The sequence below is a fragment of the Clostridium sp. CM041 genome (assembly GCF_055081035.1).
Genome location: NZ_CM143648.1, coordinates 115,343 through 173,013 on the forward strand (window position 1 = coordinate 115,343; position 57,671 = coordinate 173,013).

At 31.8% G+C, this 57,671-nt stretch carries 57 protein-coding genes (2 of these 57 running past the window's edge); 52 read left to right on the plus strand and 5 right to left on the minus strand.

Annotated features, from left to right (window positions below):
• The 25 genes from ACWJJT_RS00545 to ACWJJT_RS00665 all read left to right on the plus strand — a co-directional run.
• Positions 1-530: the 3' portion of a FliH/SctL family protein gene (locus ACWJJT_RS00545; protein WP_462955643.1), read on the plus strand. The gene continues 223 nt to the left of window position 1, outside the view; 530 of the gene's 753 nt are visible here — the last part of the coding sequence; the start codon falls outside the window, past its left edge; it ends in the stop codon at positions 528-530.
• Between the two features lie 17 nt (positions 531-547).
• Positions 548-1,855 (plus strand): flagellar protein export ATPase FliI, encoded by a 1,308-nt coding sequence (fliI, locus tag ACWJJT_RS00550; RefSeq protein WP_462955644.1) that lies wholly within the window; start codon positions 548-550, stop codon positions 1,853-1,855.
• Positions 1,856-1,880: 25 nt separating this feature from the next.
• Positions 1,881-2,315 carry a flagellar export protein FliJ gene (gene fliJ, locus ACWJJT_RS00555; RefSeq protein WP_462955645.1) on the plus strand — a complete coding sequence of 145 codons (435 nt, stop codon included), beginning with the start codon at positions 1,881-1,883 and terminating at the stop codon, positions 2,313-2,315.
• 17 nt (positions 2,316-2,332) lie between these two features.
• On the plus strand, positions 2,333-4,642 hold the full coding sequence (locus ACWJJT_RS00560; protein ID WP_462955646.1) for a flagellar hook-length control protein FliK: 2,310 nt from the start codon (positions 2,333-2,335) through the stop codon (positions 4,640-4,642).
• A gap of 57 nt (positions 4,643-4,699) precedes the next feature.
• Positions 4,700-5,365 (plus strand): flagellar hook capping FlgD N-terminal domain-containing protein, encoded by a 666-nt coding sequence (locus ACWJJT_RS00565; protein ID WP_462955647.1) that lies wholly within the window; start codon positions 4,700-4,702, stop codon positions 5,363-5,365.
• Positions 5,366-5,398: 33 nt separating this feature from the next.
• Positions 5,399-5,821 (plus strand): TIGR02530 family flagellar biosynthesis protein, encoded by a 423-nt coding sequence (locus ACWJJT_RS00570; protein ID WP_462955648.1) that lies wholly within the window; start codon positions 5,399-5,401, stop codon positions 5,819-5,821.
• Between the two features lie 72 nt (positions 5,822-5,893).
• A complete protein-coding gene (locus ACWJJT_RS00575; RefSeq protein ID WP_462955649.1) occupies positions 5,894-6,895 on the plus strand; it encodes a flagellar hook-basal body complex protein in 1,002 nt (333 codons plus the stop codon).
• A 61-nt stretch (positions 6,896-6,956) separates the two neighbouring features.
• Complete coding sequence (locus ACWJJT_RS00580; protein WP_462955650.1) at positions 6,957-9,014, plus strand: flagellar hook-basal body complex protein; 2,058 nt, start codon at positions 6,957-6,959, stop codon at positions 9,012-9,014.
• 98 nt (positions 9,015-9,112) lie between these two features.
• On the plus strand, positions 9,113-9,304 hold the full coding sequence (locus ACWJJT_RS00585; protein ID WP_462955651.1) for a flagellar FlbD family protein: 192 nt from the start codon (positions 9,113-9,115) through the stop codon (positions 9,302-9,304).
• An 11-nt stretch (positions 9,305-9,315) separates the two neighbouring features.
• Positions 9,316-10,128, plus strand: a complete 813-nt coding sequence (locus ACWJJT_RS00590) for a motility protein A (protein ID WP_462955652.1) — start codon at positions 9,316-9,318, stop codon at positions 10,126-10,128.
• Positions 10,121-10,855: a flagellar motor protein MotB gene (locus ACWJJT_RS00595; protein WP_462955653.1), complete on the plus strand. Its 735-nt coding sequence runs from the start codon at positions 10,121-10,123 to the stop codon at positions 10,853-10,855. Before ACWJJT_RS00590 ends, ACWJJT_RS00595 begins: the two co-directional genes overlap by 8 nt.
• Entirely contained in the window at positions 10,852-11,310 is a 459-nt protein-coding gene (locus ACWJJT_RS00600; RefSeq protein ID WP_462955654.1) for a flagellar basal body-associated FliL family protein, read from the plus strand. Before ACWJJT_RS00595 ends, ACWJJT_RS00600 begins: the two co-directional genes overlap by 4 nt.
• Before the next feature lie 11 nt (positions 11,311-11,321).
• On the plus strand, positions 11,322-11,687 hold the full coding sequence (gene fliO / locus ACWJJT_RS00605; protein ID WP_462955655.1) for a flagellar biosynthetic protein FliO: 366 nt from the start codon (positions 11,322-11,324) through the stop codon (positions 11,685-11,687).
• Positions 11,671-12,495, plus strand: coding sequence for a flagellar type III secretion system pore protein FliP (fliP, locus tag ACWJJT_RS00610; protein WP_462955656.1), 825 nt, complete (start codon positions 11,671-11,673; stop codon positions 12,493-12,495). The genes fliO and fliP overlap by 17 nt, the downstream gene beginning before the upstream one ends.
• Before the next feature lie 10 nt (positions 12,496-12,505).
• Entirely contained in the window at positions 12,506-12,775 is a 270-nt protein-coding gene (fliQ, locus tag ACWJJT_RS00615) for a flagellar biosynthesis protein FliQ (RefSeq protein ID WP_462955657.1), read from the plus strand.
• Between the two features lie 11 nt (positions 12,776-12,786).
• The gene (locus ACWJJT_RS00620; RefSeq protein ID WP_462955658.1) at positions 12,787-14,631 is read left to right on the plus strand and encodes a fused FliR family export protein/FlhB family type III secretion system protein; all 1,845 of its coding nucleotides are present in this window, start codon (positions 12,787-12,789) and stop codon (positions 14,629-14,631) included.
• A gap of 5 nt (positions 14,632-14,636) precedes the next feature.
• A complete protein-coding gene (flhA, locus tag ACWJJT_RS00625; RefSeq protein WP_462955659.1) occupies positions 14,637-16,703 on the plus strand; it encodes a flagellar biosynthesis protein FlhA in 2,067 nt (688 codons plus the stop codon).
• On the plus strand, positions 16,700-17,878 hold the full coding sequence (gene flhF / locus ACWJJT_RS00630) for a flagellar biosynthesis protein FlhF (RefSeq protein ID WP_462955660.1): 1,179 nt from the start codon (positions 16,700-16,702) through the stop codon (positions 17,876-17,878). Before flhA ends, flhF begins: the two co-directional genes overlap by 4 nt.
• Complete coding sequence (locus ACWJJT_RS00635; RefSeq protein ID WP_462955661.1) at positions 17,872-18,732, plus strand: MinD/ParA family protein; 861 nt, start codon at positions 17,872-17,874, stop codon at positions 18,730-18,732. The genes flhF and ACWJJT_RS00635 overlap by 7 nt, the downstream gene beginning before the upstream one ends.
• Positions 18,733-18,753: 21 nt before the next feature.
• Positions 18,754-19,389 carry a flagellar brake protein gene (locus tag ACWJJT_RS00640; RefSeq protein ID WP_462955662.1) on the plus strand — a complete coding sequence of 212 codons (636 nt, stop codon included), beginning with the start codon at positions 18,754-18,756 and terminating at the stop codon, positions 19,387-19,389.
• Between the two features lie 12 nt (positions 19,390-19,401).
• Complete coding sequence (locus ACWJJT_RS00645) at positions 19,402-20,136, plus strand: FliA/WhiG family RNA polymerase sigma factor (protein ID WP_462955663.1); 735 nt, start codon at positions 19,402-19,404, stop codon at positions 20,134-20,136.
• A 17-nt stretch (positions 20,137-20,153) separates the two neighbouring features.
• Complete coding sequence (locus tag ACWJJT_RS00650) at positions 20,154-20,657, plus strand: hypothetical protein (RefSeq protein ID WP_462955664.1); 504 nt, start codon at positions 20,154-20,156, stop codon at positions 20,655-20,657.
• Between the two features lie 8 nt (positions 20,658-20,665).
• A complete protein-coding gene (locus tag ACWJJT_RS00655; RefSeq protein ID WP_462955665.1) occupies positions 20,666-20,857 on the plus strand; it encodes a hypothetical protein in 192 nt (63 codons plus the stop codon).
• On the plus strand, positions 20,854-21,636 hold the full coding sequence (locus tag ACWJJT_RS00660; protein WP_462955666.1) for a flagellar hook-basal body complex protein: 783 nt from the start codon (positions 20,854-20,856) through the stop codon (positions 21,634-21,636). The genes ACWJJT_RS00655 and ACWJJT_RS00660 overlap by 4 nt, the downstream gene beginning before the upstream one ends.
• Positions 21,637-21,679: 43 nt before the next feature.
• Entirely contained in the window at positions 21,680-22,480 is an 801-nt protein-coding gene (locus tag ACWJJT_RS00665; protein ID WP_462955667.1) for a flagellar hook-basal body complex protein, read from the plus strand.
• A 214-nt stretch (positions 22,481-22,694) separates the two neighbouring features.
• Here the strand turns inward: ACWJJT_RS00665 and ACWJJT_RS00670 are convergent, their stop codons facing one another.
• Positions 22,695-24,341, minus strand: a complete 1,647-nt coding sequence (locus tag ACWJJT_RS00670) for a putative manganese-dependent inorganic diphosphatase (RefSeq protein WP_462955668.1) — start codon at positions 24,339-24,341, stop codon at positions 22,695-22,697.
• 361 nt (positions 24,342-24,702) lie between these two features.
• Between ACWJJT_RS00670 and ACWJJT_RS00675 the strand changes: the two genes are divergently transcribed.
• The gene (locus tag ACWJJT_RS00675) at positions 24,703-27,228 is read left to right on the plus strand and encodes a calcium-translocating P-type ATPase, PMCA-type (RefSeq protein ID WP_462956713.1); all 2,526 of its coding nucleotides are present in this window, start codon (positions 24,703-24,705) and stop codon (positions 27,226-27,228) included.
• A gap of 111 nt (positions 27,229-27,339) precedes the next feature.
• Here ACWJJT_RS00675 and ACWJJT_RS00680 read toward each other — a convergent pair whose 3' ends face one another.
• Entirely contained in the window at positions 27,340-27,753 is a 414-nt protein-coding gene (locus ACWJJT_RS00680; RefSeq protein WP_462955669.1) for a hypothetical protein, read from the minus strand.
• 247 nt (positions 27,754-28,000) lie between these two features.
• Here ACWJJT_RS00680 and ACWJJT_RS00685 point away from each other — a divergent pair, with 247 nt between their 5' ends.
• The gene (locus ACWJJT_RS00685; RefSeq protein WP_462955670.1) at positions 28,001-30,292 is read left to right on the plus strand and encodes an AAA family ATPase; all 2,292 of its coding nucleotides are present in this window, start codon (positions 28,001-28,003) and stop codon (positions 30,290-30,292) included.
• Between the two features lie 89 nt (positions 30,293-30,381).
• Here the strand turns inward: ACWJJT_RS00685 and ychF are convergent, their stop codons facing one another.
• The gene (ychF, locus tag ACWJJT_RS00690; protein WP_462955671.1) at positions 30,382-31,479 is read right to left on the minus strand and encodes a redox-regulated ATPase YchF; all 1,098 of its coding nucleotides are present in this window, start codon (positions 31,477-31,479) and stop codon (positions 30,382-30,384) included.
• 308 nt (positions 31,480-31,787) lie between these two features.
• On the opposite strand from ychF, the gene mraZ reads away from it, so the two are divergent.
• From mraZ to ACWJJT_RS00810, 24 genes are all read left to right on the plus strand, one after another.
• Positions 31,788-32,216, plus strand: a complete 429-nt coding sequence (gene mraZ / locus ACWJJT_RS00695; RefSeq protein WP_462955672.1) for a division/cell wall cluster transcriptional repressor MraZ — start codon at positions 31,788-31,790, stop codon at positions 32,214-32,216.
• A gap of 13 nt (positions 32,217-32,229) precedes the next feature.
• On the plus strand, positions 32,230-33,162 hold the full coding sequence (gene rsmH, locus ACWJJT_RS00700; protein ID WP_462955673.1) for a 16S rRNA (cytosine(1402)-N(4))-methyltransferase RsmH: 933 nt from the start codon (positions 32,230-32,232) through the stop codon (positions 33,160-33,162).
• A 27-nt stretch (positions 33,163-33,189) separates the two neighbouring features.
• Positions 33,190-33,675 carry a hypothetical protein gene (locus ACWJJT_RS00705; RefSeq protein WP_462955674.1) on the plus strand — a complete coding sequence of 162 codons (486 nt, stop codon included), beginning with the start codon at positions 33,190-33,192 and terminating at the stop codon, positions 33,673-33,675.
• Positions 33,676-33,714: 39 nt separating this feature from the next.
• Entirely contained in the window at positions 33,715-35,910 is a 2,196-nt protein-coding gene (locus tag ACWJJT_RS00710; protein WP_462955675.1) for a stage V sporulation protein D, read from the plus strand.
• 199 nt (positions 35,911-36,109) lie between these two features.
• On the plus strand, positions 36,110-37,555 hold the full coding sequence (locus tag ACWJJT_RS00715; protein ID WP_462955676.1) for a UDP-N-acetylmuramoyl-L-alanyl-D-glutamate--2,6-diaminopimelate ligase: 1,446 nt from the start codon (positions 36,110-36,112) through the stop codon (positions 37,553-37,555).
• A complete protein-coding gene (locus ACWJJT_RS00720) occupies positions 37,556-39,073 on the plus strand; it encodes a UDP-N-acetylmuramoyl-tripeptide--D-alanyl-D-alanine ligase (protein WP_462955677.1) in 1,518 nt (505 codons plus the stop codon).
• Positions 39,070-40,023 carry a phospho-N-acetylmuramoyl-pentapeptide-transferase gene (mraY, locus tag ACWJJT_RS00725; protein ID WP_462955678.1) on the plus strand — a complete coding sequence of 318 codons (954 nt, stop codon included), beginning with the start codon at positions 39,070-39,072 and terminating at the stop codon, positions 40,021-40,023. The genes ACWJJT_RS00720 and mraY overlap by 4 nt, the downstream gene beginning before the upstream one ends.
• A 20-nt stretch (positions 40,024-40,043) precedes the next feature.
• Complete coding sequence (gene spoVE / locus ACWJJT_RS00730; protein WP_462955679.1) at positions 40,044-41,150, plus strand: stage V sporulation protein E; 1,107 nt, start codon at positions 40,044-40,046, stop codon at positions 41,148-41,150.
• A 256-nt stretch (positions 41,151-41,406) separates the two neighbouring features.
• Positions 41,407-42,225 carry a cell division protein FtsQ/DivIB gene (locus tag ACWJJT_RS00735; RefSeq protein ID WP_462955680.1) on the plus strand — a complete coding sequence of 273 codons (819 nt, stop codon included), beginning with the start codon at positions 41,407-41,409 and terminating at the stop codon, positions 42,223-42,225.
• A gap of 40 nt (positions 42,226-42,265) precedes the next feature.
• Positions 42,266-42,994 (plus strand): DUF881 domain-containing protein, encoded by a 729-nt coding sequence (locus ACWJJT_RS00740; protein ID WP_462955681.1) that lies wholly within the window; start codon positions 42,266-42,268, stop codon positions 42,992-42,994.
• Between the two features lie 10 nt (positions 42,995-43,004).
• Positions 43,005-43,343: a small basic family protein gene (locus tag ACWJJT_RS00745; RefSeq protein ID WP_165412109.1), complete on the plus strand. Its 339-nt coding sequence runs from the start codon at positions 43,005-43,007 to the stop codon at positions 43,341-43,343.
• Between the two features lie 12 nt (positions 43,344-43,355).
• The gene (locus tag ACWJJT_RS00750) at positions 43,356-44,054 is read left to right on the plus strand and encodes a DUF881 domain-containing protein (protein WP_462955682.1); all 699 of its coding nucleotides are present in this window, start codon (positions 43,356-43,358) and stop codon (positions 44,052-44,054) included.
• Positions 44,055-44,190: 136 nt separating this feature from the next.
• Positions 44,191-44,862, plus strand: a complete 672-nt coding sequence (locus ACWJJT_RS00755; protein ID WP_462955683.1) for a YggS family pyridoxal phosphate-dependent enzyme — start codon at positions 44,191-44,193, stop codon at positions 44,860-44,862.
• Between the two features lie 44 nt (positions 44,863-44,906).
• Complete coding sequence (locus ACWJJT_RS00760; RefSeq protein WP_462956714.1) at positions 44,907-45,311, plus strand: cell division protein SepF; 405 nt, start codon at positions 44,907-44,909, stop codon at positions 45,309-45,311.
• Between the two features lie 70 nt (positions 45,312-45,381).
• Positions 45,382-45,633 (plus strand): YggT family protein, encoded by a 252-nt coding sequence (locus tag ACWJJT_RS00765; protein ID WP_462955684.1) that lies wholly within the window; start codon positions 45,382-45,384, stop codon positions 45,631-45,633.
• Positions 45,634-45,657: 24 nt separating this feature from the next.
• Positions 45,658-46,431 carry a YlmH family RNA-binding protein gene (locus ACWJJT_RS00770; protein WP_462955685.1) on the plus strand — a complete coding sequence of 258 codons (774 nt, stop codon included), beginning with the start codon at positions 45,658-45,660 and terminating at the stop codon, positions 46,429-46,431.
• 15 nt (positions 46,432-46,446) lie between these two features.
• On the plus strand, positions 46,447-47,067 hold the full coding sequence (locus tag ACWJJT_RS00775; protein WP_462955686.1) for a DivIVA domain-containing protein: 621 nt from the start codon (positions 46,447-46,449) through the stop codon (positions 47,065-47,067).
• A gap of 106 nt (positions 47,068-47,173) precedes the next feature.
• On the plus strand, positions 47,174-47,866 hold the full coding sequence (locus ACWJJT_RS00780; protein WP_462955687.1) for a 5'-methylthioadenosine/adenosylhomocysteine nucleosidase: 693 nt from the start codon (positions 47,174-47,176) through the stop codon (positions 47,864-47,866).
• A 117-nt stretch (positions 47,867-47,983) separates the two neighbouring features.
• Positions 47,984-48,583 (plus strand): TraR/DksA C4-type zinc finger protein, encoded by a 600-nt coding sequence (locus ACWJJT_RS00785; RefSeq protein ID WP_462955688.1) that lies wholly within the window; start codon positions 47,984-47,986, stop codon positions 48,581-48,583.
• Positions 48,584-48,683: 100 nt separating this feature from the next.
• Positions 48,684-49,130, plus strand: a complete 447-nt coding sequence (gene lspA / locus ACWJJT_RS00790; protein WP_462955689.1) for a signal peptidase II — start codon at positions 48,684-48,686, stop codon at positions 49,128-49,130.
• Positions 49,131-50,042, plus strand: a complete 912-nt coding sequence (locus ACWJJT_RS00795) for an RluA family pseudouridine synthase (protein ID WP_462955690.1) — start codon at positions 49,131-49,133, stop codon at positions 50,040-50,042.
• Between the two features lie 222 nt (positions 50,043-50,264).
• Positions 50,265-50,801, plus strand: a complete 537-nt coding sequence (gene pyrR / locus ACWJJT_RS00800; protein WP_462955691.1) for a bifunctional pyr operon transcriptional regulator/uracil phosphoribosyltransferase PyrR — start codon at positions 50,265-50,267, stop codon at positions 50,799-50,801.
• A 97-nt stretch (positions 50,802-50,898) separates the two neighbouring features.
• A complete protein-coding gene (gene uraA / locus ACWJJT_RS00805; RefSeq protein ID WP_462955692.1) occupies positions 50,899-52,182 on the plus strand; it encodes a uracil permease in 1,284 nt (427 codons plus the stop codon).
• Positions 52,183-52,333: 151 nt separating this feature from the next.
• Complete coding sequence (locus tag ACWJJT_RS00810) at positions 52,334-53,473, plus strand: THUMP domain-containing class I SAM-dependent RNA methyltransferase (RefSeq protein ID WP_462955693.1); 1,140 nt, start codon at positions 52,334-52,336, stop codon at positions 53,471-53,473.
• A gap of 278 nt (positions 53,474-53,751) precedes the next feature.
• Here ACWJJT_RS00810 and ACWJJT_RS00815 read toward each other — a convergent pair whose 3' ends face one another.
• Complete coding sequence (locus ACWJJT_RS00815) at positions 53,752-54,774, minus strand: TolB family protein (RefSeq protein WP_462955694.1); 1,023 nt, start codon at positions 54,772-54,774, stop codon at positions 53,752-53,754.
• Positions 54,775-55,329: 555 nt separating this feature from the next.
• Positions 55,330-57,069: an Rqc2 family fibronectin-binding protein gene (locus ACWJJT_RS00820; protein WP_462955695.1), complete on the minus strand. Its 1,740-nt coding sequence runs from the start codon at positions 57,067-57,069 to the stop codon at positions 55,330-55,332.
• A 184-nt stretch (positions 57,070-57,253) separates the two neighbouring features.
• Here ACWJJT_RS00820 and dapF point away from each other — a divergent pair, with 184 nt between their 5' ends.
• On the plus strand, positions 57,254-57,671 hold the 5' portion of the coding sequence (gene dapF, locus ACWJJT_RS00825) for a diaminopimelate epimerase (protein WP_462956715.1). Its footprint extends 404 nt past the window's final position; the window shows 418 of its 822 coding nt (coding positions 1-418); it begins with the start codon at positions 57,254-57,256; the stop codon falls past the right edge of the window.

Sequence of the window (57,671 nt, forward strand, 5' to 3'; positions counted from 1 at the left end):
AAGAGATTAAAACACAGGCATTTAATGAGGGATTAGAACAGGGCCAAAAGGAAGGCTATGATAATGCTTATAAAGATGCTGTTAGCGGTGCGGAAAGAGAAGCAGAGGTAGTGAGAGCTAAGGCTGATGCCATATTAAATGAAGCAAAAACTCAGTATAATGAGTATTTAATAGACAAGCAGCAACATATAAAAGCCTTAGTTATAACTATAGCTGAGAGCATATTAAAAAAAGAAGTAAAAGAAGCCGATGCTTTGAATGAAATGATTTTCAATACTCTAAAATCTGAGAGAAGCATAAAATCATATATTATAAAAATTAATAATTCTCATTTTGTTACGATAAAGGACCAAATTGAAAACTTTAAAATTAAACTTGCTTTTCAAGGCGATATATTTGTAATAGAGGATAATTTTTTAGATGATGGAACTGCTGTTATTGAAAAAGAAACGGGTAAAAGCATTGTAAGCATATCTTATGGTATAGAAAAAATAGTAGAAATGTTTCAGGAAGAACAAATACAAACATAGAAGGGGCGCGCATTATTATGATAGCTCTAAATTTTGAGTATTTAATTAATAAAGTTCCTGATATTAATTACACTTATTCAGAAGGTGTGGTAAAGAATGTTATAGGACTTACCATTGAAGTTCAAGGAATAACGGCTTTTGTTGGCGAAGTTTGTAAGATTTATAATAAATCAAATGAGCAGATTTCTTGTGAAGTTGTTGGATTTCGCGATAAAGATGTAATTCTAATGCCTCTCGGGGAACTAGTGGGTATATCACAAGGATGTAGAGTGGTACCAACTGGAAGTCCACTAAATGTTAAATGCTCTGATGAATTGTTTGGAAGGGTACTAGATGGACTAGGTAATCCATTAAATGGTGGCGAAATTAGTAAATATACAACTTATTCTTTGAATGCGTCTCCCCCAGATCCTTTAAAAAGGCGGAGAATAACAGAAGTATTACCTACTGGTATCAGGGCAATTGATGGTTTTTTAACCTGCGGAGAAGGTCAGAGAATTGGCATCTTTGCAGGTAGTGGAGTAGGAAAGAGTACCACACTTGGAATGCTAGCAAGAAAGGCAAAAGCAGATGTAAATGTTATTGCACTTATTGGAGAAAGAGGAAGAGAAGTACGGGATTTTATAGAAAAGGATTTAGGGGAAGAGGGATTAAAAAAATCAATCATAATATGTGCAACCTCTGATAAACCAGCCCTAGTAAGATTAAAGGGTGCATTTACAGCTACAGCTATTGCAGAATACTTTAGAGATCAAGGAAAAAAAGTAATCTTAATGATGGATTCAGTAACAAGATTTGCAATGGCACAACGAGAAATTGGACTAGCTATAGGTGAGCCACCAGCTACTAAAGGATATACTCCATCGGTGTTTGCAATGTTACCTAAATTAATGGAACGTAGCGGAATGTCAGATAAGGGTTCTATTACAGCTTTTTATACGGTCCTTGTAGATGGTGATGATTTCAATGAGCCAATAGCAGATGCTGTAAGAGGCATACTTGATGGACATATAGTTTTATCTAGAACACTCGCTGCAAAAAATCATTATCCAGCTATAGATGTTCTAAGCAGCGTTAGCAGATTAATGCCTGAAATCTCTACAGATAATCATAAACAAACGGCTTCTGAGGCAAGGGATCTTATGGCAACTTATAAAGACTCTGAAGATTTGATAAATATTGGAGCTTATGTAAAAGGTAGCAATTTAAAAATTGACAAATCAATTAAGTACAATGACAGCATAGAAGCTTTTTTAAAGCAAGGCACAAATGATAGTACAGACTTTGAAGTTAGTTTAAATATGCTAGAAAATATGTTTAGTTGAAGTTTCTCAGGGAGGAGTTTTTAAATTGGACAAAGGTTACAAGTTTAGACTGCAAAAGCTTCTTGATATTAGAAAAGATGTTGAAGATAAAAGCAAAATTAAATTTAAAGAAGCACAAAGACAAAAAAATTTAGTTGAAGATGAGCTAAATAATTTAAAGAATAATTATAAAATTTATAGAAATATAGATTCATATGAATCACTTGTTCAGCAGAAAATCAAACAAAATTATTTAAATGCTTTAAATCTCTCCATTGATGAAACTGCAGTAGCCTTAGAAGATAAAGAAGAGATACTAGAGCGAGAAAGACAAGAATTAAAACACTGCCAGGTTGAAAAGAAGACTGTTGAAATTTTAAAAGAAAGTCAGAAAAGTGCTTTTTTAAAAGAACAAAATTCAATAGAACAAAAGACTAATGATGAGTTTGCACTTTATGCTTTTATTAGAAATCACCGTTAGGAAGGGAGGTGAAAAAAATGAACGTAAATGGCAATGTAATGAATTCTGTTACATCTAAAAAATACAATGAATATCAGGATTTGAACCATCCGTGCGATAATAGTAAGTTAAGAGAAAATATAATGAATTTCGTAGATGTAGCTATTGATACATTAAAACAAAGTACTGAAAAGTTGTCAAAAGAGTTGGTAGATAACTATAAATCTACTGAGGAAGTATTGCAAATACTACAATCTTCGAATCTTATGATTAAAAGTGATTACAGAGTTACGGCTACTAAATATGGTGAAAATAAACTTAGTGAAATAGTTACTTTGCTACAAAACTTAAAGGAAAATAATGAGACTTCTCCTAAAATAGTCGATGTGCTGCAAAAACTAATTACTGAAGTTTCCGAGGTAAAAGGAGATTTAAGCTTATTAAAAGTTCCTAGTATCAAAACTGTTAGCTTAGATAATTCAGCTGTAGAAAAATTTCTTGGAAATTTGATTGGTGAAGATAAGGAAAAAATAAAAGTATCAAATGAAGTTAATGAAAATCCTACAATTGAAAACAGTACTTCGAAGGGTTTGAATAACATTTACGATAATAACAAGCTAAAAGATAAGATAATAAATTTTGTAGATGTGGCTATTGATGTACTGAAGCAAAGCACTGTGAAATCGCCAAAAGGGTTGGTAGGTGAAGATAAATCTATCGAGAAAGTTGCGCAAATACAACAGGTACTAAAATCTTTGAGCTCAATGTTTCAAAATACTTACGAAACTCCGGCGAATATACATCATGAAAGTAAACTTAATCTTATTAACTTAGAACAAATGGGCGAAGAACATTTAATAGGTGTAGAAAAATTAGCACCTGAAATAAAAAACATGTTGGAAAACAATCTTACTGAAATAGTCTCTTTGATAGAAAACTCAAAAGGAAATAACGAGGGTTATTCTCAAATAATTGATGTATTACAAAAACTAACTACTGAAGTTTCCGAGGTAAAGGGAGATCTAAGTTTGTTAAGAATGGTTAATGAAAAAACCACAGTGGAAGTAAATACTGCAAAGAATTTGAATAATGCCTACGATAATAACAAGCTAAAAGAGAAGATAATAAATTTTGTAGATGTGGCTATTGATGAATTAAAACAAAACACTGTGAAATCGTCAAAAGAATTGGTAGGCAAAGAAAAATTAGCACCGATGGAGAAGAATATATTAAAAAACAATCTTAGTGAAATAGCTACTTTGCTAGAAAACTCAAAAGGCAATAATGAGACTTCTCCTCAAATACTTGATGTGCTGCAAAAACTAATTGCTGAAGTTACTGAGGTATCGTCAAAAGAGTCGGTAGGTGAATATAAATCTATCGAAAAAGTGTCCAAAATACAGCAGGTACTAAAATCTTTGAGCTTAGTATTTCAAAGTGTAGACGCTACTAAAAATGGTAAAAATGAAGTTAATTCAATTAACTTAGAACAATTATTAGGAGTAAAGAAATTAACACCGCTAGCCGAAACTTTGCTGAAAAATAACCTTAGTGACATAGTGAACTTTAATGAAAAATCAAAAGGTAATAATGAGAAATTGCCAGAAGTACTTCATGTATTACAAAAACTAGCTACTGAAGGTGAAAGTTTAAAAGAAGATTCAAAATCATTAAAAGATAATGTAATTACAAAGCAAAGCATAAAGACTATATCCGGGATTGTTCCTATAAACAAATTGCAGAGTTCGGATAATACTGGGAAGGGCGATGAATTTTCGGAAAGTAAATCATCCGAGAAAAAATTCCTTGAAAATTTGATAGGTCAAGATAAGGAAGAAACTAAAATATCAAAGGTAGTTAATTTTATGAACCAATTCGAAAATGTAAAGAATGTAGATACAACTAAAGTACAAGTACCTAACATAACAATTAATAAAAATAATTTTGAAGTAGATGTAATTAAAACTATAAAATTTATGGAAATTAACAATATTAAGGATTTAATAGTAAAAATGAATCCTAAGGAGCTTGGAGAAATAACTATTAAGATTACTATGGAAAGTGGAATCATGAAGGCCAATATATCTGCTAAAAATAAGGAAACTTATAGTTTGCTAAATCAAAATGTTCAGGATATTAGTGATAGGTTAAAAAGTATGGATATTAAAATCCAGAGCTTAGATATAAATGTGTATGAGGATTCAACATTTTTTAGTAAAGACTCTAGTGAGAAAAATAACGATGGTAGGCAAAATAAAAGGTCAAAAGCTAATAAGGATTTAGAAGAAGATATTCCTATAACCAATAACTCTTCTATAGAAGAAAATCAGGTGAATAAATTTGTTTAACGATATTTCAGAAGGAAGATATGTCAAGATGCAAATAAGTATTTAAGGGGTGATAAAATGCCAACTGATGTGACAATACCGAGTTTAAATTCAGAAAAAATAGGTTTAGGTAGGGCAACTGATAGGGGAACTAAAATTGTAAAGAAAGGTCAAGAAATGGACCAAAATTCTTTTTTGAAAATACTTTCTGCAGAACTTACTAACCAGGACCCAACTAGTGCGAAGGATGGTACAGAATTTGTAGCTCAAATGGCACAATTTGCGTCACTAGAACAGATGTCCAATATAAATGGCAATATGACTTTTTCAGGCTCTACAGCTTTAGTGGGTAAGGTGGTGGCTTTTGATAGTTATGATGCAAAAGGAGTTCAACATGGGGGCACTGTTAAAGCAGTTTATAAAGATTCAGGTACAACATACATGTCAGTAAAATTAGTAGATGGTAGTATGAAAGATTTCCCGGCTGATACTTTATCAGATGTTATAGATATATCGGGTGCTACATCGGATTATTTAAATAACAACACAGCATTTTCTGCTGCTATAAATTTAATGAGTAAAAAAGTGGAAACAGTCGAATTAGACGATGGCAAAGTATATTCAGGAACTGTTAAAAGTGTGGCTAAAACTCTAAATGGAATTAATCTAACTATAACTTATGAAGAAGATGGTGTAGAAGTCACTAAGGATATAAACTATGATGACATTTCAAAAGTTGGGTAAAAGAGTAATTAAGATGGTAAGGTGATGTTCAAGATGTCTTATAGAGTGGTAAATGGTAAACTATATTCAACTAGTGACTTTACTGAATATTTAAATGTAGGTCCACAAAATGAAAAAGGTAAAGTTAATAAGGAAAGAACAAGTTATAGTAAGGATAAAAGTTTATTTAACAAAATTTTAGATAAACAAATTATAAAAGAACAAGGGTTCACCATATCAGCTCATGCAGCGCAAAGGCTTAATAGTCGTAACATTGATATTAAAGACGATGACATGAAAAAAATCAATGAGGGAATAAATATGGCGGACAGTAAGGGAGCCAAACAAGCTTTGTTATTATACAAGGATATGGCTTTGATTACAAGCATAAAAAATCGTACGGTAATCACCGCAATGGACAAAAATGAAAGTAAAGGAAAAGTAATAACCAATATAGACAGTGTAGTTATGATATAAGCCGGACCTTATTAGGGAGCTTAACTTTGTGGAATGACAGAAGCAAAGTGATAAAAAAATGGGGGTTTTATTATGTTAAGATCATTTGATGCTGGGGTAAGCGGATTGAAAGTAAATCAAGTGAAGTTGGATGTTTTAGGAAATAATATAGCGAATGTAGGAACTACAGCTTTTAAAAGCTCAAGAGTTAAATTTGAAGATATGGTAAGCCAAAGCATTGCTGGGCCTACAGCTCCTGGAGCAAGCCAAGGTGGTGTTAACTCAAAACAAATAGGCCTTGGAGTGCAAGTTTCAGGTATAGATACTATGGTAACGCAGGGAGCAATGCAGCCAACATCTAGAAAGCTAGATGTTGCTATTGACGGCGAGGGTTATTTAATGGTTGCTGGTGGAACAGTGCCTACTTCAAATGCTGGTGGTGTCAAGGTAGACCGAGCGAAACATACAGTGACTCCTCCTGGAGGAATGAAATTATCTTACACAAGAGATGGGGCATTAACTTTAGATGAAGCAGGCAATTTATTAAATTCAGACGGATTAAGGGTATTAGGCTATTCTGTTAGTGATAGTAAAAATGCAAGTTTAACTTATAGTGGTGGGCAGCCTATTTCAAAGTTTGTTGATGCAAATAGCACAAATTTAAAACCAAGTGCAACACTAATCCCTCTTGTTATACCAGATGAAATTGGAGGCTCAAGAATAGCATCTTATTCAATAGAAAAGGATGGCCAAATAAAAGCTACTTTAGAGGGCGGTAAAGTGGCAGTCATTGGTCAAATTGCGACAGCGTCGTTTAAGAATTCAGCTGGACTCTCCAAAATTGGTGGGAACTTATTTCAAAGCACATTAAACTCTGGAGAAGCAGTAGTAAAATCGGGTGTTGGAACTCCAGCCGCTACTGACAATAGCGTAGGATATGGAGAGATGCTTTCGGGAATGCTCGAAATGTCAAATGTTGATTTAGCTGAGCAGTTTACAGATATGATAATTGCTCAAAGGGCTTTTCAGGCATCGGGTAAGTCAATTACAACAGGGGATGAAATGTTACAGGAGTTAATAGGTCTAAAGAGATAATAAAACAGAAGGATTAAATAAAAAATTATATTGAAATAAATAAAAAAGTGGAGGTATTATTATGTTAAGATCATTTTATTCTGGGATAAGTGGTATGAAGGTAAATCAGGTAAAATTGGATGTTCTAGGAAACAATATAGCGAATGCAGGAACTACCGCTTTTAAAAGCTCGAGAGTTAGGTTTCAAGATATGGTAAGTCAAAGCATTTCTGGGTCTACAGCTCCTGGAGTGAACCAAGGTGGAGTTAATTCAAGACAAATAGGGCTTGGAGTACAAGTTTCTGGAATAGATACTATGATGGGTCAGGGAGCGATGCAACCAACATCTAGGAATCTAGATGTTGCTATGGATGGCGAAGGATATTTAATGGTAGCTAAAGGTGAAAAGCCCAAAGGATCAGCAACGACTACAACAGTTATAACTGCTACTGATGCAGCTGCAGCTCTAGCTATTAATAATGCTGCTACTGCTAAGGCGGCGGCTGACCCTGCTATTAATGCAGCATCTGTTGCTGCCGCTACTGCTAAAGCTGCTATTATTACCCTTGCTACGGCTAAAGCTGTTGCCGCTTCGGCAGCTACTGCATTAATTTCTGCGAATACTGCAAAAAGTACTACGGCTGACAAAGCAGCAGCAGCAGTGATTGCTGCAGATGAGGCGGCTAAAGCTGTTAATAATGCGGCAAAAATTGCAGCTGATGCGATGAAGATTGCTGATGCTAGTGCAAAAATTGCAACTGATGCGACTACTATTGCGACGGCAGCGGCAAAAACTGCAGCTGATTCGAAGACTGCTGCGGCTAAAGCTGTGACTAATGCAGAAAAAGCTGCTGCTGATTTGAGAGAGACTAATAAGGCTTTAGCTGATGCTAGGGATATTCAATCTGAAAACCCAAGTGCTACGAATGAGGCTCTTGTTAATGCTGCAAAAGCTGCTGATGACGCTGCTGGTTTGATTGATGAAAAGGCTAAGGCTGAAGTTACGTCCACAAGTCAAACTGAAATTCTCGATTTTATTGAATCTATTAGAACGAATACTGATGCTAAGCTTAAAACTGCTACTGCTACTGCCGATGCTGTTAAAAAGACTGATACTGACGCTGCGAAGACTGCGGCGGATGTTGTTAAGACAGCTGCTGATATTGCAAATACTGCGGCGGATGGTGCTAAAACAAAAGCCGCAGATGAGTCAGCAGCTGCTGACTTAGCTGATAAAGTAGCAAAAGAAGCTGTGACTGAGGCAATTACAGCTAAGGATATTGCTGATACTGCTAAAACTAATACTGCAGCAGCGGCTGCACCTTTTGAAGCAGCGTTAAGAACAGCTGATGCAACAGCTGTAAGAGCAATAGCTGCAGCTAAAGCTGCAACTGTACCTTTAAATACAAATACAAAAGGTGTAGATTTAAACAATGATTATTCTGTAAGTAACAATACTAACGGGGTTAGTGTAGCTTACACAAGAGATGGTGCGTTAACTTTGGATAAGAGCGGTAACTTATTAAATTCCGATGGATTAAGAGTATTAGGCTATGCGGTAAATGATGGCAAAAATGCAAGTATAGATTATGATAATAATGGTAATCCCTTGATGAAATTTGTTGATGCAAACGGCTCAAGCTTAAATACAGAACGAAAACTAGTTCCTCTTGTTATACCAAATGAAATTCAAGTTACGCTTCCAGCAGCTAGGGTTGTTAATCCAGATGGTACTATTACTTATACTGAGGCGTCAACAACAATTTCAAAAATCGATACTTTTTCAATTGAGAAGGATGGATCAATTACAGCTGTTTTAGAGGGTGGTAAAGTAGCGATTCTTGGGCAAATTGCAACATCGACATTTAAGAATCCAGCTGGTTTAACAAAAGTTGGAGGCAATTTATATGAAAATTCATCAAACGCTGGAGATGCAGTAGTAAGGACAGGAACTGGTGCCGTTACTGACAATAGCGAAGGATACGGGAATATGCTTCAAGGAATGCTCGAAATGTCAAATGTTGATTTATCGGAGCAGTTTACAGACATGATAATTGCTCAAAGGGCCTTCCAGGCCTCTGGTAAGTCAATTACCACAGGAGATGAAATATTACAGGAGTTAATAAATCTAAAGAGATAGTATAGAAATAAAATTTGTAATAAGTCTCAAATACTATAGTATTTGAGACTTACCAAATTTTTTAAGTTTATAATCCATAATATACCATAGGAGGTTGTATGATAAAACTTACAGGCTTAAATAAACAAGAAATTATCTTAAACGCTGAAATTATTGAAAAAATTGAAAAAGTACCAGAAACCTTAATAACTTTAATAAATGGTAAGCGGTACCTTGTGCTAGAGAGTACAGAGGTGGTAATTGATCAAATACTAAAGTATAAAAGGAAGATATTTACTGGACAGTTTTAGGAGGCAATGGCATGAAGAAACATGATAGTTTAACAAGTATTGGAATCGTAATAGGAATTGTGTTGATTGTATGGGGTATGTCAGCTGGTGGAACTAATTTAAAAGTATTTTATGATTTTGCTTCAGTCCTAATAACAATAGGGGGATCCTTTGCGGCACTACTCATAGCTTATCCTATTTCAGCAATGAAGAAAGTAATAACGGTTATTGTACAATCTTTTAAAGAAAGTACAATGTCTAGTACAGAGATTATTAATAGCTTTACAAATTTATCTAAAAAAGCAAGAAGAGAAGGACTTTTATCTCTTGAAGATGAAATGACACAATTAACAAATGAATTTTTAAAAAAAGGACTTCAAATGGTAGTTGATGGTCTTGAACCTGAAACAATAAAGGAAATTATGGAACTAGAAATAGGGGAAATGGAAAGACGTCATACTGATGGTGCAAATATGTTAAAAGCTTGGGCTGCATATGCACCGGCATTTGGTATGATTGGTACCCTTATAGGGCTTATTCAAATGCTTGCAAATTTAAGTGACTCATCAGCATTAGCATCTGGGATGGGAAAAGCATTAATAACTACATTTTATGGTGCATTACTCGCAAACTTAATATTAATTCCTATGGCACAAAATTTAAATTATAAATCTAGCATAGAAATAAATAATAGAGAAATGATGCTTGAGGGAATACTTTCGATTCAATCTGGAGTAAATCCAAGAATTGTTGAAGAAAAATTAACTTCTTATTTATCACCAGATGATAGAGCTAAATTTATTAAATATCAAGACAAAGAGGCTGGGGTGAAGGATAATGTCTAGAAAAAAAAGTGGTGGCGAGGAGATGCGAACAGATGCTTGGATTGCTACTTTTTCAGATACAATGACACTTCTTCTAACGTTCTTCGTCTTATTATATTCATTTTCAACGGTGGATGCTGCAAAGTTTAAACAAATTGCGTCTTCCCTTCAATCAGTACTCACAGGTGAAACAGGAAAAAGTATATTAGATTTTAATGTAAAAAATGGAGAAGTCCCATTAGTTGGTGAACCAGTGCCAACTACAACACCTAGTAATGATACAGAAGATATTTATAAAAAGGTTGAAAGTTTAATAAAAGAGAAAAAACTAGAGGACACTGTATCAATAAAATCGGACAGTAGAGGAGTTATAATTCAACTTAGGGAAAACATCATATTTGAAAGTGGAAAAGCAGAAATTATAGAAAAGATAAAACCAGTACTAAATTCAATAAATGCTCTACTATCTACGCTACCCAATGATATAGTAATAGAGGGGCATACAGATAATATACCAATTAGTAATTATGAATACAAAAACAATTGGCAATTATCCTCTGCTAGAGCGTTGAATGTACTTGAATATTTTGTGTCTATTAAGGGCCAATCTCATGCAAACCAATTTAGATCTGTTGCCTATGCTGAATACCAGCCTAGTGTACCAAATAATAGCGATGTGAACAGAGCCTTAAATAGAAGAGTAAATATTTTAATTGTTGCAAATAAAAAGGAGGACAGTAAAAAATGAGCGATAACCCTAAAAAAGGAAATACTTTTAAAATTGTCATTATACTTTTGCTATTATTAGTTTTAGTTGGAGGGGCTGCATTTGGAACCATGTATTTTATGGGTAAAGAAAGTACAAGCGCTACGGATAGGTCAGCTAAAGCTAAGGAAATTAATGAGATCACTTATCCCTTAGAGGAATTCTTAGTAAATCTAATGGATGAGGATGGAAAGCGGTATCTAAAGGTAAAGGTTGTTATTGGGTATGAAGAGAATAAGGATTTAACTGCAGAACTAGAAATAAAAAAGCCCGTTATTAGGGATATAGTAAATACGACTTTGAGAGCAAAAAAAAGTACAGATTTTAGTGCTAAAGGTCTTGATGATATAAAGGCTCAGCTAATTGCTAACATAAATCCAATTTTAACTAAAGGGAAAATTTCTCATATATATTTTAATGATATATTAGTACAGTAGGTGATAAAATAATGGATGTAGAATTTTGGATGTTAATTTTAAAAATTATAGTATTTTTACCTGTGATATTACTTCTATTATATGCATCATTAAAATATGGTGGTAATAAACTTCAAAAATTGCAAGATGGTAGATATATGAAAGTGTTAGACAGGGTTGCGCTGTCTAAGGAAAATAGCATTATAGTTGTGAAAATAGGTGAAAAAGCATATGCGGTATCTTCTAGTTCAAAGGGAATTAATATTTTATTTGAATTACCTGGGAAAGAAATTATTGCCATCGAGAATAGTAAAGAAGTACCACAATATGAAGAAATAAAGGAATTATTTAAAAAACATATTATAAAAAAGGGTGTTAAAGATGAAAAGAAAAAATAAAAACTTGTTTATTTTTGCTTTGGTTATGGCAATAATGTGGATTTTTACATTGAAAACTGTAAATGCAGCGCCGCTTCCAATACCTAAAATTAATATTTCAGTTGATAATGCAAATACGCCAACTGAATATGTTGACAATATTAAACTATTAATGCTTCTTACAGTACTTACTCTGATGCCTTCGATTATTATAATGACTACTAGTTTTGTAAGAATTATTATAGTGCTATCCCTATTTAAAAGTGCTATTGGAATTCAGCAGGCAATACCAAAAGAGGTCATAATTGGACTAGCACTATTTTTAACGTTTTTTACTATGGCGCCAACATTTCAAAAGATTAATAGCGATGCTTTAACTCCTTATTTGAATAATAAAATAACTCAACAGGTTGCACTTGATAAGGGGGCGAAGCCCATGAGAGATTTTATGTTAAAACAGACAAGATCCAAGGACTTAAAACTCTTTTTAGAAGTAGGAAAATTAGAAGACACAGTTAAAAATGAAATTGATGCAAAAGGTAATGTAGTAATGAAAGATGGAAAACCAAAACTCACTTATGATAAAGTGCCCCTATATGCAGTTGTACCTTCTTTTATAATTAGTGAACTAAGGCGAGCCTTTGAAATGGGATTTTTGTTATTTATACCTTTTATTATAATAGATATTGTTACGGGTAGTATTCTTATGGCTATGGGAATGATGATGCTGCCACCAGTTATGATTTCTTTACCATTTAAATTATTGCTATTCATTATGGTTGATGGATGGAATTTATTGGTAAAATCGTTGATTATGAGTTTTAGTTGAGGTGAATTAAATGACCGAGAATATTGTGTTAACTGTAATAAAAGATGCTATTCAAACTGCAATAATGGTATCTGCTCCAATTCTACTTACAGCCACTGTAGTAGGGCTAATTATAAGTATATTTCAAGCCACTACTCAAATTCAGGAGCAAACATTAACCTTTGTGCCAAAGCTGCTGGCAGTAGCAGTAATGGGATTACTAATGGGTAGTTGGATGCTTCATACAATAGTTAGTTTTACAACTAGAATTTTTGAACTTATTGCTAATATGGGAGGTTAGGTGGAGTAATATTGATTAGTACAGCTTATTATTTAGGATTTATAATGGTGCTACTGCGAATATCAGCATTCTTTATGGGTATACCTGTTTTCTTTCCTAAGTCTACTCCCGCAATGGCAAAAGTTGGATTTTGCGTTGTTTTCACTTTTCTAATTTTACCTGGTGTTAATTATGAAAATGTAAATTTGATTAATAATAACACTGCGCTAGTAATGTTTATTATGGCGGAGGTTATCACGGGTTTAACACTCGGGTACATGACAAAGTTTTGTTTCTTCTCAGCACAGATGGCTGGGCAGCTTATGGATTTTCAAGTTGGGTTTTCTATGATGAGCATGTTTGATCCTATATCTAATGAGAACGTTACTTTGCTTGGGCGTTTACTTTACTGGATAAGTATGGTGATGTTTTTTGTGGTAGATGGCCATCATATGTTAATAAGGGCTATTATCGATTCTTTCAACGTTATTAATATTGGAAAGTTTATACTTAATCAGCAATCAGCTATGATGATGGTGAAAATTTTTATAGAATTTTTCACACTTGGAGTAAAAATAGCAATTCCAATTATTTTAATAATCATTATAACCGATTTAAGTATGGGACTCGTATCAAGAACAGTACCACAATTAAATGTAATGATTTTAGGTATGCCAATAAAAATAATAGTAGGACTCAGTTGCTTTATTTTAGTGCTGCCAGCTGCTATTAAGTTAATAGTAAATTCTTTTTACACTATTTCAGATATAATTAAAGCTTTTTACAGAGTATTACCCATGCTTATTATCATATCTGCAGATAGTGGTGAAAAAACTGAAGAAGCTACTCCTAAAAAGAAAAGTGACTCAAAGAAAAAGGGTCAAGTAGCAAAGAGTAAGGAATTATCTTCTACCTTTACGCTTTTCACATCAACACTTTTGATGATTATGTTCGGTGCGTATACCCTTGGCAATTTAAAAGGAATATTAAGTCTTTTCTTAGGAAATTATTTAACACTTAATGTTACGGAGTATACTTTTAAAACTGTACTTCTTGTTTCTATAATTAGATTCGGCCTTGTGATTTTACCAATTATGGTGCCTATTATGATAATGGGAGTGGTTGCAAGCTTAATGCAATCTGGGTTTATATTTACAAGTGAACCACTTAAACCTGATTTAAAAAAACTAAGTCCTATAAGTGGATTTAAGAAAATCTTTTCTACAAGATCCTTAATGGATTTAGTGAAAAACTTAGCTATAGTCACAACTATTGGAGTTGTAGCATATAATTTTGTTGAAAGTAATTATATGGATATAATGAACTACGGAAGTCTTAAAATAGAAGCTGTTTTAGTTGCTTTTGGAAAGTTAGTAGTATCTATATTTTTCAAAATTAGTATAATTATGCTTATAATATCTATAATTGATTTCGCATATCAGAAATACAAGCATAATAAAGAGTTAAAAATGAGTATGCAAGAGGTTAAAGAAGAATATAAACAACAAGAAGGAGACCCACAGATTAAATCGAAAATTAGGCAAAAGCAAAGAGAAATGGCATCTAGTAGAATGATGCAAGAAGTACCTGATGCTACTGTGGTCATTACAAATCCAACTCATATAGCCATTGCTATTAAATATGAGCAAGGTGGTGAAGGGGCCCCTATAGTTGTAGCTATTGGTGTGGATAATGTAGCTATAAAAATAAAAGAAATTGCAAGTGAAAATGATATTCCAATTATTGAAAATAAACCTTTAGCAAGGTTAATATATAAGGAATTAGATTTGGGCTCAGAAATTCCAGCGGATATGTATCAAGCTGTAGCAGAAATATTAGCGTTGGTATTTAAACTGAAGAAAAAAAGTAAAGGATGATATGTGTGGCTGAAAGAGCAAAATATAGCATAAAAAATAATTTGGATGTTTTAGTTGCTTTGGGAGTAATAGGAATAGTTTTAATGATAATTATTCCATTACCACCAAAGCTTCTCGATGTAATAATTGCACTTAATATTACAATAGCAGTTGTAATTTTGCTATTAACAATGTTTACAACAGAAGTGTTGCAATTTTCAGTTTTTCCAACGCTACTCTTAATTACAACCCTTTTAAGATTAGGGCTAAATATTTCATCTACCAGACTAATATTAACAGAGGCTTATGCAGGAGATATAATTGAAGCCTTTGGTGAATTTGTTGTTGGAGGTAATTATGTAGTTGGAATAATTATTTTCTTAATAATAATTATTATACAGTTTGTAGTTATTACAGCAGGTGCGGGTAGAGTATCTGAGGTGTCTGCTAGATTTACACTAGACGCTATGCCAGGTAAACAAATGAGTATTGATGCTGATTTGAATGCAGGTGTCATAACAGAGGACCAGGCAAGAGAAAGAAGAACAAAATTGCAGGATGAAGCTAGTTTTTATGGAGCTATGGATGGAGCTTCCAAATTCGTAAAGGGAGATGCAATAGCCGGTATAATTGTTACCATAATTAATATTTTTGGTGGAATAATTATAGGTGTTGTGATGCTTAAAATGCCAATTGCACAAGCGGCAACCACTTATATTAGGCTTACGGTTGGTGATGGTCTTGTGGGTCAGATTCCGGCGCTTTTAATATCAACAGCTTCTGGTATTTTGGTTACTAGGTCTGGTAGCAATAAAAATTTAGGAACTCAAGTAACATCTCAGCTTACTGCATTTCCAAAGGTTATTGCTCTAGCATCAGTGGTGTTATTAGTTTTGGCTGCAATTCCAGGCATGCCTCATCTTGTTTTCATTATACTATCGGTGGCTACAGCAACAAGTGCTTATTATTTACATAAAGACGAAAAAGATCAAAATATTATGAAAACAGAAAGCATCGAGCAAGAGAATTATGAAACTGAAAATAGAGAACCAGAAAATGTAATGAATCTGATATCTGTAGAGCCTATGGAAATAGAAATAGGATATGGACTAATACCACTGGCAGATGAAGCCTCTGGAGGAGATTTATTACAAAGAATTGCCTCAGTAAGAAGGCAGTGTGCAATAGAGATGGGAATTGTTGTTCAGCCAATTAGAATTAAAGATAATTTGCAACTTAAAACAAATGAATATGTGGTTAAGATTCGAGGAACTGTAATAATTCGCGGCGAGTTAATGCCAAGTATGCTCCTTTGCATTGACCCAAATTCTGAAGATATTACGATTCAAGGCATTAACACTATTGAACCAACATTTGGACTTCCTGCTGTGTGGATAAATAATGACCAAAGAGAAGATGCTGAAATCAAGGGATTCACAGTGGTAGATCCAACTACTGTGATGGTAACTCATTTAACAGAAACTATTAAGAGTCATGCTTTTGAACTTCTAGGTAGGCAGGAAACAAAACTATTAATTGATTCGGTAAAAGAAAAATATAATACTGTAGTTGAGGAATTGTTGCCAGATCTTATGACTATTGGTGAAGTACAAAAAGTTCTTCAAAGTTTATTAAAAGAAAAGGTAGCTATAAAGGATATGGTTACAATTTTAGAGTCTTTAGCGGATAATTCTAGAATAACTAAGGATATAGAAGTATTAACAGAATATGTTCGTTTTTCACTGGGAAGAAGTATTTGTAATGGATTGGTTGATGAGAATGGGTGTATAACAATTATAACGCTTTCGCCTGAAGTTGAGAATATTGTTTCTAGCAACATTCAAAAATCTATACAGGGTTCTTTTCCAGCTGTAGATCCAGATACTACAGGTAAAATATTAAATTCAATTAAAAGGAATATTAGCACAATTTATTTTCACAATAACCAACCAGTAATATTAGTATCCCCTAAAATAAGACCAGCTTTTAGACGATTAATTGAAATGGTATTCCCTAGCGTCTGCGTGCTTTCTCTTAATGAAATACCAAATGAAGTTGAGATTAAAACTGAAGGAGTCGTGACGCTAGAATGATTATAAAACGATACATAGTTAATAACATGAACGAAGCTATGACGAGAATAAGATATGAACTAGGCAGTGATGCTGTAATTATAAGTCAAAGAAAAATTAGAAAGCCAGGAATGAAAGGGTTATTTTCCACAAAGAGCATAGAGGTAACGGCTGCGGTTGAAAATGAAATAAATGAACAAGGTAGAAATGTTGTAAAGGGCATGGAAGCAATTAAAAAAGTTGTGCAGCAGGAAAAGGCAATTAAAGATTATCCTATGGAGGCTCAAAAGCCAAAAAAGGTAGTACATAAACCTTTAGAATATGCACTGGAAAAAAGCGACGCTCAGAGTGATAATTACTCAAAAGACTTAATGAGTGAAATGATGAAGATGAAAACTATGATTAGTGATCTCGCAAGTGGTACGAGCCAAGGGTCTAATAATAAAAGTGATATAGAAAAAATATTAGAGGACAATGATGTAGATAGTGAAATTATTGAAAATATAATGATGAAAGTTAAAAACATTAAATTGGAAGATAGCGAATATGAGAAATTGAAAATGGTATTAAAACAAATGATTAATGTTACTAAACCAAAATTAGAAGGTAGAATAGTGCTGGTAGGGCCTACAGGTGTAGGTAAAACTACAACCATAGCGAAACTTGCAGGAAAGCTAGCTTTAATTCAGAAAAAAAAAGTAGGATTAATTACTGTAGATACTTACAGAATTGGAGCTGTAGAGCAGCTAAAAACTTATGCTGACATTATGAATATACCTTTTAAAGTAGTATATAATATGGATGACATGGACAAGGCTATAGAAAGTATGAGTGAATGTGATGTGGTATTGATTGATACTACAGGCCGAAGTAGTAAAAACAAAATGCAAATCTCTGAACTCCGAACATTTGTGGATAAGGCTGATACAAAAAATATTCATTTAGTGATAAGTTCTACAACGAAGAATAAAGATATTAAACATATTATTGAAGGATATGAGATTTTGCATTATAATAGTATAATAGTCACTAAATTAGATGAAACTTCCACATATGGGCCTATACTTAATATATTAGAAATTGCAAAAATACCTTTAAGTTTTGTATCAACTGGTCAAAATGTACCTGATGATATTAAGGAGTTATCCCCTGAGAAACTTGTTAGTTTTATATTAGGAGAGGATACTGTATGTTAGATCAAGCGCAAAGATTGAGACAAATGGCAGTTGGAAATGATGAGGGTGACCATAGAATTCCTAGAATTATAACTGTTACTTCTGGTAAAGGAGGAGTAGGTAAAAGCAATATAGTAGTGAATTTATCTATAGCACTTCAAAAGATGGGAAAGAAAGTTATGATTTTTGATGCAGATATAGGGATGGGAAATGATGATATTATAATGGGATGCTTGTCTAGACACAACGTATTTGATGTTATAAATAAAGGTAAAGAAATTGAGGAGATCGTTATAAGTGGACCTTTTGGGGTGAAACTTCTTCCGGGTGGATCAGCCCTTACAAAAGTTGAGGATTTGACGCAATCTCAAAGAAATATGTTTTTAAACAAGCTTACAGCTTTAAAAGGACTTGATTATATAATAATGGACACAGGTGCAGGTGTAAGTAAAAGTGTTTTGGGATTTATTGCTTGCTGTGAGGATTTAGTAATAGTAACAACACCAGAACCCACTTCACTTACAGATGCATATAGTCTATTAAAGGCTGTTAATCATTTTAATATTAAGAATTTTGCAAAAGTTATAGTAAATAGATCGATTGATAATAATGAAGCTTATAATACTTTTAATAAATTTAATAATGCTGTTACTAAATTTATTGGTATAAAACTAGAATATTTAGGTAATATTTGTGAAGATAAGAAATTAACTTATGCAGTAAGAGCGCAACAACCTGTGATAATAAGTTATCCAAATTCTAAGGCAGCTCAGGATATAAATAATATTGCAAGTAAAATTGAAGGCATGACGGAAAAGTCTGGTGGTATGGGGATAGAAGGATTATTTAAGAAAATTTTCAGCGTTTTTTCATAAGGAGATGTGGGAGTGTCTAAAGTGAATTTTAAATTAAATAAGAAATTGGAAATATTAGTTGATGAGAAATATTTTAAGAGTAATATACAAGATATAACAGAGAATGATATTTCAATTAGTATTCCTATTAAATCAGGTAAATATCTTCTATTGTCAAAGGGAACTATTATAGAGGTGATCTATTATGAGGAGAAAAATATTTATAAATTTAAGTCTTCAATTATAGGACGTAAATTTGAAAATATACCTATTTTACTTATATCAAAACCTAAGGAAATTAAGAAGATTCAGAGAAGAGAATATGTTAGAGTACCATTAATAAGAAACGTTAAGTATAAAAATATTAAGAACCAGCCAAAAATTAATCCTAGCATCATGGATAAGAGTGAATGTTTAAAGGCTGTATTAGTTGATTTAAGTGGTTGTGGTATGAGAATTAAGGTGCAGGAGGAAATAAAGCTTAATGATTTTATTCTGGTGTCCTTAACTGTAAATAAAGAGGACATACTTATAGTGGGGAAAGCAAAAAGAATCCAAAAAGATGATGAAGGTAGGTTTGTTTGTGGCTTGAGCTTTGAATCTTTAGATAACTCAATACGCGAAAAAGTTATTAAATTTACATTTCAACTTATGAGAGAACAAATGAAAAAAATTTAGGGAGGTGTTTATATGTCCATAGCAAGTGCAGCTGATATACGCGAGCAAATTGTGAAAAGCCATATACCTTTAGTTAAATATATTGCGTCTAGAGTAATAATTGGAAAAACTAAATATGTTGAATATGAAGATTTAATGAGTTATGGTATGCTAGGACTTATGGATGCCCTGGGAAAATTCGATAATACTAAAGGCATGAAATTTTCAAGTTACGCATCAATAAGAATAAAAGGTGCTATGATTGATGAACTTAGGCGAAATAGTCCTATATCAAAAGGTGCCATGGATAAGCTTAATAGATATAATGGGGCTATTGAACGGCTACAGAAACGTTTTTTCAGAGAACCTTCAAGCCGTGAAATAGCAAGTGAATTAGGTATTTCAATTTATGATGTAGCTGAAATTGAGAACAATATAAATTATATAGCCATAGTTTCATTAGAGGATTTTATTTTTTCGGATGATGATGATGATATGCCACTTAGTGGTACAATTAAAGACGAAAAGAGTACAAGCCCAGAAAAAGCTTTAGAAGAAAAAGAGCAAATTGAATACTTAGCGTTGGGGCTCGAAAACCTTAAAGAAAAAGATAAAATGATTTTAACTTTATATTATTATGAAGGTCTTACATTAAAAGAAATAGGAAATATTTTGGGTGTATCTGAATCAAGAGTTTGTCAACTTCATAGCAGAGCGCTGATAAATTTAAGAAAAGCTTTAGTGAAACTAAAATATGAAATAGTATAAAATTTGAGGTGATTTATATGCCGGGTTTATTAATTTTTGTTGGGTTAATTCTTGTGATTTTAAATGGGTTATCTATTAAAAAGCAGAATAAGTCATTTAATGGAGTGCTAGGAGATGCTATAGAAAATACTTATGATTATGACATTAAACTAGGGGAACTTAGAGAAGAGTTTTCTGACATTATATTGGAACTCCAAAGTGAATTAATTAATATGAAAGAAATTATGGGGGAAAATAATATATTACATAAAAACTATGAAGATAAGCAAAATAAGAATAATTTCAAAACTATTATAGATGAACCTCAACAGAGTGATGATAATAAGATTACTGTGGATGAAACAAATAATGAAATTATTGTAGAAGAACGAATTACTATTAATAGTAATAATGGAAGTAGTGCAAAGGTTGAGGAAATAAAAAGATTATTTAGTGAGGAATATTCCTTGGACGAAATATCAGAAATAGTGCATTTAGGTAAGGGGGAAGTACTATTAATAAAAGATTTGTATATAAGATAAAAAGTTTAATGGACTTTCTAAGCGATAGGAAACTTCTAATAGGAATAGGAATAGGCATGATTATGACTTCTATTTTATTAAGCGGTGCAAAGATAAATTATGAAACGAGTAAAGGTAAGATTGAAATAAAGGCTAGAGGGTATGGTATGCGTTACCCGGATGAAATGCCAATAATAACTAATAAAGAGGTGGGGAAATGATTAGAGGGCTTTATACCGCAGTTACAGGGCTCATAACTGGAGAGGCTAAACAAAGCATCGTAACTAATAACATAGCAAATGCGAATACAAATAGTTTTAAAAGTGACAACCTTTCTATTAAAAAATTTGATGATGTGTTAATACAAAATTGTGATAAAATCGTAAATGGTGGGAATACGAAGAACACTATTGGGTCACTAAGTATGGGAAGTCAAATCGACGAATTAAACACATATTTTGCCCAAGGTATTCTGACGGCGACGGATAAAGCTACAGACTTTGCAATAGACGGAACTGGCTTTTTTACAGTGCAAAGGGATGATGGGGTTTCCGCTAAAAATTATTATACCAGAAGTGGTGATTTTCATGTTGATGGAGCTGGGTATTTAGTAACGGATAGCGGAGATAGGGTTTTAGGTAAAAATAAAGCAACCAATTCAACACAACCCATATTTGTAGGTGATGGTAAACTTCAAGTAGATAATAGCGGAAATATTTCAGTTAATGGTGTAAACCAATATAAATTTAATACAGTGGATTTTAGGGATTATAAGAGTCTTAAAAAGGTTGGGGATAATTTGTTTGATGGGACGAATCCTATTGAAAATCCAAATATTACTGTTAAACAAAATTCACTAGAAAAATCCAATGTTAATGTTACAAGTGAAATTATAAATATGATGACAATTACGAGGAATTTTGAAAGTAACCAAAAAGTTATACAAGCTATCGATGAGACTTTAGGAAAAGCTGTAAATGAAATAGGAACAGTAAGATAAAACAATTAAATGAGTATTAAGTAGTTAGGAGGGAGCGACGCAGATGTTAAGACTTTTATGGAATAGTCAAAGTGCTATGATGGCCCAACAGGAAAAATTAGATTCTATATCAAATAATATTGCAAATGTAAATACCAACGGGTATAAAAAACTTGATGTAAATTTCAAGGATCTTGTTTACGAATCACTTGATAGAAAGGGATATCCAGTGTCAAAAGACGATGAAGGTAAAGCAATACTTCAAAATGGCACTGGAGTTCGGGCCTCCGAATGGATAAGGGATAATGTACAGGGCCCGATTACGCAGACGAGCCTAACAACTGATTTCGCTATAGATGGAAACGGTTATTTTGAAGTGGTAAAGCCGGATAATAGCAGGGCTTATACAAGAGCCGGTAATTTTCTTACAGATTCAAGTGGAACTATAGTTGATCAAAACGGAAATAGATTAAGTATAATTGATGATAAGGGTAATGATATTAATAAAGTGAATGGACCTTATAAATTTGATAAAAACAATTTTAGTGTGGATTCACATGGTGTTGTAACTATAAAAAATGGAAATATAGATAGGCCTGTGGGAGAAATAATGGTTTTAGATGCTGTAGGCGATAATTCAATGATTTCTGTAGGGGATAATTTGTTTATTCCAAAGACTGGTACAAAACTTATGAAAAGCCGTGATTATACTGTTATGCAAGGGTACTTAGAACTATCTAATGTTGACATTACAACAGAAATGACGGAAATGCTTGTAACACAAAGGGCTTTCCAGCTTAGTTCTACTACTTTAAAAACTGCTGATGAAATGTGGCAAATGGCTAATAACCTTCGGGGTAAATAAATTTATTTTTGTAAAAGATGTACTTTTAATAGTATGTCTTTTTTTGATTGTCAGAATAAAAAAATAGTTTTTAAACTAAAGCAAAACCTCAATATATTATTAGTAGGTACATACATAATAATATAATCATAGTAGGGATGAAAATGTGGATTTTAAAAATTATAATATATAAATAGAAACAAAGCATATATTATTTATAATATATGCTTTGTTTTTATTTGTTTATTTTACTTAGGGCAGCTGTAATAGGGGGTATAACTTGTTTTTTTCTTGAAACTATACCAGGAATATATACACCGCTATCAGTTAGAGTAACATCAAAGGCTTTTGAAATAATGTCCTTATGTTCCCCTGTAGCTATTAATACTGAACCGCCATTTAATATATCAGTTAGCATTAGTAAAATCAAGTCATAGCCACCTTCTTTGGCTTTTTTATTCATTAAATCTATCATGCTATCTTTCAGTGGGTCAAAGCCTTCAATATACATTGTACCAACTTGTGATACTCCTATTTTAAAAGTATTAAGGGTAAAGGTCTTAAAGTCTTGGTAAAAAATTTCTTGAGCGGTTTTACCCTCAAGTGATGTACCGGCTTTAAACATTTTTTTTGCAAACTCTTCCACATTTAAATTAGCAATTTGAGCTAATTTATTTAAAATAAGTTCATCGACTAGTGTAGAAGTAGGAGATTTTAGTAGTAATGTATCGGAAATTATTGCTGCACATAGAAGACCGGCAGTGCTTTTTGAAGGCCTAATTCCATTATCAAAGAATATGGATGCTACGATTGTTGAAGTGCTACCTACAGGTTCATTTCTAAAATATATAGGCATACCAGTTTGCACATCTGCAATTCTATGATGATCAATTATTTCTAGTATTTCAGCATCTTCTATACCTAATACAGATTGGGCTTTTTCATTATGGTCTACAAGTATGATTTTTTTTCTGTTTTCTGATATTAGATGGTATCTAGATATACTTCCAATGACTTTATTATCTTCATCAGTAACAGGATAACTTCTGTATCTAGTCTCAATCATAATAGGCTTTATTTCATCAATAAAATCTTCTGTATTAAAGCTTACAATATTTTTTTTGCTCATAACATAATCGATGGGGATACTTTGAGTTATTAGTCTAGAAGCTGTAAAAGTATCGAAAGGGGTTACTATTATTGTACAGTTATTAGTTTTTGCAAGTTCAATAACTTCATCTGTTGGAGAATGGTTTCCTGTAATTATTAAAAGAGAAGCATTACAATTAATTATTAAGAGCTGGGTATCTTCTCTATCTCCACATATGGCAACATCATCAGCCTCAATTACAGATTTTGTGCTTTCTGGATGCATAGCAGCTACAATAATCTTTCCAGTTATTTTAAATGTATCTTTTGGTTTGCACACGCATTTAGCTGATAGAGTATCTAAAATATTATCAAGAGTTGTATTGCTTTTGGCAAGAATAGTATTGTCCCAAACATCTAAATAGCTTGCAGCAAGATTCGAAACTGATGCCACACCAGCTAATTGATTATGTTCGTCGATAACAGGTAGAGTTTTAGTGCCGTTTTTTTTCATAATGGACCAGGCCATTTTAAGAGAAATATCTGGTAAAATTGGAGCTACAGCGTCTATATCTAAATCAGAAATTTGCGTTTTAACTGTAGTTATAAGCTCAGGCTGATCTACATTAAAGTAGTTAAGAATAAATTCCGTTTCGCTATTAACTTCACCGAGTCTTATAGGAACTGCAGGTATTTTCCCCATTTTATTTTTAAACTCTGCATAAGCAATAGCAGAGCAAATAGAATCAGTATCTGGATTTCTATGGCCAGTAATATAAATAATGTTTTTCACGTGTGGGCCTCCTTGTATTGTTCTTGCGAGTATAACAATTATTAGTTGTTATACTCATTGTCATTTTTAATTAGCAATCGTTGCTAATATTATTTTATAATCAAACTCTTATATTGTAAAGAAAAAACCAATGTTAATTAAATAATACACTATATTCTGTTCATATGTAAGTGAATAAATACATATATTAGTATGAATAGAAAATATAGTGACTTATGGGAGCGGCATTGGTTAGCAAATGTTATCTATCTTAGACAAGTATAAGGAGGGTAAGAAAGTGATTAACGAACAAGTGCCAAATAATAATACAAAGGATGATAATAAGCCAAGAGGATCTGTACGTGATAGTAAGAAATTATCAATGGGTCTTACCATAGAGGAGGCTGAAGGTAGATTAAAAAAATATGGATTTAACAAATTAGAAAATAAAAAAAAGATATCCGCGCTTAAAATATTCTTTTCACAATTCAATGATTTTATTACTTGGATATTAATTGTAGCAACAGTGCTTTCAGGACTTATGGGAGAAAAAGCGGATGCAATAACTATATTTATTATAGTTATAATGAATGGAATACTAGGGTTTATTCAAGAGTTTCGAACTGAGAAATCACTGGAGGCACTAAGTAAGCTAGCAGCGCCAACGGCTAAAGTGATTAGAAATGGTGGAGTATTGGTAATAAATGCAATATATTTAGTGCCAGGTGATTTAGTGATTTTAGAAAGTGGAGATAGAGTTCCGGCTGATTGCATTTTGACTGAGGAAAATAATGTAATGCTAGATGAATCTTTACTTACTGGAGAATCTGCTGGAGTAAACAAAAGCGCCAGTTCTAAGGATAATAACATTTATATGGGAACAATACTTCTTACAGGAAAAGCTAAAGCAAAAGTTATAACAACAGGTATGAATACAGAAATGGGAAAAATAGCAGATATGCTTCATAGTATTGAAGAGGAGAGGTCTCCACTTAAAGAGAGACTAGCATATCTTGGGAAAATATTAGTTATGCTTTGTATAATAATTTGCGTAGTTGTAACTTTTATGGGCATCTCGCGTGGACAAGATAAATATGCAATGTTCTTATTGGGAGTAAGCCTTGCAGTGGCTGCAATACCAGAAGGGTTAACTGCTATAGTTACGGTTGCCTTAGCACTAGGCGTATCTAGAATGCTTAAAAGAAAAGCATTAGTTAGAAAATTACCAGCAGTTGAAACTTTAGGTTGTACTTCTGTAATATGTACAGATAAAACGGGAACTCTAACTGAAAATAATATGACAGTAAAATCATTGTATTTTAATGGGCAGATTTACGATGTTGACAAAGGTAAAATTCCATTGAATTCAGTTATGAAAAAAGCATTTACATACTGCAATGATTGTAATTACGATTTTAACGCAAAAAAATTTGAAAAATGCTTATTTGGTGATCCTACAGAAACTGCTTTAATTAAGGTTTTTTTTGAAAATTCTAAGGAATTACAGGGATTTTTGAATAAATCAAGACGTTTATATGAAATACCATTTAACTCAACAAGGAAAATTATGTCTGTCATTGTTAAAGAAAATGATAAAGAAATTTGCTATGTAAAGGGTGCTCCAGAAAGAGTTATAGAAAACTGCAATTATATATTAGTAGACGGATTGGTGCAGCCGATGCTTCCGAATTATAAGAATCATCTAATAAGAGCTGTAGAGTCAATGTCCTATAAGGCATTAAGGTGCATTGCTTGTGCCTATAAGGTGTCTGGTATCGTGAAAAATGATAATTTGGAAACTAATTTAATTTTCATCGGTGTAGCAGGTATAATTGATCCCCCAAGAAAAGAAGTAAAAGATGCAGTTATAAAGTGCAAGATTGCAGGTATAAAACCTGTAATGATAACAGGGGACCACAAAAATACAGCTTATGCTATCGGAAAAGAGTTAGATATATGTAAATATTCGGAGGAGGTTATAACTGGAGATGAGCTGGATAAATTAAGTGATAAGGAACTAGATAAGAATATTGATAATTTTAAAATATTCGCAAGGGTAAGTCCAAAGCACAAGCTAAGAATTGTAAAGGCTTTTAAACATAAAAATCATATTGTGGCCATGACTGGAGATGGTGTAAATGATGCCCCAGCTATAAAAGAAGCAGATATCGGGATAGCTATGGGAATATCTGGAACAGATGTAACTAAAGAGGCAGCCTCTATGATTCTTTTAGATGATAATTTTGCAACTATTGTTGCAGCAGTTGAAGAGGGACGTATAATATATTACAATATAAGGAAATTTATCAGGTACTTACTATCCTGTAATTTAGGGGAAGTGCTTACCATGTTTTTGGCTTCATTATTCTACTTAGAAAATCCTCTACTTCCAATACAAATTTTATTTGTAAATTTAGTTACAGATGGACTTCCCGCTATTGCTTTGGGGGTGGATCCAGCTGATAGTGATATCATGTTTGAAAAACCTAGAGGAAAGAATGAAAGTGTATTTTCAAGAGGGCTTACAGAAAAAATTGTCATTCGCGGGTGCCTAATTGGTGTTTGTACAATAATGGCGTTTATCGGTGGTAAATATTATGGTATGAATATTAAGGCATGTAGAACATTGGCTCTTGGAACATTAGTTTTATCTCAACTCATACATGTATTTGAATGTAGATCAGAAAAACAATCTTTATTTGAAATTAATCCCTTTACAAATTTATACCTAATTGGGGCTGTAGGTATATCCATAATTATGCTGATTAGCATAGTGTATATTCCATTCTTACAGAGTGTATTTCATACCATACCACTTAATTTAGGGCAATGGTTAATTATTTTATTTTTCTCGGGCATTATTTCCTTTATAAATAGTTTATATTTGTATTTGATGCATAAGCACTAAGCATCACCTAGCAGTGATGAAGTATCATTTAACGATTGATATAGTACCACCTTGAGGTGTTGATGCAATTTTAAATAATGAAAGCTATATGACATAGTCATATAGCTTTCATTATTTAAAACGTCTGTCAGATCTTATTCTTTGAACCTTTGGAGCATTCCCCTGCATTGGAACCAGGTCCTTTTTGGTAGTCATATTTCTAATGTTTGCAATTTGAATCTGTTCGCTGTGTTCTTTACCTTTTTTACCCTTCATTCCTTGAATTATAACAGAATGACCTTGAAGCACAGATATAAAGTTAACTTTTTTGAACCAACGGTGTTTTTTGAATATGCATTTAGAAATAGATTTACTTCCTTCGGCCTTTACTAAGATGGTTACAGTTAATTTATAAAATATTCTTAGATAATTTTTTTCAGCTATTTTGACTGATAGAACTCTACCTTGTGCTTGAGTAAGTCTATCGCCATATCTCTTTAAATAAGCCTGTGTATAACTATTAGTAATTTTGTCTTTAAATCCCATCAGTATTACTCCTTCACAACAAAAATTATATAAAATATAAAAAGTCAATAAGCTTATTATATCGTATGTTGTAATTTAACTCAAGTATTAAAAAAATGGCTATTACTAATATTATTATTAAAATCCTATGGGAAAAAAATATATACGCATAAATAAGAAAATATTATTATTTTGTAATGATAATATTTGTTCCTAAATTAGTGATTTGAGAATATTAATATAATAAAGAATTGAAAGGAGGAGGAATATGAATAGAGAATTAACTCCAAAAGATATTATATATGAATTTGACATTGAAGATATGAGTGAAAAAGAAGAATTATATATTATGCCTCAATATTATGATGTAATAGAAAATATTAAAACTGCCATGAGTATAGATAAAGAGGGTTTTAATATTTATTTAATAGATGACTTTTCAAAAGAAACCCTTAAAGAGATTATGAAATATGTAAATAAAAGTTTCGAAAATAAAAGCAAACCAAAAGACATTTGTTATGTACTATATGAAGATGAAAAATCTCCTAAACCTATTTTTGTAAGTAATGGAGGGGCTAATAAGCTAAAAGAGACATTTGAAGAAATGCAGAATGAATATTTAGGGTGCACATTTCAGTTTTATAACAATTCTGCAAATAAGGAAATTGAAGACATTCAGGAAAATATTCAAAGGAAAAGAAATAAATTAATTGGTAAGCTAATAGATACAGCAAGAGAGAAAGGGTTTGATATAAAATCCACTAATAGCGGATTCACATTCATTCCGTTAAGTGATGAAAAGGAAATGTCTGAAAATGAATATGAGACATTGGATAAAGGGGAAAAAGATAACATTTTATACACGGCAACTATGTTAAAAGAGAATGCTCGCGAAACATTAGAGGAACTAAAAGATTCTGAAGGAGAAGACTTAGAGAAAATAAAACAACTAATGGAAGTGTATTATAATAATGAAATGAATGATTTAAAAGAAGAATATAAAAATATGTTTATGGAAGATGAATCTGTACAAAATTATTTTGATATAGTATGCAATGATATTGAAAAAAGACTTATAGATAATTATTCTTTAAGTTATGATGATGACGAGGAAAAAATAAATGAAATTATATACAAATATGCTATAAATGTAATGGTGGATAATAGTGAAAAGCAAATTCGGCCAGTAATATTTGAACAAGATCCTAATTTGACAAACCTACTTGGAAATATAGAGTATGAAAATCACAAAGGGGTTTATTCTACAGGTATAGAATTTATAAAAAGTGGTAGTATACTAAAAGCAAATGAAGGGTGTTTGATAATTCGAGCAAATGATTTACTAAAGGATGCTGCGGCTTACCATAATTTGAAAAAAACATTGTTAACAGAAGAGGTAGATTCGGCTTATAACAGAAACTCTTATGAGATTGGATCTTTAAATGCATTTAACCCAGAACCTATACCCATTAAGGAAAAGATAATTCTTATTGGAAACTATGAGACTTATGACTTGCTTTATAACTATGATGAAGACTTTAGAAAAATTTTCACTATAAAAGCAGAATGTAATCCAGTGCAGAATATAGACAATTATTTAAAGAAATCTCTTGTATTTGAGATAAATAAAACTTGTTGCGAAAACAATTATAAGTTTCTTACAAAAGGAGCAATAAGAGAAGTAGCAAAGATTTTATCACGGAAAGCACAGAGTAGAGAAAAGATATACTATGACAAATATGAAATAAATAAGCTACTAATCTTAGCTAACAATAAGGTTATAGAAGAAAATAAAAAAGAGATTAGTGAAGGAGATATAATCGAGGTAGGCTATAAAAAAGACATCATGGAAAAGGAAATTTTAGATAATTATACTGAAAAAAAGATGCTTATTGATGTTATAAATAGTAGAATTGGACAAGTGAATGGATTATCGGTAATGGATACAGGATATTTTAGTTTTGGTAAGCCAATAAAGATTACCTGTTGCTGCTATAAGGGAGAAGGTAATATTATAGATGTCCAAAAGGAGAGCAATTTAAGTGGAAGTATCCATAGTAAATCTATTAATATTTTAAAGGGATATATAAGTACTATTAATGGCGGATTTACTAAATTACCGGTAGATTTTCACTTAAGCTTTGAACAAATTTATGGAAAAATAGATGGTGATAGTGCGTCGGTTGCAGAAATAATGTGTATGCTCTCAGCGCTAAGTAAGATACCTATAAAACAGAGCATTGCAATCACAGGTTCGGTAAATCAATTTGGTGAGGTTCAACCTATAGGAGGAGTAAACGATAAAATAGAAGGTTTCTTTGCAGCATGCAAAGCAATTGACTCAATAAAGGATAAAGGTGTAATGATACCTTTGTCAAATGCAGTAGACTTGGTTTTAAATGAAGAAGTTGAAAGAGAAATTAAAAATGGAAACTTTCATATATATACGATGACATCTATAGAGGATGCAATTGGAGTGCTAATGGGAAATCCTGATATTAGCTTTGAGGCTGTAATGATAGCTATTAACAAAGAATTAAAAAAATATAGCAAAAAATGATGAACAGCACCGCAGGAGATGAAGCTTCCCAGGTTATTATTTAATAATAGATATTAAATAAGCAGGACTAAATTGTCCTGCTTGCTTTGTTACACGTTAAATCTAAAGTTAACTACATCGCCATCTTGCATAATATACTCTTTTCCTTCAAGTCTATATAGTCCTTTTTCTTTAGCAGCTGCTTCAGATCCACATTCAACTAATTTATCAAAGGATACTATTTCTGCTCTTATAAAACCTCTTTCTATATCCGAATGGATTTTCCCAGCAGCAGCAGGGGCTTTAGTTCCAATGTTTATAGTCCATGCTCTTATTTCTTGGGGACCTGCAGTTAAAAAGCTCATTAAACCGAGTAGTTTATAACTTGAGTGGATAAGTTTATCAAGGCCAGTTTCAGTAAGACCATATTCCTTTAGAAGTTCCATTTTTTCATCATCATCCAAAGTGGATAATTCTTCTTCAAGTCTGGCGCAAACTATAATTACTTCTGAATTCTCATTTGCAGCAAATTCTTTAACTTTTTTAACCATATCATTTTCTGTGTTACCAGACATTAAATCATCTTCGCTTATATTTGCAGCATATAATACTGGTTTTGCAGTAATTAAGAAAAGAATACTTACAAAAGCGGCTTCTTCTTCGTTAAACTCTAATGTTCTTACTGGAAGATTTGCTTCAAGGTGTTCCTTTATTCTTTCCATAAGAGCATATTCCATTTTTGCTGTTTTGTCACCAGAACGAACAAGTTTTACTGACTTTTCCATTCTTCTTTCTAATACATCAAGATCAGAAAAAATAAGTTCTAAATTAATAGTATCTATATCACGTGTAGGATCGATATTGCCGTCTACATGTATGATGTTGTCATCATTGAAACATCTTACCACATGAACAATAGACTCTACTTCTCGGATGTGAGATAAAAATTTATTACCTAAACCTTCTCCTCTGCTTGCTCCTTTTACAAGGCCTGCTATATCATAAAATTCAATTGCAGTACGAATTATTTTTTTACTATTATAAATAGTTTGTAGTACATCCAATCTTTTGTCAGGTACACTTACAACACCTATATTTGGTTCTATAGTACAAAATGGGTAGTTAGCGGATTCTGCACCTGCCTTTGTTATTGCATTAAACAATGTGCTTTTTCCTACATTTGGTAAACCTACAATTCCTAGCTTCATATATATGTACATTCCTTTCTTGCGTTTAATATTATTAATTTCTAATAAATTATACCCTACATCCTAATGCATTTCAAGAAAGTAAATTAGCGCAAGTGCTTAATTCGATATCCGATATATGATAATTATGTATGTTAAGTTAAAAAATTCAAATAAAATCATAAAAAAGTTTAATTATTTTTAAAAAATAAAAATAAAACGATCAAACAAGAAGGAATTTTCATTTTTCTATAGAATTATACTTGTTATTGGTTTAAAATGGTTTAAAGTGGTTAGAAGTGGAGTAAGTTCATAAGGTGGGGGATAAAATGTTTATTGGTGAATATCAACATGCCATTGATAGTAAAAACAGAATGATTATTCCCACCAAATTTCGAGAGGGATTAGGCAGTGAATTTATATTAACTAAGGGCCTAGATGGATGCTTATACATATATACAATGGTTGAATGGAATATAATGGAGGAAAAATTAAAGAAACTTCCATTGACGAGTAAAGATGCCAGGGCATTTGTACGGTTTTTCTTCTCAGGCGCTAATGAAATAACAGTAGATAAGCAAGGCAGAGCTTTAGTACCACAAAATTTATGCGAATATGCAGACCTTCAAAAGGAAATAGTAAGCATAGGAGTATCAACTAGAATAGAAATATGGTCTAAGGATAAATGGGATAAATATAATGAATCAGATATTAATTTTAATGAAATAGCAGAAAAAATGAATGAATTAGGCATATAAAAGGAGATTAAAAATGGAATTTAAACATGTATCAGTTTTATTAAATGAGTGTATTGATGCGCTAGATATTAAAGAGGATGGAATTTATGTTGATTGTACATTAGGAGGTGCAGGGCACTCCTTAGAAATCTTAAAAAGACTATCACCTAAAGGACGGTTAATTGGAATTGACCAAGATGAAGATGCATTAAAAGCTGCTAAGGAAAAAATCAAAGAATATAACAATGTTACATATGTACATGATAATTTTTATAACATTGAAGCAATACTTGACAAACTTAAAATAGAAAAAGTAGATGGGATTTTTATGGATTTAGGGGTGTCGTCATATCAATTAGATAATGCAGAACGTGGTTTTAGCTACATGAGGGATGCGAATCTTGATATGAGAATGGATAGAAGCAAAGGTATAACAGCATACGATGTGGTAAATAACTACGAAGAGCCACAGATAGCAGAGGTTTTAAGAAATTATGGCGAAGAAAAATTTTCGAAAAGAATTGCTAATTTCATAGTAGATAGAAGAAAAGATAAACCAATCAATACTACTTTGGAACTAGTGAATGTTATAGATGCAGCAATTCCCGCAAAGTTTAAGAGAGATGGAGGCCATCCAGCTAAAAGAACATTCCAAGGAATAAGAATCGAAGTTAATGGGGAATTAAAAATATTAGATAAAGCAATTGAGGATGGAATAGCTAGACTACATCGCGGTGGTAGAATGGCTATAATTACATTCCAGTCACTTGAAGATAGAATTGTTAAAGTTAAATTTAAAAGTTTACAAGATCCATGCAAATGTCCAAAAGAGTTACCTATGTGTGTGTGTGGTAAAACACCAATCGTGAAACTTATAAGCAGAAAACCTATAAGGGCAACAGAGACAGAGATAGAAACAAACTCAAGAAGTAGAAGTGCAAAACTAAGAGTGGTGCAAAAAAATTAGTTCTAAATTGTGGATGGGGTGAATAAAGTGATAATAGAAAAAAATAAGTTTATAATTGATGGAAATACAGTTTTAGCACCATATGAGCCATTAAAAAAACGAAAATATGAAGATTTAGAAAAATCACGAAAACAGACACAAAGCAGTAAAAATCTGAAGGAAATGAAAAAGAAAAAAAGAGTTCTTTTAAATATTAGTTTAGGGTTTGTTATTGGAATGATAACAATTGCTAGATATTGTATGATTTATAATTATCAAGATGCGACTTCTAAAGTTAAAGCTGAAATAGAAATGGTCAGTAAAGAAAATGACGCGTATGATGTAGAACTAATGAAGTTTAGAAATATAAGTTACGTTGAGAAAACAGCGACGACAAAACTTCATATGGTTAACCCAAAGGTTAGTGACATACAATACTTAAATTTGAGTAAAAACAATTTAGAAACAAAAGAAGAGTTAGAGGCAGAAACAAGTAACGACGTAATAGATAAAATTAAAAATATTATTTTTTAATTAATATTTGCTTTGAAGAATTAGCAAGGAGGACATAAATTGGCAAAAGGAGAGTATAGAGACAAGGTAGTAGTTAAGCGTAGAATGTTGGTTGTCTTTTTCATGCTTTTTCTTTTGCTTTTTCTATTAATTAGTAGATTGAGCTACGTAATGATAGCTAAAGGGAAGGAATATAAAGAAAAAGCAATTTTGCAGTGGACAAGTGACGTTCGGATTGCACCAAAGCGGGGAAGGATTTTAGACAGAAATGGAGAAGATTTAGCTATAAGTGCAAATGTATTTAGGGTGGATTTAGATCTTAATGCACTACGTGAAACTACTAAAAAAAACAAGCTAAGTATGAACGATATTGCACCAGAAATCGCTAAAATACTTGGAATGGAATCTAGTGAAGTTTTACCTGTTTTGACTAAGACAAATTCAAAGGGGAAACCTATTGGAGCAGCAATTTTAAAGAGAAGAATAGATAAAGCTACAGCTGATAAAATTAATGATTTTTCGAAAAATCAAAAGCTTCGTGGAATTGTTATTACTGGAGATACAAAAAGATATTATCCCAATGGGAATTTCTTAGCAAATGTTGTAGGGCATACGAATTCTGATGGCAATGGACTTACAGGTGTTGAATTGTATTACAATAAATATCTATCAGGTATACCTGGAATAAAAATTTCAGAAACTGATAGAAAAAGTGAAGAATTGCCTTATACAATCTCAGATTATACAAAGCCTATAGAGGGTAAAGATGTAGTGCTTACTATTGATGAGATGATTCAATATTTTTGTGAGAAAGCAGCTTCGCAGGCTATGATTGATAATAAAGCAGCTGGGGTTACTATAGTTGCAATGAATCCTCAAAATGGGGAAATATTAGGGATGGTTAATAAACCAGACTATAATCCTAATGACCCTTGGGATCTTACTAAAAGTTATGATGAAAATCAAAAGGCGTGGAGAAATAGGGCAGTAAGTGATACCTTCGAGCCTGGGTCTATTTTTAAAGTATTTACGGCTACAGCGGCTATGGAAGAAAAGCTAGTTAAGGAAGATGATAAATTTAACTGTACTGGTAGCACTGTAGTTTTAGGTAAAGCAGTAAAGTGTTGGAAAACCATAGGGCATGGATCTCAAAATTTTGTTGATATATTAAAAAATTCTTGTAATGTTGGATTTATGGAACTCGGTAGAAGACTTGGACCAGAAAAATTAAGTAAATACATTGAATTGTTTGGATTTGGCAAAAAAACTGGTATTGATTTAAATGGAGAAGCTTCGGGAATAATTAGAAAACCCAAAAATATGACAGCGCTTGACGTAGCAGTAACATCCTTTGGTCAAGGAAATACTTTATCAAGTATACAGTATTTAACAGCTTTTAATGCTATTGCAAATGGAGGAAAACTTATAACACCTCATGTTATGAAAGAGATAGTAAATTATGATGATTTAGATAATAAAAAAATTCTGCAAAAATATTCTAATTATAATGAAAGAAGAATAGTAGATGAAGAGGTTGCAAAGCAGCTTCGATCTTATCTTGAACAGGTTGTAGAAAGTGGTGGTGGTAAAAAGGCATTTATTGCAGGATATCATATTGCAGGAAAGACAGGAACTGCCCAAAAGATTAATAAAACAGGATCTGGTTATGCTCCAGGGAAATATGTTGCTTCATTTGCAGGGATGGCACCGGCAGATAATCCACAAATATCCATAGTAATTAATATTGATGAACCAGATCCATCTAATTATTATGGTGGTCAGATTGCAACAGTAGTTGGAAAGCAAGTTTTTAATGATGTTTTTAATTATTTATCATTTAAATCTGATGCTTCAAAGGAGGAAACTTCAAAAAGCTTATTAAAGGATATTATTGTGCCTGAAGTAAGGGGTCTTAAGAAGTCGGAGGCAGAAAAGTCATTGAAAGATAATAATTTAAAGGTAAAATTAAGTTCAGATGGAGAAGTTATTACTGATATGACTCCGAAACCTGGATATACGGTTAAGGAAGGAACTGAAATTATTTTACACACTGGTGAATTAAAAAAAGATAATAATATGGTCATGGTTCCCAATATTAAAGGAAGTAGTCCGGAGGCAGCTACTGCACTTCTAGGAAGTCTTGGACTAAACGCTAAATTCGTTGGTGGTGGAATAGTTGCAGATCAAAGCATAGAAGGTAAAGAAGTGAAAAAAGGAACTACGATAACAATACATCTAGATATTACGGCTGACTAGTTAAAGCATCATCTTCGATGCTGTAATATTAATGACTTCTGAAATGTCATTAAAAATAGTGTATAATTAGGTGATAGTATATTAAAATAAAAACCGACAGGACTCAGCAATTCTGAGCTGTCGGATTTGCCATGTAAAAGGGGAATAGAGATTTTTTTTGTTAAGCATATTTTATGTGATGATTTAAAGGAGTGGTAATATGAAGTTTAAAAAAATTATGGAGAATATTAATTTCGATTTAATCCAGGGTAACATTGATATTGATATAAAGGGAATTCAATATGATTCAAGAAAAATTAAAGAAGGGGATGTGTTTTTCGCTGTAGAAGGATATAACCTTGATGGTCATAAATATATACAAAATGCAATTAACAATGGAGCAGTTGCTGTTGTGTGCCAGAAAAATATAGAAGAGCATTTAAATTGTGTGGTGATTAGAGTAGAAGATAGCAGAAAAGCATTGGCCATAAGTGCAGCTAATTACTATGAAAATCCAAGTAGTAACATGAAAATGATAGGAGTTACAGGTACTAATGGAAAAACAACTTCAGCTTTTATGATTAAAGTTATTTTGGAACAGCAAGGCTACAAAGTTGGACTTATTGGAACTATAGCAAATTATATTGGAGAAAAGAAAATTCATACAGAGAGGACTACTCCTGAATCACTTGAATTACATGAACTTTTCAAGGAAATGGTGGAGTCGGGTGTGGATTATTGTGTTATGGAGGTGTCTTCGCACTCTTTAAGTTTAGATAGGGTATATGGAATAGAGTTTTGTGAAAGTATTTTTACAAATTTAACTCAGGATCATTTAGATTTCCATAAAACATTTGAAAATTATTTTAATGCAAAATTAAAGTTATTTAAATTAAGTAATAGCGCTGTAATTAACATTGATGATATATATGGAGCAAAAGTTTATAGTTTAATTAAAAGTAGCAAATTAAGCTATGGATTAAATAGCAATGCAGATATTATGGCAAGTGATATAAAAATGCATTCAAGGGGTAGTGAATTTACATTAGAGTACAAAGGAAACTCTTTTGAAATAGAATTGAGTATACCAGGAAATTACAATATATATAATGCGCTTGGGTCTATAGCAGTTTGCTTAAATCAGGGAGTAGACCTAGCTAAAATTAAACTAGCTCTACAAAAGATTCAAGTGCCTGGGCGTTGTGAACTTGCTTACAATAACAATAAGTTGGGATTTGAAATAATTTTAGATTATGCACATACGCCAGATGCATTAGAAAACATACTAAAAACTGTCAGGGAATTTACAAAGGGTAAACTTATAAGCGTTTTTGGTTGTGGTGGAGATAGAGATAAAGCCAAAAGAGCCATAATGGGTAAAATTGGAACTCGGCTAAGTGATTTTTCATTAATAACTTCAGACAATCCAAGAACTGAAGATCCTATGCAAATAATTAATGATGTAGCATCTGGTATTGAAAAACATAATTTCGAAATTATAGAGAATAGGCGTGCGGCTATAAAACGAGCAATTGAAATTGCAAGATGCGGAGATATAATTGTTATCGCAGGAAAAGGGCATGAAGACTATCAAGTTTTGAAAGAAAAAACTATACATTTTGATGAGCGAGAAGTTGTCTCAGAGATAATAAAGGAGCTATTTTAGATGGAGTATATTAGTTTAGACGAGATATTAGAGGCAACTGAGGGTGAAATAGTAGTTAAAGGTGAAAGCACCTTGATACAAGGTGAAAGCACCTTGATACAAGGTGAAAGCACCTTGATACAAGGTGAAAGCACCTTGATACAAGGCGAGAATACATTATATAATAATGTTTGCATAGATACAAGAACTATAAAAGAGAAGGATATTTTTATAGCATTAAAGGGTGAAAATTTTAATGCTAATGATTTTATCGTTGAGGCTAGCAAAAAAGGAGCTTCAATTTGCATAATTGATGAAATGAAATTTGATAAAGCGCTGCTTAATAAGAAAACAGCTGTAATTAAGGTGGTGGATACTAGAAAAGCACTACTTAATCTTGCAAAATTTTATATAAATAAGCTAGATTTAAAAGTAATAGGAATTACCGGATCTACGGGCAAAACGTCCACAAAGGATTTGGTTGCAGCAGTGCTTGGCGCAAAATTCAAAGTTTTTAAAACTTTGGGAAATTTTAATAATGAAATAGGGTTACCTATGATGATATTTAAGTTAGATAAAAGTTATGATGTTGCAGTTCTCGAAATGGGCATGAGTGATTTTGGAGAAATTCATAACTTATGTGAGACTTCAAAACCGAGTATTGCTATTATTACTAACATTGGAATGTCTCACATTGAAAATCTTAAAACTAGAGAAAATATATTAAAAGCTAAAATGGAGATAACAGATTTTTTTAGTAAAGACAGTATTTTAATTGTAAATTCAGATAATGATTTATTAGAAGATGTGAACACGTCAAATTATAGACTTATAAGAACAGGAATTGATTCTAAAGCTGATTTAAAAGCATGTGATTTAAATGTAGAAGAAAATAAGATAAACTTTCGCATAATGGACAAGAAAAATTTAATAGATAATATTATTGAGGTGAATATACCAGGACGGCATAATATACTAAATTCAATGCTAGCAGTAGCTTGTGCAAGGGCAATGGACATGAGTTATAATGAAATTGCTCAAGGTTTTAAAAAGTTAGAATCTACGTCTATGCGTTTAGATATAACAAAAGGTAAAAAGTTTACTATAATTAATGACTGCTATAATGCTAGTCCAGATTCAATGATGGCCGCAATTGATGTACTTTGCAATATTAGTGGGAATTGTAAAATTGCGATTCTTGGTACTATGAGGGAACTCGGAAATAGCGCCACGCAGGCACATAAACAAGTCGGAGAATATGCAAAACGTAAAAAAATTGATTTATTAATTACTTTAGGTGAGTTTAACGAAGCATATAAAGAAGGATTTAACGATATAGATAAATATAGAAGTTTTCAAACCTATGATGAGGTAGTTTCATTTTTGGATGGAATGATCAATCAAGATGATGTTGTTTTAGTTAAAGCTTCAAGATATATGAAATTTGAGAGCATAATCAGCAAACTAACAAATTTACATTCGTATGTGAATGTGGATTCACATACTAATATAAATGCTAAAGAGGTGATAGAAAAATGAGCTTAATTATTTATTCGGTTTTAATTGCATTTTTCCTATCAATTATACTAGGGCCATTAATAATCCCTATGTTACATAAGCTTAAGTTTGGTCAAAATATAAGAGCAGAAGGACCTAAAAGTCATCTGAAAAAAGCAGGGACACCTACTATGGGTGGCATAATATTCATGATTTCTACAATAATTACAATGTTAATCCTTGTTAGACATACAAGTGCTGAAGCTAGGATTGCAGTGTATTGTTTTATAGCATTTGGATTAATAGGACTTATTGATGATTTGTTAAAAATAATACGTAAACAAAATGAAGGACTTACATCTAAACAAAAAATGTTGCTTTTAGTTGTAGTATCAGCTTTAATTGGTTATTACTCTTCACTTAAAATAGGAACGGATATAATGTTACCATTTTCTGATAAAGTTATAAAATTGGGTGTTTGGTATGTGCCTTTTATTATTGTATATTTTGCAGCAACCACAAACGCAGTTAATTTAACAGATGGATTAGATGGTCTAGCTACCTCAGTTACAATAGTAGTTATGACATTCTTTGCATTGGTTAGTAATATGATGTTTCATACGACTCTTGCGATATTCTGTGCTGCGCTTGCGGGTGCATTATTAGGGTTCTTAAAATACAATTCTTATAAAGCACAAATTTTCATGGGAGATATGGGAGCACTTGCACTTGGTGGCGCAGTAGCTGCAGTTGGTATGATACTAAAATCACCTTTTTTAGTTGCAATTGTAGGTGGCGTATATGTTATAGAGACTCTATCTGTTATTATTCAAGTTTTAGTATTTAAGACTACAGGTAAGAGAGTATTTAAAATGTCTCCAATTCATCACCATTTTGAATTAAGTGGATGGCACGAAACTAAGGTTGTTGCAGTATTCTCCATTGTAACGGTGATTTTTTGTTTAATTGGATTTCTATCCTTTTCCTATTAGTGACGTAAGGAGGATATAGTATGAAAAAATACAAGGTTAAAATGGGGCAAATAGATTTTGTATTATTTGCAACCATAATGCTTCTTGTGTCAATCGGAGTGGTAATGGTTTATAGTTCCAGCTCATATTATGCTGCTTTCAAAGTTAATGACCCAGAATTTTTTTTAAAAAAACAATTTATGTGGGCATGCGCTGGCTGTATTTTTATGGTTACAGCTATTAAAACTGATTATCATATTATAAAAAAATATACTAGAATTATTATGTTGTTTACTTTAGTATTATTAATGGCTGTATTTGCTTTTCCAGCCATTAATGGAGCTAAAAGGTGGATTCCATTGGGATTTGCAAATTTTCAACCATCCGAAATTGCAAAATATGCAATAGTATTATATATGGCTAAAAGCTTAGATTTAAAAGGTGAAAAAGTTAAAGAATTTTTAAGAGGGGTACTTCCATATCTATTAGTTTCGGGATTTTATGCAGGACTAATTTTGATAGGGAAAAATTTGAGCATTGCAGCTGTTATAATGATAGTTACTATGATAATTCTATTTGCAGTGGGCGCAAAATTTTCTCACCTTTTAGCTTTAAGTTCATCACTCGTCGCTGCGGTTGTTGCTCTATCAATTCTTGAACCGTATAGATTGTTAAGAGTTATGAATTTTAGGAACCCCTTTGCTGATAGTCAAGGTTCTGGATATCAACTAGTTCAATCATTACTTGCACTTGGGTCAGGGGGAATTACTGGTTCAGGAATTGGCCAATCAAGGCAAAAATGTTTATATATACCTGAACCACATACGGATTTTATTTTCGCAATAATTGGAGAAGAATTAGGTCTAATCGGATGCGGTTTTATAATCTTATTATTCGTTATTTTTGTATGGCGTGGTATTAAAATAGCAGTTACAGCGAGAGATATGTATGGTACTATTTTAGCTATAGGGATTACCTCTGTTATAGCTGTTCAAGCAATTATTAATATAGCAGTAGTTACTGGATCGATGCCAGTAACCGGTGTACCGCTTCCTTTTATAAGTTATGGTGGATCATCTCTGCTTTTCAATATGTTTGCAATGGGAATACTTTTAAATGTGTCAAGGCAAACTTCAAATAAAAATTAGAATAAAAGGCGTGCACATGTGCATGCCTTTTTCTACGCTTAATATTGTAAAATATTAATTTTTTTAAAATACTTAAAAATACATTGAAATTGAGATGTAAATAATTAAGTTAAGTGTTATTATATAATAGAGGCGAATTTCAAACCATATTTATGTAAATAAACTTGGTTATTCGTTATAATATACAATTTTAGCATGTTGTAATTTAGTAAGCTAATTTGTAAAAAAATATATATTATTGAATGCGGGGAAGTGAATGACAAAAAAGAATAATAATCATAAAAAAGGGAATTATATTATAAAAAATAAAGAAAAATTATTACATAGAAGAAAAAGCAAAAAAAAAGTAAAGTATCTAATGTTACTAGTCATAATTATGATATCTACATTAATTACATTATGCATTAAATTACCTTATTTTAACATTGGAACTATTGAAATTGTTGGAAATATGAATGCTTCTAAAGTTGAAATCAATGATACGGCGAGTGTTCACTTAGGAGGTAATATTTTTTCTGAAAGTTTTAAGGATAGCCAGCAACAAATCATGAAAAATCCGTATATAGTAGGTGTAAAAGTTAGGAAAGACCTTCCTAATAAGATTGTAATAGAAATAGAAGAAAGAGTAGCTGTGTTTTATGGTAAATTAAACAACGCTTATTATATTCTAGATAACAAAGGTATTTTGCTTGAAAAAAGGTCGAATGTTAAAGATATGAACTTAGTGAATTTAATTGGATTTAATTTTGAAAAGTGTGAAGTAGGTAATTTAATTGCGCCAAAGAATGATAGGAAAATAAATATTGCAGTGGAAATAACAAATATTATTGATGATTATAGAAAGAATAAAGGCAATAATATTATAACGATGGTAGATGTAAGCAATGTATTAGATATCAAGGTTTACGCGGGGGAAATGTGTATTAAACTTGGTACAAGCGAAGACTTAAAAAACAAATTTAATAAGTCAATAAATATTATTACACAACCTCAATATAAGGGTGAAAAGGGATATGTAGATGTTAGTTCTAAAAGCAATCCAGTTGTTTTTATAGAACAAAAGAGTAAAAAATAACAATATTTATCTCCCCCAGAGAGTAGCAAGGAGGAAGTATATGAAGAAGTTTAAATCCCAAATATCTATTGGTATAGTATGTGTATTATTAGGATTTATGATCTCTTACCAATTTAAAATGATAGGAAAACAAAATTCAGCAGCAGTAGTAGATACCAATAAGAATACACCAGAAATTATAACTGAGAACGAGCAACTTAAAACGAGCAAAGAAGTTATGCAGAAAAAGATAGATGAGTTAGATGCTAAAACGGCAAAATATGAAAAGACGAGCATGGGAGATAATGAAAAAAGTGAGTTGCTATATAAAGAATTGGAAGAAACAAGAATTCTTACTGGGCAAATCGAAGTACAAGGTCAAGGTATAATAGTTTATATAGATCCTAAGAGTGACATTTTTGGTAGTAACACTGAAAACCAGCAGGCGATAAACGATGTGGATTTAGCTCATATAGTAAATGAATTAAATTCAGTAGGTGCTGAAGCGATTTCTATTAATGATATTAGGTTAACTACCCGTAGTGGAATAAGAAACGCTGGAAATGCAATTATTATAAATGATGAAAGGATTTCTTATAGTAAAAGGGTTACTATTAAAGCAATTGGAGATAAAACTAGATTGGAAGGTGCTATAAAGTTCCCAGGAACAATCTCACAATTCTTGAGTAGTGCGTGTGATGTAACTACGAATACAGTAGATAAAGTTGTGATTTCTAAATATAACAAAGTATATAAATTCGAGTATGCAAGACCAGTAGAAAAGAAGTAGAGGTGATTAAATGGTTGCTTTCGTAGGGTTATTAATAGGAATTATATTAGGAGTTGTGTGGAATGTTGATATTCCAGTTGGATTTTCTCCGTATATTTCTGTAGCGATTTTTGCGTGTTTAGATTCAGTGTTTGGCGCATTAAGAGGTTCAATTTCACATAATTTTAGAGCCGATATTTTTATATCAGGGTTTTTTGGAAATGCAGTGTTAGCTGTAGCGATGGTTTATCTAGGCGATAAATTAGGAATTCCAATTTATTTAGCTGCAGTTATAGTATTTGGCGGAAGAATATTTGAAAATTTTGCGATTATTAGGCGGCTTTTAATAGATAAAACAAAATCTCATTAATGAGGTGATTAAATGAAAAATAATGAAGCTACCGTTTTTGTTTTTATTGCTTCGATAATCCTAGGACTTCTTATTGCTATGAATGTTGGATTTGAAGGGAAAAATACTGTTTTAGATGTAAAACAGTATGATGTAGCCTACAATGAGAGAACTAAATTGTATTCTGAATTAAGCAATTTAAAAGAAGAATATTATAAAGCCTATTCAAAGCTCGAAAAATATGATAGTAGCGATGAAAAAAAAGCTGAAATTACTAAGGTTATTCAAGATGAAGTTAGTAATAATAATATATTCTTAGGGAAGACTGACGTTGAAGGTCCTGGAATTATAATTACATTAGATGATGCTGATAATTATGTTAATACTAATCAGTTAATTCATGATAATGATGTTATTCAAGTGATAAATGACCTCAGAAATGCAGGGGCAGAAGCAATTTCTGTTAATGGAGAAAGGATTATTTATGATAATTATGGATTCTGCGGTGGGCCTTATATAAATTTACATGGGGTTAAGATAGTAAGCCCATTTTATATCAATGCCATAGGGAATAAAGATGTGTTGTATAATTATTTAACGCTAGACCAAACATATATGACATTATTGAAGACTAGAGATGTTAAAATTAATATTCTTAAGACGGATAATGTAGAAATAGCTGCATATACGGGCTATTTTAAATATAATTATATGAATCCCACAAAAAAATAAATTGGTTTAATTAAAAATTATATTAATTTATAAAAAAATGAAGGAATTTTATCTTTAACGAAGAAATAAGTAGAAATAGGAGATGACATTAATAATTGTTTTATGTCAGAAAGATTATTAAGGAGGGGACGGATAGTTGACTATTGGGGAAACTTATAACAAAATAAAAAGTGAGATTCCAGAAAATGTAACGCTAATATGCGTTTCTAAGACTAGACAAATTGATGAAATAAAAGAAGCATACACAGCTGGGGCTAGAGATTTTGGAGAGAATAAAGTACAAGAATTAATTGGAAAATATGATAGCTTAGACATTGACGCTAGATGGCACTTTATAGGACATTTACAGACAAATAAGGTGAAATATATAGTTGGAAAAGTTTATCTTATTCATTCTTTAGATAGCGTACATTTATTGCAGGAAATTGAAAAGCGTTATGCTTCTAAAAATGAAATTGCCAGGGTTTTAATTCAAATTAATATAGGAAAAGAAGCTGCAAAGACAGGTATAGCTGTTGAAGAAATAAGTTCTATAATAAAAGTGTGTGAAGAATGTAACAATGTGAAAATTAAAGGACTAATGGCTACAATTCCTATCGGTAACGATGAGAGTTCTAGAGGATACTTTACTCAGATGAAAACTATATTTGATGATCTAAAAACTTTTAAATATAAAAATGTTTCCATGGAAATTCTATCATTAGGTATGAGTAAAGATTTTAAAATTGCGTTAGAACAAGGCGCTAATATGATAAGACTTGGTGAGAAAATATTTGGTAAACGAGATTACAAGAAACTGGAGGTATAAAAATGTCAAGTAAAGTAGTGAATAAGGTTATGGGATTTTTAGGTATGGCAGAGGAAGAAGAGGATGAAGTTCAAGAAATGGAGAATGAAGAGGAAAATGTGGATATTGAATCATTGATGAATGCAAACAAAAAGCAAAGTAAAGTAGTAAATATTCATACCTCAACATCTATAAAAGTAGTCATCATAAAACCAGATGATTTTGATGAAGCAACTACTATCAGCGATAATTTAAAAGCTAGAAAAATCGTAGTAGTTAACACTAATGGATTAGAAGCTAAAACTGGTCAAAGATTATTAGATTTTGTTGGAGGAGTATGTTACGCTTTATGTGGTGAGCTTCAGCAAGTAGAAAAAGGAGTATATATAATTTCTCCTTCTAATGTAGAAGTTGATAATGCATTAAAAAATGAACTAAGCTCAAAAGGGATTTTTAATTGGAATAAATAAAATGAAAATATTTTAAGGGTAGTAATGAATAATTGTTATTTCATTTGAGAAGTTCAGGAGGTTATAAAATTTGTATAGATTAATTGGAATTATTTTTAATGTGTTAGAGTATGCAATTCTTGCAGAAGTTGTTTTATCTTGGGTTTACAGGGGGCGGTCAAACCAATATATAGAGTTATTACATACGGTAACTAGACCTCTATTAGAGCCAGGTAGAAAAGTTCAAGAGAAATATTTTAGTAATACAATGGTAGACTTTTCACCAATAATTGCACTTTTTATTTTGATGATTTTAAGGAGAATTGTGTATATTATACTGTGAATAATTTAGTAAGGTAGGATTTAAATGGATAAAAAAATTTTTTTTAACAGTATGAATTGTGATGATAAAAATTTAATTTCTAATATATATAGTAAAATGCAAATAGCTGAGAAGACAAATAAAATCATATTTACTAATGATTTTATAACTCCGGCTATATGGAATCAAATATCAGCTATATGTGAAAAGTATAAAACAAAAGCGTTTACTAATGGTATATTTAAAGATGCCGACAGGAGAATGTTATCATTTTCAGTTGACGGAGAACCAGAAGAATATCCTATAGATTTATTGAAAATAATAAATAAATCCAAATTTAACAAATTAGAGCATAAGGATTATTTAGGTGCAATAATGTCTCTAGGAATTAATCGAGAAAAACTAGGTGACTTAATAATTCAAGATGCAATATGTTATGCACCAGTTACTAGTGACATGAGTAATTACATAATTAATAGTTTGAATAATATAGGGAATTGTCCATGTGAAGTTAGTGAATATGATTATAAATTACAGGACCTTCCAGAGAGGGAATTCCAAGAGAAAATCATTATATCTACGTCACTTCGCCTTGATAGTATGGTTTCAGCTATATGTAATATTTCAAGAAATAATTCAGTTGCACTAATATCTTCGGGCAAAATATTAGTGAATTACTTTCAGTGTTTAAAAAAAGATAAGGTTATCAAAAACAATGATACTTTAACAATTAGGGGATATGGAAAGCTAAAAATTGCAGATATTATAGGAATCACTCAAAGGGATCGTTTAAAAGTTGCAATAAAGCAATATATTTAGTTGAGGGGGAGCAAGATGAGAATAACATCTATGGATATTAACAATAAAGAGTTTAAAAAAGGCTTAAGGGGATACAATGCTGATGAAGTCGATGAATTTTTAGATAAGGTATCTGAAGAATATGAAATAATGTATAAAGAGAATTCGACTTTAAAAGAAAAAAAGAACCTTTTAGAAGAAAAATTAGAGCATCATGTTAAAATAGAATCAACAATTCAAAATACATTAGTATTAGCTCAAAATGCAGCAGAACAAGCAAAGTTTTGCGCTCAAAAGGAAGCTGAATTGGTTATTAAAAATGCAAATGACTCTTCTCAAAGATTGATAGATAAGGCCCATAATGATGTACTTAAGATAAATGATGAATATGAACTAACTAAGCAAGAATTTGCAAAGTTTAGAACGAAATTTAGAAATTTTATGAATTGTCAATTTGAGATGTTTGAAGGTTTAGAAAATGACTATTTTAGAAACTACAATTTGGGTAATGAAGTTAATGAAAATAATGATAATATAAGCGAGAGTGAAACAGATGTTTCGTTAAAATATTCTGATGTAACACTCAAAGACATTGACGAAAAAGAGTTTAATAGCAATGATATAGAAGAAATAAAAACCTTTTTTGCAAAAGGGTAAAACATAGAAATCTCACTCACTGGGTGAGATTTTTTATGTAACAAAACGGCAAAACTGAATGAGTGTAGCGTGTACTACACTAGTTATTTTAAGGAGGAATATAAAAATGAATATAGGTATTATTGGAGCAATGAAAGAAGAAGTTGAATTTTTAGTTAGGGATATGGATTTTAAAAGAAAAGATATGAAGGCCGGAATGGATTTTAGGCTTGGTGTTATACATAGTAAAAATGTAGTTATAGTTACTAGTGGTATTGGCAAAGTAAATGCTGCAGTGTGCACTCAAATATTAATTGATGATTTTAATGTGGATTATATTATAAATGTTGGTATTGCAGGTGGGACTGTCGAGAATATATATCCGGGGGATGTTGTAATAGGTGAAAATTTATTACAGCATGATATGGATGTGTCTGCATTTGGTGAAAAAAAGGGACAGATTCCAAGGTTAGATACTTTTGATTTCAAATGTGACACAACACTAATTCAATATGCGAAAGAAGCATGTAAGGATATAAAAGGACATAAGTATTTTACTGGAAGAATTGTGTCAGGAGATCAATTTATTGCAGAAGCTTCTAAAATAAATTGGCTTAATTCTGAATTTGAATGTTTGGCTTGTGAAATGGAAGGAGCAAGTATTGCTCAGGTGTGTTATTTAAATGAAGTTCCTTTTATTGTTATTAGATCAATATCGGACAATGCAAGTAATGGGGCTCATATGGAGTATGATGAATTTAAAGATATTGCTGTGGAGAATTCTACAAACATTTTAAATAATATGTTGAAACTGATTTAAAAAAAATAATTATTATTAAATAAGTGTAATAAAATTCTTTCCATGAGAAAACATAAGCATATAGAAGTTTTATTTGTTTAATATTACTACTATATTAAAACTAGAGGAGTTGTTATCGTGGAAAAGAATAAAATACAATATTTTAAAGAAAAATTAATAAGTGAACAGGTGCGGGTCCTTGATATTATTAATCAAATGAAACAAAATGGAGTTATAGATTCTAACAGTGAAATAGCAACCGAGTTGTCTTTTTATGACAATCACCCGTCTGATACTGCATCTGAATTATTTGATAAGGAAAAGGGGCTCGCACTTAAGGGAAATGAGATGTCAACTATCAAAAAAATTGAAGATGCTTTAAAAAGCATTGAAAATCATACCTATGGTAAATGCAAGAGTTGCGGCAGCGATATAAGTGACGAACGGTTAGAATTTACACCATACGCAGAAAACTGTGTGTTATGTCAAAAATCCATTGATAAAAACAAGCCAGCAGAACAAAACAATAGATGCGTTGAGGAAGATGTACTTGGGATACCCTTTAGATACAGTAATAGCGGTGAAGTAGGTATTGATGCTGAAGATACTTACCAGACAGTAGAACGTTTTAATAAATTAGAAAATATATCTGAGTTTTATGATGATGACGACGACGGTTATGTTGAACCTATAGAGAAAATAAGTAATGAGCAATATAAAAATCAGTTACCAGATTAATTTAGGCAGACTAAAAAAGTATATATTGCAAAGAATTTTTAGTTTAAAACTACATTTGTAGCAATATATACTTTTCTTTTTTATAAATAGGAGGAAGGGTATGGAGGCATTAATTATTTTCTTAGGGCTTATATTGGACAGATTAGCCAAAGTTTGGGCACTAAGTTCTTTGAAAGAAAAAAATGGAGTTGTATTAATTAAAGACTTTTTTAAATTGGAATATTTAGAGAATAGAGGAGCCGCTTTTGGGATTTTGCAAAATAAATTGATATTGTTAGCTTTAGTTACGTTACTTATTATATCAGGTATGATATATTATATTATTAAGTACAAGCCAAAATCGAAACTTCTAAGGATAAGTTTTGCTTTTATTATAAGTGGAGCACTCGGAAATTTATATGATAGAGTATTTTATAAATATGTAGTAGACTTTATTTTAATTCATTATAAAGCGATATATTATTTTCCAACATTTAACATAGCGGATGTGTTAGTAGTTGTGGGAACGGCGATTTTGGCAATCTCTATAGTAAAGGAAGAGGTATAAATGGACAGATACGAATTTAAAGTTGATGAAAGTTCAGTTGGTACAAGATTAGATGTTTTTATTTCTAGTAAGTTTGAAAATAAATCTAGATCATATATTCAGGGAATAATTGAAGGTGAAAATGCGGCTGTTAATGAAAAATGCAGAAAAAGTAATTATAAATTAAAACTAGATGAATTAATTACATTAGGTATTCCAGAGCCCGTAGAGTTAGACGTAAAAGCAGAAGAAATACCATTGGACGTTTTATATGAAGATAGTGATGTAATTGTAATTAATAAATCTCAGGATATGGTTGTTCACCCTGCACCAGGCAATTATAGTGGTACCTTGGTTAATGCACTCTTAAATCATTGCACAGATCTATCAGGCATCAATGGTGTGCTTAGACCAGGGATAGTTCATAGGATTGATAAGGACACATCTGGAGCATTAGTGGTAGCTAAAAATGATAACGCCCATAATTCTCTTGCAGCGCAACTTAAAGATCATTCAATGACAAGGAGTTATTTAGCCCTTGTAGAAGGTGTAATTAAAAGTGACGTAGGCACAATAGATGAACCAATCGGAAGACATCCTAAAGATAGGATAAAAATGGCAGTAGTTGAAAGTGGCAAGAAAGCTGTTACCCACTTTAAAGTAATAGAAAGATTTGATAGTAATACATTAGTAGAATGTAACTTAGAGACAGGGCGAACTCATCAAATAAGAGTACATATGGCAAGGATAGGACATCCTTTAGTTGGCGATTTGATATATGGTTATAAAAAGCAGAGCTTTAATTTAAAGGGGCAAGCTCTTCATGCGAAAAAACTTGGATTTATACACCCAAGTACTAATGAATACATGGAATTCATTTCACCCCTTCCAAGTTATTTTGAAAAACTGGTTACTAAGTTAAAAAATAGTTGAAATAGCGCATAACATGTGATAGTATGGTGGAAATACAATATCATATGTCATGTGTATTGTGTTATCAACATAATATTTATCCCTTTAAATGTTCCAGAGAGATCATAAGGATAAAGATACTAATACTATTATGTAAGTATAGTATGCCTTTACCTTTTGGTGAAGGCTTTTTTATATTAAGCTCATTAGAAGAAATAATACTATTAAGTAGGAGGCTAGGTTATGGAATTTAAATCAGTGCTGTTAGATGAAAAAGCCATAAAAAGAACATTGACAAGAGTAGCACATGAAATTATTGAAAAAAACAAAGGAACAGAAAACATTATGCTTGTGGGAATAAAAAGACGAGGAGTACCAATTGCAGAAAGAATTGCTCTTTTAATAGAACAGTTCGAGGAAATTAAAATTCCAGTAAGCAGTGTCGACATTACCTTATATAGAGATGATCTTACATCAATAGACAATCAGCCAGTATTAAATAATGTAGACTTGAACATAGATGTAATAGGTAAAAAAATAATTTTAGTAGATGATGTTCTGTATACTGGAAGAACTGCAAGAGCTGCTATTGATGCCATAATAGATAAAGGTAGACCTCAAATGATACAATTAGCTGTTTTAGTAGATAGAGGACATAGAGAACTACCTATTAGGGCAGATTATGTAGGAAAAAATATACCTACTTCAGGTAAAGAAATTATTTCTGTTGAACTTTTAGAAACTGATGGGAAAGATTCAGTAAGCATATTTGAACTGTAGCTTCGAAGAAGATAAATAGCTTCGAAGAAGATAAATAGCTTCGAAGAAGATAAATAATCTTTTAATATAGTCCAGTGAGACTAAAAGGGGGAACAAAATGAAAAATTTTGTAGATGTTGATGAAAAATTACCTTTAATAAAGACTATCCCATTAAGTTGCCAACACTTATTTGCTATGGTGGGTGCGACTATACTTGTACCAATGTTAACAGGTCTTAGCCCATCAATTGCGCTATTTTGCAGTGGTGTGGGAACACTATTGTATATTTTATGTACAAAAGCTAGGCTTCCAGCATATGTAGGATCATCTTTTGCATTTATAGGACCGATGTCAGTTGCAACAAAGTTATATGGACAAAGTTCTATGTTGTCGGGCATTATTGCAGCAGGGTTTGTATATGTAATTGTAGCTTTAATTATTAAACTTGCAGGAACCAAATGGCTAGATAGAGTACTGCCCCCAGTTGTGGTAGGTTCCGTTGTAATTGTAATAGGACTTAGCTTAGCTAGCGTAGCAATAGATTGGTCGGGTCTCAATGCATCATTTACAACCCCAGCACTTGAAGGTGTATCTAGAGGTACATGGGTATTTATATCAATGGCAACACTTGTCATAGCAATAATGGGTACTATGTATTTTAAAGGATTTTTCGGGGTAGTACCAATTTTGATTGCAATGGTAGTAGGATATACACTTTCTGTATTTTTAGGAGTAATTCCGAGTGAAGTTTTAAAGGAAATATGGTCTGCAAAACTTATTACATTACCAAGTTTTGTTATGCCTTCCTTTAACATAAATGCTATTATGCTTATTGCCCCAGTATCTTTCGTAACACTCGCTGAACATATCGGTCATGTATATGTTACAAGTAATGTTTGCGGAAAAGACTTCGCAAAAGATCCGGGGCTTCATAGATCAATCCTTGGAGACGGTGTTGCTACCATGTTTGCTGGGTTTGTAGGTGGTCCTCCTAATACGACTTATGGTGAAAACATAGGAGTTATGGCAATCACAAAGGTTTATAGTGTTTGGGTAATTGGAGGAGCCGCTATCATCGCAATTATATTATCATTCATAGGACCAGTATCTGCGGTAATAGGAAATATTCCACTACCTGTAATTGGGGGAGTTAGTGTAATGTTATTTGGAATAATTGCATCCTCTGGTTTTAGAATTTTTGTAGAAGATAATGTTGATTTTAGTAAAAAGAGAAATCTGATAATTGCTTCAGTAATAATAGTTTTAGGTATTGGTGGAGGCGGCATTAAGTTTCCATTAGCAGGGTCAGAGGTAGAAATTGCAGGAGTGGCTTTAGCAACTTTAGTGGGTATAATATTGAACTTAGTTTTACCTGAAAATAGTAAGTCAGGAGATAACTAATAAGGTTTTCAAACAAAAGTGCCAGAGTAGTTCAGGCACTTTTATTTCAATGTGCTTAATTTAAAAATTCTAGACAATACTAACAAATAGAGATATTATAATATAAGAGAGATACGAGAAATAACGTAAGAAGAAATGGGAGAGATAATATATGATGTATACTTTAATTGCCACTACTACTTTTGGAATAGAAGCGGTTACAGCAAAGGAACTAAAGGCACTTGGATACGAAGATTTAAAGGTTGAAAATGGAAGGGTAACCTTTGAAGGGGATGAAATGGATATTGCTATATGCAATACTTGGCTAAGAACAGCAGAAAGACTTTTTATAAAGATGGCTGAATTTAAGGCATTGTCTTTTGAAGACTTATTTCAAGGAACACTCGCAGTCGATTGGGGTAATTTAATACCAGAAGACGGCAATATGCATATCGTAGGTAAATCTGTAAAATCACAACTCCACAGTGTGCCAGATTGTCAAGGCATAGTAAAAAAAGCGGTAGTTGAGTCTATGAAGAAAAAATATGATAAAGAGTGGTTTTCAGAAGAAGGACCTGAGTATAAGATAGAGGTTGCAATCTTAAGAGACGTAGTAACTTTATCAGTAGATACTTCGGGTGCGGGATTACATAAGAGAGGATATAGAGAATATGCTGGTGACGCACCACTAAAAGAAACTTTAGCTGCAGCCCTTGTATTAATAAGTAAATGGGATAGCTCAAGAGTTTTAGCTGACCCGCTTTGTGGTTCGGGAACAATTGCAATAGAAGCAGCTCTTATAGCTAAAAATATTGCCCCAGGTATAAATAGAAAATTTGTAAGTGAAACTTGGCCTAATATAGAGAGTGATATTTGGAAGCAAGTTAGGGAAGGTGCAAGAAAAACTGTAAGTCCTAATGAAGTTGAAATACTAGCTTCTGATATTGATGGAAGACTATTAAAGACCGCAATTGACAATGCAGAGAAAGCAGGAGTCAAGGATTCTATAAAATTTCAAAAAATACCAATGCAAAGTTTTGCGTCTAGGCAGAAATATGGAGTTATAATAACAAACCCACCATATGGAGAAAGATTAGGTGAAGCAGAAGAAGTAAAAAGACTGCATGTTGATCTTGGAGAAATGTATTCAAGCTTAAATGAATGGTCTTGCTTTGTTATAACAGCTAACCGTGAGTTTCAGAGGGACTTTGGAAAGAAAGCAGATAAAAATAGGAAATTATATAATGGAAGATTACTATGTTATTATTATCAATATATAAAAGAGATACCTAGGAAAAAAAAGGAAGACTAAGAGTGTAGCCGTATGGAAATTCTCCTACGTGCCTTGAAATAAGACTCAAAACGTGAAATTCAATCAATAAATTCTAATTTTTTGCGAATATAAAATTTTCTGACGTTCGCACTCCATTTATTGTCAGGTTCATGAGAATTTTATATTAGCAAAAGAAGAATTTCTAAATGAAGATAAGACAAGTGATATTATACATATATCACTTGTCTTATCTTTTGACTTAAAGTTCGTTGAATGGATTAGAAAAGTAGTTATGTAATTTCAAAAAAATGCTGGATTTAACGATGATTTAATGTTGAATACGGTATATCTATACTGATTTTATTCATATTAGTACCATCTGTATTAATTAAATATAGTTCGTATGCAGGAGATACATCAGGCCAGTTTGTATACTTAAAAAATAAAAGTTTATCGCTCTTATGATAATAAGTAGGACTATTTGCAGATAATCTTAGACTAGTTAATTGTTTAGCTCTTCTCGTTTTAATATCCATAGTATATAGTTCATATTCAAAGGGGCTAAGACTTTTAGCGACAGCTGAAAAAGCAATAGAATTATTATCGGGTGATAATTTTATATCGCCAATTGTGCCATTTTTTTCAATTGTTCCATAATCTTTTATGGATAGAATTGAAATTGGATTGTTTAAAGCATTTAATGAAATTGTGGAAATGTTATTTCCTACTTCATCAGACCTGTTAAAGATTAAAGTGTTTCCATCTTTTGTAATATTTAAATTTTTTAGTTGATACTCTTTAATAAAGGTAAGTTGCTTTAAGTTCTTTCCATTTATGTCAACAGAGAAAATATCATATTCATGTGGAGCAGTTGAAGCTATAGGTGAATAATGTTTATAAGTCTTTGCTTTTAAAAAAAATATTTTTTGATTATTAGTGGACAAAATAATTTCCGTGATTAAGCCGTCTACTTCTAAAATCTTATGGTCATTTTTTCCGTTTTCATTCATAACACATATAGATGACCTTAGCTTCTTTTTATTATTAGGCGTGTTTATATAAAAAATTTTAGAATCATCTGAAGAATAAACAGGAGATAAATATGAATATTGCTTCTTCGCGGTTGCTAACTTAATTAAATTTGTTCCATCCGTTTTTGTTGTATATATTGATGCTGACCCATTTTTATAATAAGAAAATGCTATTCTTTCATCATTTGAATTAATACTTACATGGTTATCTAATCCCGTGTATTCATCATCATAAGGTTTGAAAATTAATATTAGTGAGCCTATAATTAATAAGCCTGTAATTAACGTAAAAATAAAAATACGTTTCATGCTTTTTATCCATCCTTTCATTTTTCATTATTATTATCATTTATCTTTTCTTTATGGTTTTAGACTAAACATTAGTTTTACGCATATTATCATATTCAATTATATTACATTTCATTCCATTTTCCATCACATACGCTACTGGTGGTAATAATATGGCAGCTGTTACCGGGTAGAAATTCATTTGCTAGTATTTAATATAACTGCATGGTATATTAAAATAAATAACAAGTCAATTTTACACAGTATTATGATTACATGTATTCATATATATAATAATAGTTGGAATTTGTAACCAATTTATTGTATGTTTTTTATGGGTTGGAAAGATGAATGCAAATATTTTTATGCGCAAAAAAGTATATATTACGTGCAATGCAATTGAGCAAGCTTTAGAACTTCTTATTTTAGTTTTAATTAAGATGCGTTATGAAAACATATGCTTGAGCGACAGCGAGTTTATGTTTTTAGCAGATTAATTAAAACTAAGATTAGTAGTTCTTAGCGAAGTGAATGCATTAATAGTATTGCAATACGCGTAATATATACTTTATTTATTTATTCAACTCTTTCTAAAGTACTTTCTATAGGGGTTATATACATAGTTTTATTTGTTGAGTAAATAACCATACCAGGTTTTGAACCAGAAGGTTTCTTTACATTTCTCACCTGGGTATAATCAACAGGTACACTAGAGGAATTTTGGGACTTGCTATAAAATGCTGATAAGTTTCCAGCCTCGAGTAGGGTGGTTTCAGGTATATCACCAATATTTTTAATAATAACATGAGAACCAGGTATATCCTTTGTGTGAAGCCACATATCGTTTTTATTGGCAAGTTTTAAAGTTAAAAAATCATTTTGAATATTATTTCTACCAACATAGATATCAATGCCTTCACTTGAAATGAAGTGCATAGGTTTGGTCGGCTTTGCCTTTCTATTTTTACCTTTACTGTGTTTTTTTAATGTAATATAGTCAGTTTCTATTAATTCATTTTTAATATCTTCAATTCCATTATAATTTTCTACATTTAGTATGTTAGTGAGTACAGAATGAAGATATTTTAACTCGTTTTTAGTGAGAGTCATTTGAATTAAGCCCATTTCTTCTGCTATCTTAAATTTATTATATTTTTTGTAATAGTATTGAACATTCTGCGATGGAGTTTTGTTTTCATCAAGTTTAATTTTAATGTACTCACCATCTTCACTGTAATAATTTAAAAGATTAGCAACTTTGTCACCCTTTTTAAGGGAGTGTATATTTGCAGTTAAGAGTTCACCATGTAATTTAAAGGTGCCTTTAGTTTTACAGTCATTTAAGGTCGCGTTTAGTATTTTCACTTTTTTATCACAACGATTAATATTGTTATTAACTATTTTTTGAAGGTTTGAGCTTTTAGAATTTAATCTATCATGTTTATCTTTTCTAAAATAAAAAGTCTCTATTAACATAGATGGTGATTCAAATCCTTCAAAATCACAATCTTTTAATGAAGTAAGTTTTATACAATGGAAATCTTTTAGTTTATCATTCATAGCATAGGCCGCTAAAAAAATATTATCATGCATGTTTTTAAAGATGCTTATAGTGAAATCATAAATGTTTTTAGCGTGATCTAAATCAAAAACAATATTTTCCTCGTAGTACCTATAAACAAGTTCTGATGATAAGTTGGAGCTTATTCCTGTAAAAGCACCAGTGAAAAACTTTTCGGCGAATGGTATGTTTTTATCTATTAGATATTTATAGAATTCATCATACTCAAAATTAAAAGGATCTAGTTTTGTGGAAGCGGGAGGGTATATATATTCTACACCTGTGTATAAAACACGATAACTGTTGACGTCTGAACTAACATGCTTAATGCTATCCATAATTAAATTATCACGGGTACGAACTAGGCTAATATTACTGTGCCTGCCCATTATTTCAACTATTAATGAGTATACACTATCAAATCCTAATTCATCGCTGCTTTTAAAGTCAATAACTAGTATTCTATCTGAATTTAGTTGTCTTACATCTAAAACTGTGGCAGTATTTAAATATTTTCTTAGAACCATGCAAAATTTAGGCGCCTGTATTGGGTTTTGCTTATTAAAGTCTGTAAAATGAATTCTAGGATAATTGGAACTTGAACTTATTAATAACTTATAGACTTTTCTATTTTTTTTGAAACTTAATATAATTTCATCTTTTTCTGGTTGGGTTACTTTATCAACTCTACAATCTATGATTATATCTTTTATTTCCTCAACGAGGCTAGATAAATAAATTCCATCTAATGCCATATATATCATCCTTTCCTTCTGAAATGTAGTTAAATCAGCATAAATTTATATTTATGCTTTGTAAATAATATATTATATAATATACTATTATTAAGATGTATTACTATTAATAGTATACCATTAAAGAAAATTATTGAAAAGTCATGGTATGCGGATAGCAAAGAGGAGGAGTTATATGGAAATTATAAAGTTTACAAAAATGCAAGGAACGGGAAATGATTTTATTGTTATTGAAGATTTTGAGGGTAAATATGACAATTTAGAGCAGTTAGCTAGTAAACTTTGTGATAGGCATTTTGGAATAGGTGCTGATGGTATTTTAATGGTTAGAAAAAGTAATATTGCAGATATACAAATGATAATTATTAATGCTGATGGTTCATATGCGTCTATGTGTGGTAATGGCATAAGATGCTTTGCCAAATATATTTGGGAAAAAAAATATGTGCAAGGCGAAAATATAAAAATTGAAACTGGTGATGGTGTAAAGCTCGCAAGTATACGCATTAAAGATGGAGTTGCTGAAAGTGTAATTATAAATATGGGAAAATATAATTTTAACACTAAAAGTATTCCAGCTTTAGAAGAGGGAGAAATAGTTA

Bases quoted from the DNA above. Each gene is read 5' to 3' on its own strand.
- ACWJJT_RS00675 (WP_462956713.1), top strand. From the start codon at position 24,703: ATGGGTCTTACCATAGAGGAGGCTGAAGGTAGATTAAAAAAATATGGA.
- ACWJJT_RS00680 (WP_462955669.1), bottom strand. From the start codon at position 27,753: ATGGGATTTAAAGACAAAATTACTAATAGTTATACACAGGCTTATTTA.
- ACWJJT_RS00775 (WP_462955686.1), top strand. From the start codon at position 46,447: ATGAGAATAACATCTATGGATATTAACAATAAAGAGTTTAAAAAAGGC.
- ychF (WP_462955671.1), bottom strand. From the start codon at position 31,479: ATGAAGCTAGGAATTGTAGGTTTACCAAATGTAGGAAAAAGCACATTG.
- ACWJJT_RS00815 (WP_462955694.1), bottom strand. From the start codon at position 54,774: ATGAAACGTATTTTTATTTTTACGTTAATTACAGGCTTATTAATTATA.
- ACWJJT_RS00560 (WP_462955646.1), top strand. From the start codon at position 2,333: ATGAACGTAAATGGCAATGTAATGAATTCTGTTACATCTAAAAAATAC.
- lspA (WP_462955689.1), top strand. From the start codon at position 48,684: ATGGAGGCATTAATTATTTTCTTAGGGCTTATATTGGACAGATTAGCC.
- ACWJJT_RS00780 (WP_462955687.1), top strand. From the start codon at position 47,174: ATGAATATAGGTATTATTGGAGCAATGAAAGAAGAAGTTGAATTTTTA.
- ACWJJT_RS00655 (WP_462955665.1), top strand. From the start codon at position 20,666: ATGGACTTTCTAAGCGATAGGAAACTTCTAATAGGAATAGGAATAGGC.
- ACWJJT_RS00795 (WP_462955690.1), top strand. From the start codon at position 49,131: ATGGACAGATACGAATTTAAAGTTGATGAAAGTTCAGTTGGTACAAGA.
- ACWJJT_RS00660 (WP_462955666.1), top strand. From the start codon at position 20,854: ATGATTAGAGGGCTTTATACCGCAGTTACAGGGCTCATAACTGGAGAG.
- fliI (WP_462955644.1), top strand. From the start codon at position 548: ATGATAGCTCTAAATTTTGAGTATTTAATTAATAAAGTTCCTGATATT.
- ACWJJT_RS00665 (WP_462955667.1), top strand. From the start codon at position 21,680: ATGTTAAGACTTTTATGGAATAGTCAAAGTGCTATGATGGCCCAACAG.
- ACWJJT_RS00820 (WP_462955695.1), bottom strand. From the start codon at position 57,069: ATGGCATTAGATGGAATTTATTTATCTAGCCTCGTTGAGGAAATAAAA.
- fliP (WP_462955656.1), top strand. From the start codon at position 11,671: ATGAAAAGAAAAAATAAAAACTTGTTTATTTTTGCTTTGGTTATGGCA.
- mraY (WP_462955678.1), top strand. From the start codon at position 39,070: ATGAGCTTAATTATTTATTCGGTTTTAATTGCATTTTTCCTATCAATT.
- ACWJJT_RS00750 (WP_462955682.1), top strand. From the start codon at position 43,356: ATGAAAAATAATGAAGCTACCGTTTTTGTTTTTATTGCTTCGATAATC.
- ACWJJT_RS00715 (WP_462955676.1), top strand. From the start codon at position 36,110: ATGAAGTTTAAAAAAATTATGGAGAATATTAATTTCGATTTAATCCAG.
- ACWJJT_RS00570 (WP_462955648.1), top strand. From the start codon at position 5,399: ATGTCTTATAGAGTGGTAAATGGTAAACTATATTCAACTAGTGACTTT.
- mraZ (WP_462955672.1), top strand. From the start codon at position 31,788: ATGTTTATTGGTGAATATCAACATGCCATTGATAGTAAAAACAGAATG.
- ACWJJT_RS00595 (WP_462955653.1), top strand. From the start codon at position 10,121: ATGTCTAGAAAAAAAAGTGGTGGCGAGGAGATGCGAACAGATGCTTGG.
- ACWJJT_RS00575 (WP_462955649.1), top strand. From the start codon at position 5,894: ATGTTAAGATCATTTGATGCTGGGGTAAGCGGATTGAAAGTAAATCAA.
- ACWJJT_RS00745 (WP_165412109.1), top strand. From the start codon at position 43,005: ATGGTTGCTTTCGTAGGGTTATTAATAGGAATTATATTAGGAGTTGTG.
- ACWJJT_RS00685 (WP_462955670.1), top strand. From the start codon at position 28,001: ATGAATAGAGAATTAACTCCAAAAGATATTATATATGAATTTGACATT.
- fliQ (WP_462955657.1), top strand. From the start codon at position 12,506: ATGACCGAGAATATTGTGTTAACTGTAATAAAAGATGCTATTCAAACT.
- ACWJJT_RS00735 (WP_462955680.1), top strand. From the start codon at position 41,407: ATGACAAAAAAGAATAATAATCATAAAAAAGGGAATTATATTATAAAA.
- ACWJJT_RS00740 (WP_462955681.1), top strand. From the start codon at position 42,266: ATGAAGAAGTTTAAATCCCAAATATCTATTGGTATAGTATGTGTATTA.
- uraA (WP_462955692.1), top strand. From the start codon at position 50,899: ATGAAAAATTTTGTAGATGTTGATGAAAAATTACCTTTAATAAAGACT.
- flhF (WP_462955660.1), top strand. From the start codon at position 16,700: ATGATTATAAAACGATACATAGTTAATAACATGAACGAAGCTATGACG.
- ACWJJT_RS00770 (WP_462955685.1), top strand. From the start codon at position 45,658: ATGGATAAAAAAATTTTTTTTAACAGTATGAATTGTGATGATAAAAAT.
- ACWJJT_RS00635 (WP_462955661.1), top strand. From the start codon at position 17,872: ATGTTAGATCAAGCGCAAAGATTGAGACAAATGGCAGTTGGAAATGAT.
- ACWJJT_RS00565 (WP_462955647.1), top strand. From the start codon at position 4,700: ATGCCAACTGATGTGACAATACCGAGTTTAAATTCAGAAAAAATAGGT.
- ACWJJT_RS00590 (WP_462955652.1), top strand. From the start codon at position 9,316: ATGAAGAAACATGATAGTTTAACAAGTATTGGAATCGTAATAGGAATT.
- rsmH (WP_462955673.1), top strand. From the start codon at position 32,230: ATGGAATTTAAACATGTATCAGTTTTATTAAATGAGTGTATTGATGCG.
- fliO (WP_462955655.1), top strand. From the start codon at position 11,322: ATGGATGTAGAATTTTGGATGTTAATTTTAAAAATTATAGTATTTTTA.
- ACWJJT_RS00760 (WP_462956714.1), top strand. From the start codon at position 44,907: ATGGCAGAGGAAGAAGAGGATGAAGTTCAAGAAATGGAGAATGAAGAG.
- ACWJJT_RS00645 (WP_462955663.1), top strand. From the start codon at position 19,402: ATGTCCATAGCAAGTGCAGCTGATATACGCGAGCAAATTGTGAAAAGC.
- ACWJJT_RS00600 (WP_462955654.1), top strand. From the start codon at position 10,852: ATGAGCGATAACCCTAAAAAAGGAAATACTTTTAAAATTGTCATTATA.
- ACWJJT_RS00580 (WP_462955650.1), top strand. From the start codon at position 6,957: ATGTTAAGATCATTTTATTCTGGGATAAGTGGTATGAAGGTAAATCAG.
- ACWJJT_RS00810 (WP_462955693.1), top strand. From the start codon at position 52,334: ATGATGTATACTTTAATTGCCACTACTACTTTTGGAATAGAAGCGGTT.
- ACWJJT_RS00585 (WP_462955651.1), top strand. From the start codon at position 9,113: ATGATAAAACTTACAGGCTTAAATAAACAAGAAATTATCTTAAACGCT.
- ACWJJT_RS00720 (WP_462955677.1), top strand. From the start codon at position 37,556: ATGGAGTATATTAGTTTAGACGAGATATTAGAGGCAACTGAGGGTGAA.
- spoVE (WP_462955679.1), top strand. From the start codon at position 40,044: ATGAAAAAATACAAGGTTAAAATGGGGCAAATAGATTTTGTATTATTT.
- pyrR (WP_462955691.1), top strand. From the start codon at position 50,265: ATGGAATTTAAATCAGTGCTGTTAGATGAAAAAGCCATAAAAAGAACA.
- ACWJJT_RS00650 (WP_462955664.1), top strand. From the start codon at position 20,154: ATGCCGGGTTTATTAATTTTTGTTGGGTTAATTCTTGTGATTTTAAAT.